Here is a 56075-nt window from a genome sequence, read left to right as displayed (position 1 = left end):
CTGGTGGCCGTGTACCGGGCGCAGCTGTCCCGGGCGCGGGTCGCGCGCATCCCGCTGCTGTTCGTCGCCACGTTCCAGTCGATCGGGATCATGATCCTCATGCGTGGGGTCGTGGACGACGGGGCGGAGGCGCAGGCGGTGGTCGCCGGTTCGTCGGTGCTGGTGGTGGCCTTCGTCGCGCTGAACCTGCTCGCCCAGTACTTCGGCCAGCTGCGGGCCAGCGGCGGGCTCGACCACTACGCGACGCTGCCGGTGCCGCCGGCGGCGATGGTGCTGGGGGCGGCGGGCGCGTACGCGTCGTTCACCGTGCCGGGGACCGTCGTGACGGCCGTCTTCGGAAGCGTGCTGTTCGGGCTGCCGCTGGCGCACCTGTGGGTGCTCGCCGCGGTGATCCCGCTCGCCGGCGCCGCGCTCGCCGGGCTGGGCGCCGCGCTGGGGCTGCTCGCGCCGCGTCCCGAACTGGCCACGCTGCTCGGTCAGCTGGGCATGTCCGCGGCGCTGCTGCTGGGGGTGCTGCCGGCGGACCGGATGCCGGAGGCGGTGCGCTTCGCACGCGATCTGCTGCCGTCGACGTACGGCGTGGAGGCCTTCGCGCGGACCTTCGGGCCGGACCCCGACTGGGCCTTCGTGCTCGGCGATCTCGCCGTGTGCGGGGCGGTCGGCGTGGTGTCGCTGGCCGTCGCCACCTGGGCGTACCGTCGGGCGGCCGTCCGGTGACGCGGCGCACAGGCGGGCCTGGCACGATGTCAGAGTGACCGCACCGTTGACTCCTCCACCGCCGCCGCATGAACAGTCCCCGCACAACGCGTGGCAGGCTGCGCCTCCCGGGTACGTGGCTTCCGCGCCGGATGCGGACGCGTACGGCGCGCACGCTTCGTACGGACAGGATGGGCCCGGGATGAAGACCGAAGTGCGGGAGGCCGCCGTGATCACGGTGGCGGTGGCGCTCGGTGGGGTGCTGCTCGGGGTGCTGTGGTGGTGGCTGGCGCCGCATGTGCCGCTGGTCGGTGACGTGGTGGACAAGGACTGGGTCGTCTATCTCAAGGACACCGAGGGGGAGCAGGCGGTCGGGGTCGACGGAACGTTCACTCTGCTGGCCTCGGCCTTCGGGGTCGTGAGCGCGTTCGTCGTGTTCTTCTTGCGGCGGCGTGGGGGAGTGCCGCTGGTGGTGGCGCTGACCGTCGGGGGGCTGCTGGGGTCGTTGCTGGCGTGGCGGCTGGGGGTGTGGCTCGGGCCGGCGCAGGATGTGGTCGCGCATGCGAAGGATGTGGGCAAGGGGGTTACGTTCTCGGCGCCGTTGAAGTTGGGGGCGAAGGGGGCGTTGCTGGTGTGGTCCCTGGCCGCGCTGGTCGTTCATCTGGGGTTGACGGCGTTGTTCGGGCCTCGGGATCCGGAGCCGTATCCGCAGGGGCCGTATGGGGTGCCGCCGGCGTCGTAGGGCTGTCGGTGCGTCGTGGGTGCGGGCGGAGTTTCTCTCGCCCCCGCCGCCCCTACCCGTCCCATCCTGGGGGCTGCGCCCCCAGGCCCTCTGTCGGCCCTGAACGGGCCTCGTCCTCAAACGCCGGACGGGCTGGAATTGTCTCGGCGCTTGGAAGTGCTCCTTATGCCGGCACGAGGGGTTACGCACGGCCGATCGGGGCCACCACCGCTTCCGTCAGCTTCGTCAGGGCCTCGGGGGCGAGTTCGACCTCCAGGCCGCGGCGGCCCGCCGAGACGCAGATCGTGGGGTGGGTGGAGGCCGAGGCGTCCAGGACCGTGGGGAGCTTCTTGCGCTGGCCGAGCGGGGAGATGCCGCCGCGGACGTAGCCCGTGGTGCGTTCGGCGAGCGCCGGGTCGGCCATCGCGGCGCGCTTGCCGCCGACCGCCGCCGCCAGCGCCTTGAGGTCCAGCTGGCCCGCGACGGGGACGATCGCCACCGTCAGGGCGCCGTCGACGTCCGCGACCAGCGTCTTGAACACCCGCTCCGGCGAGACGCCCATCGCCTCGGCCGCCTCCTCGCCGTAGGAGGGATGGGAGGGGTCGTGGTCGTAGGAGTGGACCGTGTACGACACCCCCGCGGCCATCAGTGCCACCGTCGCCGGCGTGCCGCCCGACTGTTGTTGCTTCTGTTTCGCCTTCTTCGCCATGGAGGCCTGTTCCCGCCCGTTCCCCAGTGGTCGTACGTCAGTTGAGACTCGTCGGGCCGCGCGTCAGGTCCGACGACGGCAACGACGGCAGACTACGGATGATCGCCGTCTCCGAGCGAAGGAGTTTCAGCTCGTCGCGCAGCCGGGACGCGGTGTCCGGGGCCTGGAGCAGACGCTGCTTGGTCGGGGTGTCCAGCATCATCGCGGCGGCGACGAGGTACGAGACCACGGAGGGTTCGTCGGGCAGGTCCGCGCCGGTGGAGAGGGAGCGCTCGCGTGCGCCCGCCAGGCGCTTCTGGTATTGGCGGAAGGCTCGCAGGACCCCTTCCGCCAGCGCCCCGGCCTCGTCGCCCGGCTCCTCCGGCAGTTCCTCCAGCTCCGCCGTCAGAAACGGGCCCGACGCGTCGACCGACAGCAGGCGCGCCCTCGTCGTCCCCGTCGCCAGCACCTCGAAGGTGCCGTCGGCCCGCTCCCGTACCGTCGCGGCGTCCGCCACGCAGCCGGTGCCGTGGAACGACTTGATCGGGTCCTCGCCGAAACCGGCCGCCGGCCCGCGCTCGGGCACGGCCGTCTGGTCCGGCAGGCCGGAGGCGCTCGTGGCCACCTCGTGGCCGTCGCGGATCGCCACGACCGCGAAACGGCGTGGTTCTTCCTCGGGAGTCTTCATCAGCTCGCGCATCATGGCGCGATAACGCTCCTCGAAGACGTTCAGCGGCAGCACGAGCCCCGGGAACAGCACCGAGTTCAGCGGAAAGAGCGGCAGGCGGACGGTGGTCACGACGCAAGAGCCTAATGGTCGCCGGAGCGGGCACGTCCGCCGTGCTCACTCCCTGGATGCCCCGACGCCGTCTTCCGCCGGATCTCCTCGCGGATCTCGTCGCGGATCTCCAGGAACCGGCCGAGCGGATCGTCCGAGAACCGGCCCCAGGGGAAGGAGGTGGCGTACGGGCCGATCAGGCGCAGTTGCTCCCCGGCGTCCGTCCAGCGCTCCAGCCGTACCAGGACGTACGTCAGCTTGTTCCGCACCTCGGCCGGCCACGGGTCGGCCGCCGGGAACCGGGCGGAGAGCGCGATCGCCCGGTCGGCCGCCGCGTCCAGCCGCTCGCGCGGCACCTCGGGACCGGAGCCGTCAGTCAGGTAGGAGAAGGCCGCCCGCGCCGGCAACGCCTGGACGAGCGAGCCGACCGGAGCGTCCTGCGCGGCCAGGTCGGCGAAGTCGAAGCACGCGTGGTGGGAGCCGTGCCAGAAGGCGGCGAGGTACCGCAGGGCCGCCACATGGCAGCCGTAGTGGTGCGGGGCGCGGCGGACCGCGGCCTCCCACAGCTCCTCGAAGTACTTGTGCCCGGCGTTCGAGCCGCGCGCGTGGTCCAGCGCGATCCGCCACGGCACCGGATCGCTGAGGTCGCCGTGCGCGGCGGCCGTGATCAGAGGGCTCACCTCGCGCAGCAGTTCCGCCCGGGCCGGCGATCCCCAGCAGCGGTCCACCGCGAGCTGGGCGCCGACCAGCAGCGCGCCCGGGTCGTGCGGGGCGGCCGTACGCCACTCCTCGTACCACTCGCCACGCGCGCGGGCGAAGGCCGCGAGTCTTCGCGCGTAGCGATCGCGGTTCTCCCAGTCGGCATCGGCGCGGGTGGCGGCGAGCAGCTCGGCCGCCGGCGTGTACTCGCCCCGCGCGGCCGCGACCAGTACCGGTGCCAGCCGATCGTCGGGAGCGTCGAGGAGTACCTCGTCGTCGGCGGGTGGCGCCGTGGCCGACGCGTCCCTTCGGGACAGTCCGCGCACGGGCCACGCGGAAGGCCGGTGCATCCGGGAGGTACGGATGAACGGGGGCAGCAGAGCCATGGCTGTCCTTTGCGCCTAAACCGGCGCCGCTCTCGCGGACCGGGTTGCTCGCCATCGTGGTTGCGCAATTGATGGTTGCGGTAAGAAGACGGCTCATGACCCGCAATGGTTGTACGCCTTGAGGACGGCTCAGCTCCTGCGCAGCAGCCGCGTCGCCCCCGCCGCCACCGTCGTCGCCAGGACCCAGCCGAGCAGGATCATCGCGGCGGCCAGCCACTGCCAGCCGCCGCTCAGCTGCCAGAACCCGACCTGGCCCAGGTCGATGACCGGAAGCAGCAGGTCGAGGGCGAACAGGGCGGGGTTCCAGTCCGGATGCTCGCCCCGCTTGAGCGGCGGATGGCTGGCGCGGGCGAAGGCCACCGAACTCGCCGCCCACAGCACCGCCATCCATACGGCGGCCCGGCCCGGCCGGTACCCGTAGGCGACCGTCCAGTCCTGCGCGTACCCCCACAGCTTCGCGGCGATCGGCAGGCTCTCGCGGCGCCGGCGCTGCTTGGCGAGCAGCACCTCGCGCGCGTCCTCGTCCTCGCCGCCCGCCCGCAGCACGGTGGCCAGCCGCTCGTACGGCTCCGGGTTGTACTCGGCGGTCGCCGCCGCCACCCACTCCAGCCGCTCGTTCAGCGGGAACGGGCCGCGCGGCACCAGGTTCTCGTAGCTGAAGCCGCCCATGTGCAGTCGGCCCGGGCCCGGCCAGGCGTCCGCCCGGTCCATCAGGTTGACGACCCGCGCCCCGGACAGCACCACACCCCCGCGCGCCGGCCGCTCCCCGAGGAAGCGCAGCTCGGGCGTCTGAATGCGGCGCAGGGACAGCTCCTGCTCGTCGGTGAAGGTGAACCGGGCCCGCTCCAGGTCGACCGCGTCCCCGAACCGCCCGTCGTCCAGGCGCACCCCGCCCTCGCACTGGAACCGCTGGATACGCGTCCCGCGCGCGGGCGTCGTCCCGCTCAGCAGCGGATTGCCCACGCCCGCCGGGGTCAGATACAGCGAGCGCTCCACCGTCAACTGCGGGGCGTTCAGGGCGAACCGTGTGTACGGGTTGACCAGCCGGGCGCCGCGCAGGCTCAGCGACACGCCGATCTTGGCGCTGCGCAGCCTCAGCTCGCCGTGCGACTCCAGCATCTCCGCCTGGAGGTCCTGGCCGACGGTCATGCCGTCCCCGGCGATCGAGCGGCCGCTGCGGTCGCGGTACACGATCGCCTGGTTGAGCATCAGATCCGTCCCGATCTGCGCGTCGGTGAGCCGGATGCCGTTGTGGAAACGGCAGCGCGGCAGATGCAGATCGCCCTCGGTGTGGACCCTGGCGGCCTCCAGGCGCGGCACCGAGCAGTCCACCATCCGTACCGTCGTGAAGTGGGCCTCCGGCAGCAGGACGTCCCGCTCGAAGCGGCAGCCACGAAGTTCGACGTACGGCACCACCGTGCCGCCCGCCAGGTCCAGGGTGCCGCTGATCTGCACCCCGGTGAGCTTCAGGGACGACACCCGGCCCGCGAGCGCGGGCGGTCCATCCAGCAGCAGCCAGCACACGATGCGGGCCCGCACGGTCCGCTCGGACCCCCAGGGGTGCCCGCCGTGCGGATCGTCGACCACGGTGTCGCCGCTGCTCAGGTCGTACACGCTGCCGTTGCGGAAGGCCTGCCACATGCCGGCCTCGGCGGCGGTCAGATCGTCCGGCAGGTCCCCGTCCCGGATGCCGGCCCCCTCGGTCACGACTGTTCCTTCCTCCCCATCAGCTGTTCGTGGTTTCGCTGTTTCGTGGTTTCGTACAACTGTTCATGCCCGCTGAGTGACGCCCCGAACGCTAGACGTGAAGGCGATCTTCCGGGTTCCTGCGGGAATCCGTATCAGCCACTGGAATGCGCGGACAGGCTCCGACGAGGGTCTGCGAGAATTGGCCCTGTGATCTCGCGAATCGATCTGCGCGGCGACGCCCTTCCCGAGGGCCCCGCCCTGCGCGACCTGCTGCCCCGAGCCGACTTCGACGTATCGGCCGCCCTGGAGAAGGTGCGTCCGATCTGCGAGGCCGTGCATCATCGGGGCGACGCGGCGCTGATCGACTTCGCCGAGAAGTTCGACGGCGTCAGGCTCGATCAGGTGCGGGTGTCGGCCGCGGCGCTCACGCGCGCGCTGGAGGAGCTCGACCCGGCCGTGCGCGCGGCCCTGGAGGAGTCCATCCGCCGCACCCGGCTCGTCCACCGCGAGCAGCGCCGCTCCACCCACACCACCCAGGTCGTGCCCGGCGGCTCGGTCACCGAGAAGTGGGTGCCGGTCGAGCGGGTCGGGCTGTACGCGCCCGGCGGCCGGTCGGTGTACCCGTCCTCCGTGGTCATGAACGTCGTGCCCGCGCAGGAGGCCGGCGTCGAGTCGATCGCCCTCGCCTCCCCGGCCCAGGCCGAGTTCGGTGGCCTGCCGCACCCGACGATCCTCGCCGCGTGCGCGCTCCTCGGCGTCGACGAGGTCTACGCGGCCGGCGGCGCCACGGCCGTCGCGATGTTCGCGTACGGCACCGAGTCCTGCCCGCCCGCCAACATGGTCACCGGCCCCGGCAACATCTGGGTCGCCGCCGCCAAGCGCTACTTCACCGGCAGGATCGGCATCGACGCCGAGGCCGGTCCGACCGAGATCGCGATCCTCGCGGACGACACGGCCGACCCGGTGCACGTCGCCTCCGACCTGATCAGCCAGGCCGAGCACGACCCGCTGGCGGCCGCCGTGCTCGTCACCGACTCCGTCGCGCTCGCCGACGCGGTCGAGAAGGAGCTGGAGCCGCAGGTGGCGGCCACCAAGCACATCGAGGACCGGATCCGCCCGGCCCTGGCCGGCCGGCAGTCCGCGATCGTGCTGGTCGACGGGATCGACGAGGGTCTGCGGGTGGTCGACGCGTACGGCGCCGAGCACCTGGAGATCCAGACGGCTCGGGCTCAGGAAGTCGCCGACCGCGTACGCAACGCCGGCGCGATCTTCGTCGGCCCTTGGGCGCCCGTGTCGCTGGGCGACTACGCCGCCGGCTCCAACCACGTCCTGCCCACCGGCGGCTGCGCCTGCCACTCCTCCGGCCTGTCCGTCCAGTCCTTCCTGCGCGGAATCCACATCGTGGACTACACGCGGGACGCGCTGGCCGAGGTCGCGCACCACGTGGTGACCCTGGCGGAGGCGGAGGACCTGCCCGCGCACGGCGCGGCGATCAAGGCAAGGTTCGGGTGGAAGGTACCGACGAGCAAGTGAGCCTCGGAATCGACGATCTCCCCGTACGGGACGAGCTGCGCGGCAAGTCCCCCTATGGCGCGCCCCAGTTGGACGTCCCCGTACGGCTGAACACCAACGAAAATCCCTACCCGCTGCCCGAGCCGCTGGTCGAGCGGATCGCCGAGCGGGTGCGCGATGCGGCGCGGAACCTCAACCGCTACCCGGACCGGGACGCCGTGGAACTGCGCACCCAGCTCGCCAAGTACCTGACCGGCACCTCCGGCCACCCGGTCGGTCTGTCGAACGTCTGGGCGGCCAACGGCTCCAACGAGGTCATCCAGCAACTGCTGCAGACCTTCGGCGGACCGGGCCGTACGGCGATCGGCTTCGAGCCGTCGTACTCGATGCACGGGCTGATCGCGCGCGGCACCGGAACCGGCTGGATCTCGGGTCCGCGCAACGAGGACTTCACGATCGACCTCGCCGCCGCCGAGAAGGCCATCGCCGAGAACCGGCCGGACGTCGTGTTCATCACCACCCCCAACAATCCCACGGGCACCGCTGTCCCGCCGGAGACGGTCCTCGCGCTGTACGAGGCCGCGCAGGCCGCCAAGCCGTCCATGGTGATCGTGGACGAGGCGTACATCGAGTTCAGCCACGGCGACTCGCTGCTGCCGCTCATCGAGGGCCGGCCGAACCTCGTCGTCTCGCGGACGATGTCCAAGGCCTTCGGCGCGGCGGGCCTGCGCCTGGGCTATCTCGCCGCGCACCCGGCGGTCGTGGACGCCGTGCAGCTCGTACGGCTGCCGTACCACCTCTCGGCGATCACGCAGGCAACCGCGCTGGCCGCCCTGGAGCACACCGACACGCTGCTGGGGTACGTCGAGCAGCTGAAGGCCGAGCGGGACCGGCTGGTCACCGAACTGCTGGCGATCGGCTACGAGGTGACCGCGTCTGACGCCAACTTCGTGCAGTTCGGACGGTTCGACGACGCCCAGGCGATGTGGCGGAAGATCCTCGACCGGGGCGTCCTGGTCCGGGACAACGGTGTGCCCGGCTGGCTGCGGGTCACCGCCGGAACCCCCGAAGAGAACGACGCGTTCCTCGACGCGGTCCGTGAGTTGAAGAAGGAGAGCGCATGAGCCGCGTAGGCCGCGTGGAGCGGGTGACGAAGGAGACCTCGGTCCTCGTCGAGATCGATCTCGACGGGTCCGGGAAGGTGGATGTGTCGACGGGCGTCGGTTTCTACGACCACATGCTCGACCAGCTCGGCCGGCACGGTCTGTTCGACCTGACCGTGAAGACCGAGGGCGACCTGCACATCGACTCCCACCACACCATCGAGGACACCGCCCTCGCGCTCGGCGCCGCCTTCAAGCAGGCGCTCGGCGACAAGGTGGGGATTTATCGATTCGGCAACTGCACGGTCCCGCTGGACGAGTCCCTCGCCCAGGTGACGGTCGACCTGTCCGGCCGCCCCTACCTCGTGCACACCGAGCCCGAGAAGATGGCGCCGATGATCGGCGAGTACGACACCACGATGACCCGGCACATCCTGGAGTCCTTCGTGGCCCAGGCGCAGATCGCGCTGCACGTGCACGTGCCGTACGGGCGCAACGCGCACCACATCGTGGAGTGCCAGTTCAAGGCGCTGGCGCGGGCGCTGCGGTACGCGTCCGAGCGCGACCCGCGCGCGGCCGGCATCCTCCCGTCGACGAAGGGCGCGCTGTGAACGGCACGGCCACCGTCCTGATCGTCGTCGGGCTCTTCTTCCTCGGCGGCGTCTACTCCTTCGTCAAACAGCAGATGCCCCGGAGCCTGATCGTGCTGCTCTCGATCGGCGCGGCGATGTGTCTGGTCGCGGGCATCCTGAGGCTGGAGGTGTGGAATTGAGCGGCTCAGTCAAAAGGCAGCGGCGTGTCGTGGTCTTCGACTACGGCTTCGGCAACGTCCGTTCCGCCGAGCGTGCCCTCGCGCGCGCGGGAGCCGACGTGGAGATCACCCGCGACTTCGACACGGCCATGAACGCGGACGGCCTGCTGGTGCCGGGCGTCGGCGCCTTCGCCGCCTGTATGAAGGGCCTGAAGGAAGCGCGCGGGGACTGGATCGTCGACCGCCGGCTGGCGGGCGGCCGCCCGGTCATGGGCATCTGCGTCGGCATGCAGATCCTGTTCGCGCGCGGCATCGAGCACGGCGTGGAGAGCGAGGGTCTCGCCGAGTGGCCCGGCTCGGTCGAGCCGCTGCAGGCCGACATCGTGCCCCACATGGGCTGGAACACCGTCGAGGCCCCGGCCGGCTCCGAGCTGTTCGCCGGCCTGGACGCGGCCGCGCGCTTCTACTTCGTGCACTCCTACGCCGTCCACGACTGGACGCTGCAGACCGCGAACCCGGCGATGTCCGCCCCGCTGGTCACCTGGTCCACGCACGGCAAGCCCTTCGTGGCCGCCGTCGAGAACGGCGCCCTGTGGGCCACGCAGTTCCACCCCGAGAAGTCCGGCGACGCCGGAGCCCAGCTCCTCACCAACTGGATCGGAACACTGTGAGCAAGCTCGAACTCCTCCCCGCCGTCGATGTCCGTGACGGCCAGGCCGTCCGCCTCGTGCACGGCGAGTCCGGGACCGAGACGTCGTACGGCTCTCCGCTGGAGGCCGCCCTCGCCTGGCAGCGGGCGGGTGCCGAGTGGCTGCACCTGGTCGACCTGGACGCGGCGTTCGGGACGGGCGACAACCGGGCGCTGATCGCCGAGGTGACCAAGGCGATGGACATCAAGGTGGAGCTGTCCGGCGGCATCCGCGACGACGCCTCGCTGGCGGCGGCCCTGGCCACCGGCTGCACGCGCGTGAATCTCGGTACGGCCGCCCTGGAGAGCCCGGAATGGGTCGCCAAGATCATCGCCGAGCACGGCGACAAGATCGCGGTCGGTCTCGACGTACGCGGCACGACCCTGCGCGGCCGCGGCTGGACCCGCGACGGCGGCGACCTCTACGAGACGCTGGAGCGCCTCAACAAGGAGGGCTGCGCGCGGTACGTGGTGACGGACATCGCCAAGGACGGCACGCTGCAGGGTCCGAACCTGGAGCTTCTGAAGAACGTCTGCGCGGCGACGGACCGTCCGGTCGTGGCCTCCGGCGGCGTGTCGTCGCTGGACGACCTCAGGGCGATCTCCGGCCTGGTGCCCCTCGGTGTCGAGGGGGCCATCGTCGGGAAGGCCCTGTACGCGAAGGCGTTCACGCTGGAGGAAGCACTGGAGGCTACATCTTGAAAATGGACACAGTGTCATGACGTCCAAAGCCGTGCGGCGCGTGCAGAGCGGAAGTCCCTGGGAAGAGTCCTTCGGCTTCGCACGCGCCGTCGCGGCGGGCGACCGCGTCCTGGTGGGGGGCACGACGGCCTTCAAGGGCGACGTGCTGTACGGGGAGGGCGACCCGTACGAACAGGCCAGGGTGGCCTTCACCAGCGCGGTCGAGGCGCTCGGCGAGTTCGGGCTCGGTGTCGAGTCCGTGGTCCGTACGAGGATGTACCTGACCCACGCGCGTGACGTGGACGCCGTGGGCCAGGTCCACAAGGAGCTCTTCGACGCGGTCCGGCCGGTTTCGACCCTGCTGATCGTGGAGGGCTTCGTCGACTCGCGCATCCTGGTCGAAGTGGAAATAGAAGCATTCAGAGCACATTAGAGGAGCCGATTCATGACCCTGGCGGTCCGAGTCATCCCCTGCCTGGACGTGGACAACGGCCGGGTCGTCAAGGGTGTCAACTTCCAGAACCTGCGGGACGCGGGCGACCCCGTCGAGATGGCCAAGGTGTACGACGCCGAGGGCGCCGACGAGCTGACCTTCCTGGACATCACCGCCTCGTCGGGCAACCGCGAGACGACGTACGACGTGGTGCGCCGCACGGCCGAGCAGGTGTTCATCCCGCTGACGGTCGGCGGCGGCGTGCGTACGGCCGAGGACGTGGACAGGCTGCTGCGGGCGGGCGCGGACAAGGTCGGCGTGAACACCGCGGCCATCGCCCGCCCGGACCTCATCCGGGAGATCGCGGAGCGGTTCGGCCGGCAGGTGTTGGTGCTGTCGGTGGACGCGCGACGGACTCCGTCCGGTTCGTTCGAGGTGACCACCCACGGCGGCCGCAAGGGCACCGGCATCGACGCCGTCGAGTGGGCGCACCGGGCCGCCGAGCTGGGCGCGGGAGAGATCCTGCTCAACTCCATGGACGCGGACGGCACGAAGGACGGCTACGACCTGGAGATGATCGCGGCCGTCCGCAAGCACGTGACGGTTCCGGTGATCGCCTCGGGCGGCGCGGGCAAGCTGTCCGACTTCCCGTCGGCCGTTGCGGCGGGCGCGGACGCGGTGCTGGCGGCGTCGGTGTTCCACTTCGGGGATCTGCGGATCGGGCAGGTGAAGGAGACGTTGCGGGGGGCGGGGCACCCGGTGCGGTGACGCTGCGCTCGGCTGAACCCCGGTCCCTTGGAGGGCCGGGGTTTTCTTTCGGCCCCATACGAAGGATAAGTTGCGCAAAATATATTGCGCAAGTTTTCTTTCGTGTCTAGCGTGAGGGCATGACAGGCAAGGAGAGGAACCGTCCGATCACCGACCTGGGCACGCTCAAGGCGCTCGCCCACCCACTGCGGATGCAGCTGTACCGAGGGCTGACCGTGGCCCGGGTCGCCACCGCCTCGCAGCTGGCCGACCAGGTCGACGAAGCCGTGTCGCTGGTCAGCTACCACCTGCGGAAGCTGGCCCAGCACGGGCTCATCGAGGAGGCGGAGCCGCAGAGCGGGGACGGGCGGGAGCGGTGGTGGCAGCCCTCGTCGGAGGGGCTCAGCGTCCGCGACAAGGACTTCCGGGACGCGCCCGAGAAGGCGGCCTCGCACCTGGCGGCCACGCGGCTGTTCCATGAGCAGCGCGCCGACATGTACCGCCGCTACCTCGACGAGCGCCCCACCTGGGGCCCCGAGTGGAACTCCGCCGCACCTGACAACGAGTCCCTCCTACGGCTGACCGCCGTCGAACTGGCCGAGCTGGGTGAGGAGTTGCTCGCCCTGGCCAGGAAGTACGAGGAAAAGGGCCGGTCCGCCGAAGCCTCCGGCGACACCGAAGGGCGCGAGAGCGTCGCGCTGCACGTGTACGGCTTCCCGTTCCGCGTCTGAGAGGACCCTCGTGACCGCCGCCCTCACAGCCCCGGCCGACGTCACCGACAGACCGGCCCACCGCGACGGCAACGTGCTGCGCTGGCTCGCCGCCTACACCGCCTCGATGGTCGGCGACAGCGTCTACTACATCGCTCTGTCCTGGGCGGCGGTCCGGGCCGGCACGCCCGCGGAGGCGGGCCTGGTGATGACCGCGAGCGCCGTGCCGCGGGCCCTGCGATGGGGGTACCGCCCGCTCGAGCGAAGCCGAGAGTGGGGGAGCTGGGCGGGGGAGTGATCGCCGACCGGTTCGGACCGCGCAGGGTGGTCATCGGCAGCGACGTCGTGCGCTGCGCGGCCGTGCTCGCCGTGGCCGGACTGCTCCTCGTCACCGCCCCGGGGCTGTGGCCGCTGACCGTGCTCGCCGTGATCTTCGGGACCGTGGATGCCGTGTTCAGGCCCGCCATAGGTGCCCTTCCCGCGCGCGTGACGAGCCGCGGTCAGCTCGCGCGCGTGCAGGGCATGCGGGGCCTCGCAATCCGGTTCGCGAGCGTCGTCGGCGGCCCGCTCGGTGGACTCGGAGTGGCGGTCGGCGGTGCCGCGGCCGCGTTCGGGCTGGCCGGGCTGCTGATCGCGGTGTCGGTGCCGCTGTTGGTCTCCGTACGGATGCGGGACCTGACCCCTGACGAGAAGACCGGGACCGGCGGCGACACCGCGTGGCGCGATCTGGTGGCCGGGCTGCGCTACATCCGCCGGCACCGGGTTCTCGCCCCGCTGATGGCCGTCATCGCTCTCGGCGATCTCGGCTTCGTCGGTCCGCTCAACGTGGGCCTGGTCCTGCTCGCCGACGAGCGCGGCTGGGGCGCCGCCGGGATGGGCTGGGTGCTCGCCGGGTTCGGGACCGGCGCGGGCGCCGCTTCCCTGCTGCTCACCGTGCGGGGGCGGTTGCCGCACGCCGGGCAGGTCGCGGCGTACACGATCCTCGCGGGCTCCGTCGCGATCGGCGCGCTCGCATACGCCCCGACCGTCGTCACGGCCGTCGTGGTGGCCCTGTTCATCGGGCTGCTCGCCGGGCTCAGCGGCGCGCTGTGCGGCGCTCTGCTGCAGACCCACGCCGACCCCGCTTACCTGGGCCGCGCCACCGCCGTCTCCAGCCTGGTCAGCCTCGGCCTCACCCCGCTCAGCATGCCGCTGTCCGCCGCAGCCATCGGCGCCTGGGGCACCGGCCCGGTCTTCGTCGTCAGCGCCGCGGTCTGCGGGCTCGGCGGGATCGTCGCCCTGGGCGTCAGGGACCTGCGCCAGGCCGAACTGCCCCGCTGACCCCGCTCAGTCCTTCGGCTGCGCCGGCTGCACCAGGTTGCCGACCGTGTCGTCCAGTACGGCCGTGATCATCGGCCCCTGCTCCTGCGGGCCCTGGGCGAAGTGGACCCCCAGCTTCCGCAGTCGCTCGTACTCGGCCTCGACGTCGTCGACGGAGAAGACGATTCTCGAAGCCGAGGACGTCCGGTTCCGGGGGCGGTTCAGATCCCGAGCTGCTTCGTATCGTGCAGCTTGGCGATCGCGTCCTTGTCGCCGTCCAGTTCGACCGTGGCCGCGCTCTGCCGACCGTAGGAGAACAGCAGCAGCTCCGACGGCTCGCCGGTCACCGTCACCACCGGCGTCCCACGGTGGGCGACCGCCGTCTGGCCGTCCGGGCGGCGCAGCACCAGGCCCGTCGGAACGCCACGGCCCATGAGGCGGGCGGTGCGCTCCAGACGGGACCACAGGGCGTCCTGGAAGACCTTGTCGAGTTCGCGGGGCGTCCAGTCGGGCTGGGCGCGGCGGACGTCCTCGGTGTGGACGTAGAACTCGATGGTGTTCGACGCCTCGTCGATCTGCTTGAGCTGGAAGGGCGAGAACCGTGGCGGGCCGGTCCGGATCAGCTGGATCAGCTCCTCGTACGGCTTCGCGGTGAACTCGTCCATCACCTTCTCCAGGCGTGGCGCGAGTTGCTTGATCAGTATCCCGCCGGCGGCATCGGGGCGGCGCTCGCGCACCACCACGTGCGCGGCGAGGTCACGGGTCCGCCAGCCCTCGCAGAGGGTCGGGGCGTCCGGGCCCACGGCCTCCAAGAGGTCGGCCAGGAGAAGTCGTTCACGCTTGGCGAAGGTCGACATGGCAGCCAGCCTACGACCGCCCCGAGGGTCCGCCCACCCGTCACCCGACCACCACCCCCCATCGAGGCGCTTCGCGCCGCCCTTTTTCAATCCGTGGACACCCCAACGGGCTTGTCAGTGGCGCGCGGCACAATGGCACTCATGACCAGCACGCCCCCGCCCACCGGCCTCGACCCGGAGATCGCGGCGCGCCTCAAGCGCAGCGCCGACGGACTCCTGCCCGCCATCGCCCAGCAGTACGACACCGGAGAGGTGCTGATGCTCGGCTGGATGGACGACGAGGCGCTGCACCGCACCCTGACCACCGGCCGCTGCACCTACTGGTCGCGCAGCCGCCGGGAGTACTGGGTCAAGGGCGACACCTCCGGCCACTTCCAGTGGGTCAAGTCCGTCGCCCTCGACTGCGACGCCGACACCGTGCTGGTCAAGGTCGACCAGGTCGGCGCCGCCTGCCACACCGGCGCGCGCACCTGCTTCGACGCGGACGTGCTGCTCAAGGACGGCATCGACAAGGACCGCATCGACAAGGACGGCATCGACAAGGACGGCATCGACAAGGACCGCATCGACAAGGACGGCATCGACAAGGACCGCATCGACGAGGGCGGCGCCGATTCCGGCGTGCCGGCCGTGAATCAGTAAGGTCAGCCGCCATGGACCTCGAGACGTTCCGCAAGCTGGCCACCGACCGCCGCGTCATCCCCGTCACCCGCAAGCTGCTCGCCGACGGCGACACCCCGGTCGCGCTCTACCGCAAGCTGGCCGCAGAGCGCCCCGGCACCTTCCTGCTGGAGTCCGCGGAGAACGGCCGCTCGTGGTCCCGGTACTCCTTCGTCGGCGTCCGCTCCACCGGCACGCTCACCGAGCGCGACGGCCAGGCCCACTGGCTCGGCGTCCCGCCCGTCGGCGTCCCCGTCGACGGCGACCCGCTCGCCGCCCTGCGCGCCACCATCGAGGCCCTGCACACCCCCCACCAGGAGGGCCTGCCGCCCTTCACCGGCGGCATGGTCGGCTATCTCGGCTACGACATCGTGCGCCGCCTGGAGAAGATCGGCCCCGGCGAGCGGGACGACCTGAAGCTGCCCGAGCTGACCATGCTCCTCACCAGCGACCTCGCCGTCATGGACCACTGGGAGGGCTCGGTCCTGCTGATCGCCAACGCGATCAACCACAACGACCTCGACACGGGCGTCGACGATGCGTACGCCGATGCCGTGGCCCGTCTGGACGCCATGGAGGCTGACCTCTCGCGCGCGGTCGCCCAGCCGCCCGCCGTGCTGCCGCCCTCCGAGCTCCCCGAGTACACCGCGCTCTGGGGCGGCCCCGACTTCCAGGAGGCCGTCGAGGACATCAAGGAGCGCATCCGGGCGGGCGAGGCCTTCCAGGTCGTACCGTCGCAGCGCTTCGAAACACCGTGCACGGCAACCGCGTTGGACGTGTACCGGGTGCTGCGGGCGACCAACCCCTCGCCGTACATGTACCTGTTCCGGTTCGAGGAGTTCGACGTCGTCGGCTCGTCCCCCGAGGCCCTGGTCAAGGTGGAGGACGGGCAGGCCATGGTCCACCCCATCGCCGGCACCCGGCCCCGCGGGACCACCCCGCAGGAGGACCAGGCCCTCGCCGACGAACTGCTGGCCGACCCCAAGGAGCGCGCGGAGCACCTGATGCTCGTCGACCTCGGGCGCAACGACCTCGGACGCGTCTGCGAGCCCGGCTCGGTCGAGGTCGTCGACTTCATGTCCATCGAGCGGTACTCGCACGTCATGCACATCGTCTCGACCGTGACGGGCCGGATCGCCCGGGGCCGTACGGCCTTCGACGTGCTGACGGCCTGTTTCCCGGCGGGCACGCTCTCCGGCGCGCCCAAGCCCCGCGCGATGCAGATCATCGACGAACTGGAACCCTCCAGGCGCGGCCTGTACGGCGGCTGCGTCGGCTACCTCGACTTCGCCGGCGACTCCGACACCGCCATCGCCATCCGCACGGCCCTCCTGCGCGACGGCACGGCCTACGTCCAGGCGGGCGCCGGCATCGTCGCCGACTCCGACCCGGTCGCCGAGGACACCGAGTGCCGGAACAAGGCGGCGGCGGTCCTGCGAGCGGTACACACCGCCAACCGGCTGGGCAAGTAGGGCGCTTCTCGCAGAGTGGGGCGCTTCTCACTGAACCCCGGGTGACGGTTCGCCCGGGGTTCACGCGATAGTGGAGTACGTGACTGCTGTACCTCACCCCCGTTCCGAAGCCGCAGGACCCGCCCGGGCCGGCCGCCTGAGCCTCGCCGTCGCTCTGCTGTGCGGTGCGCTCGGCGCGGCCGTGGCGTTGCTGGCCACCCGGCAGCAATGGTCGGAGGGCACCGCGACGGTGGCCGGCGGCGCCTTCCCGCTGACCGCCAACGGCAGCGATGTCACCGGCGTCCCCGCTGCCCTCGCCATAGTGGGCCTCGCCGCGCTCGTCGCCGTCTTCGCCGTCCGCCGGGCCGGCCGCTTCCTCGTCGCCGCCCTGCTCGCGCTCTCCGGCGCCGGCACGATCGCCGCGGCCCTGCTCGGCGCCTCCGACAGCTCCGCGCTCGACGAGAAGGCCGCGAAGGCCTCCGGCGACACCTCGGCCACCGTGGACGCGCTCTCCCACACCGCCTGGCCGTACGTCGCGGCCGTCGGCGGCGTCCTGCTCCTCCTCGCCGGACTGCTCGCCCTGCGCTACGGCCGCCTGTGGCCCGCCATGTCCGGCCGCTACGAACGCGCCGGAGCCCCCCGCCCGCGCCGCACGGCACCCGCCGTGGACCCCGACCGGCCCGAGGACCTCTGGAAGGCCCTAGACCGGGGCGAGGACCCCACCGGCGCGTAAGCGCTCCGCTGGGTCCGGTGCGTCGACCGCGGGTCCGTCGTGGCTGGTCGCGCAGTTCCCCGCGCCCCTTTGGGGCGCTGCCGAACGCTTGGCTTCGACGCGCGAGGGCCGACCCCCGGACAACCCGCACGCGCGTGTGCGGGACAATGGCCATGAGCGTCCGGCTCAGACACGAACACAGCAACGAGGAGCAAGTCATGGCGGGCAGCAGCCACGGTCACACCCCGGCCGCCTGGACCGGTGTCACTATCGCGTTCATCGGTTTCTGCGTCTCGGGCGCCTTCATGGTGATGGCACAGCCTGTGGGCTTCTGGGCCGGCCTGGCGATCGTGGTCCTCGGTGGCGTCGTCGGCTGGATCATGAGGGCGATGGGCATGGGCCAGCCGAAGAACGCCCACCCGGTGCACCACACCACCGGGGAGAAGCGCGAGCCGGCGAGCGTCGAGAGGTGACCTGAACTCTCCACGAGGGGCGGCTCCGGCCGCCCCTCACGCGCGTCCGGAGGCCCGCGCAGGGCACAATGCCAACGTGAACGCCGACAGCCAGGCCGACCGTCAGAAGGCGACGTACACCGCCGTGCTGGGACGGCTGGCCGCCCCCGCCGGGGTGCTCGCGGCCGTGGCCGGTGCCTTCGCCTACGTGGGCACCGTGGACCCCAACGAACCCGGTCACTACCCCGCCTGCCCGCTGCTGCGCCTGACCGGCATCTACTGCCCCGGCTGCGGCGGGCTGCGCAGCGCGCACGCCTTCGTACACGGAGATTTCGTAGCAGCGCTCGGAGCCAATGCCCTGGCCGTCGCGGGATACCTCGTCTTCGCGGTGGTGTGGACCGTCTGGGTGGTCCGCTCGCTGCGCGGGCGGCCGCTGAGGATCGATCTCGGGCCGGTGCACCTGTGGAGTCTGGGCGCGTTGCTGCTGGTCTTCACGGTTGTCCGGAACCTGCCGTTCGGTGGCTGGCTACACCCTTGATCAACTGGCGAACGTCCAGTAAGGGGGCACCTCCCGCCCGAGCCATGCGAAGCTGGTTCGAGGGTGGGGGAGGGACCGGCGTCAACCGGATGCGAGGCCCACGCCTTCCTCCGGATACCATCACAGTGACCATCGGTTTCGTCTCATCAAGGCGGGCGGATGGCGGAAGCTCAACCGCTTGAACATCGACCGTCTGGAAGGGGGCCGCTCGCGTGAGTGTGCTCGACGAGATCATCGACGGAGTCCGTGCCGACCTCGCGGAGCGGCAGGCGCGCGTCAGCCTCGACGAGCTCAAGGAGCGCGCGGCGAAGGCTCCCGCGGCCAAGGACGGAGTGGCCGCACTGCGCGGCGAAGGCGTCAAGGTGATCTGTGAGGTCAAGCGCTCCAGCCCGTCCAAGGGCGCGCTGGCCGCGATCGCCGACCCGGCCGGCCTCGCCGCGGACTACGAGGCGGGCGGCGCGGCCGTCATCTCCGTCCTCACCGAACAGCGCCGCTTCGGCGGCTCGCTGGCCGACCTGGAGGCGGTCCGCGCCCGCGTGGACATCCCCGTCCTGCGCAAGGACTTCATCGTCACCTCGTACCAGCTGTGGGAGGCACGGGCGTACGGCGCCGACCTGGCGCTGCTCATCGTCGCGGCCCTGGAGCAGTCGGCGCTGGAGTCCCTGGTCGAGCGCGCCGAGTCCATCGGCCTCACCCCGCTGGTCGAGGTGCACGACGAGGACGAGGTCGAGCGCGCGGTGGACGCGGGCGCGAAGGTGATCGGCGTCAACGCGCGCAACCTGAAGACGCTGGAGGTCGACCGCACGACCTTCGAGCGGGTCGCGCCGGAGATCCCGGACAGCATCGTCAAGATCGCGGAGTCGGGTGTCCGCGGCCCGCACGACCTCATCGCGTACGCCAACGCCGGCGCCGACGCGGTCCTGGTCGGCGAGTCCCTGGTGACCGGCAAGGACCCGAAGACGGCGGTCGCCGACCTGGTCGCGGCGGGTGCGCATCCCGCATTGCGGCACGGCCGGGGCTGATCACCCGCTAGGCTTGGCCCCGATGACTCTCCCGATCACCCTGGCGACCAGGGACCCGTACGCCCGCCTCGCGCGCGGCTGCCGGCCCCGAGGCTGCCGCGCGCCCGCGAGGCGGGTGCACGGTCGACGGGTCCGATACGTCATCGGTGACGAGCCTGGGCAGGTAAACGGACGGCGATGGCAGCGCCCCTTCTTTTAGGGGCGCGGGACAGTTCTGAATATGCGGCTCCGCCGCGTGGGCGCGACCAGCCACAACCGGCCCGCAGTCAACTGACAACCCCCGCCCCCACGGCGATCAGTGACCCCAAAACACTCACCGTGAGGTTTCCGCATGCCCAGCGACTTCTTCATCCCCGACCCGGAGGGTCAAATCCCCAGCGCCGAAGGCTACTTCGGCGCGTTCGGCGGCAAGTTCATCCCGGAGGCCCTCGTCGCCGCCGTGGACGAGGTGGCCGTCGAGTACGACAAGGCCAAGCACGACCCCGAGTTCGCCCGCGAGCTCGACGACCTGCTGGTGAACTACACCGGCCGCCCCAGCGCCCTCACAGAAGTCCCCCGCTTCGCCGAACACGCCGGTGGCGCGCGCGTGTTCCTCAAGCGCGAGGACCTCAACCACACCGGCTCCCACAAGATCAACAACGTGCTCGGCCAGGCCCTGCTCACCAGGCGCATGGGCAAGACGCGTGTAATCGCCGAGACCGGCGCCGGTCAGCACGGTGTCGCGACCGCCACCGCCTGCGCGCTGTTCGGTCTCGAGTGCACCATCTACATGGGCGAGATCGACACCAAGCGGCAGGCCCTGAACGTGGCCCGTATGCGCATGCTCGGTGCCGAGGTCATCGCCGTGAAGTCCGGCAGCCGTACGCTGAAGGACGCGATCAACGAGGCCTTCCGTGACTGGGTCGCCAACGTCGACCACACCCACTACCTGTTCGGGACCGTGGCCGGGCCGCACCCCTTCCCCGCGATGGTCCGCGACTTCCACCGCGTCATCGGCGTCGAGGCCCGCCGCCAGTTGCTGGAGCGCGCCGGGCGGCTGCCCGACGCGGCCGTCGCCTGCGTCGGCGGCGGCTCCAACGCCATCGGTCTCTTCCACGCCTTCATCCCCGACGAGGGCGTGAGGCTCATCGGCTGTGAGCCCGCCGGCCACGGCATCGAGACCGGCGAGCACGCGGCGACCCTGTCCGCGGGCGAGCCCGGCATCCTGCACGGATCGCGCTCGTACGTCCTCCAGGACGAGGAGGGCCAGATCACCGAGCCGTACTCGATCTCGGCCGGTCTGGACTACCCGGGCATCGGCCCCGAGCACTCCTACCTCAAGGACACCGGCCGCGGCGAGTACCGCGCGGTCACCGACGACGCGGCCATGCAGGCGCTGCGCCTGCTGTCGCAGACCGAGGGCATCATCCCGGCCATCGAGAGCGCCCACGCGCTGGCCGGCGCCCTGGAGGTCGGCCGGGAACTGGGCAAGGACGGTCTGATCGTGGTCAACCTGTCCGGCCGCGGCGACAAGGACATGGACACCGCCGCCCGCTACTTCAGCCTGTACGACACCGACGCCGAGGTCGCGGCCGACGCGGGCAACGGGACCGCCGAGATCGAGGGGGACGCCAAGTGAGCGGCACCATCCAGCTTCTGACGGACACCCTCGCCGCCGCCAAGGCCGAGGGCCGCTCCGCCCTCATCGCCTACCTCCCGGCCGGGTTCCCGACGGTGGACGGCGGCATCGAGGCGATCAAGGCCGTCTTCGACGGCGGCGCCGACATCGTCGAGGTCGGGCTGCCGCACAGCGACCCCGTCCTCGACGGACCGGTGATCCAGACCGCCGACGACATCGCCCTGCGGGGCGGCGTCAAGATCGCGGACGTCATGCGGACGGTCCGGGAGGCCCACGAGGCGACCGGCAAGCCGGTGCTCGTGATGACGTACTGGAACCCGATCGACCGCTACGGCGTCGAGCGCTTCACCGCCGAGCTGGCCGAGGCCGGCGGCGCGGGCTGCATCCTGCCCGATCTTCCTGTCCAGGAGTCGGCACTGTGGAGGGAGCACGCGGAGAAGCACGGCCTCGCGACCGTCTTCGTGGTGGCCCCCAGCAGCAAGGACGAGCGGCTCGCGCAGATCACCGCGGCGGGCAGCGGCTTCGTCTACGCCGCCTCGCTGATGGGCGTCACCGGCACCCGCGAGTCGGTCGGCGCGCAGGCTCAGGACCTGGTGCGGCGCACCCGGGCCACCGGCACCGACCTGCCGGTCTGCGTCGGGCTCGGTGTCTCCAACGCCGAGCAGGCCGCCGAGGTCGCCGGCTTCGCGGACGGCGTGATCGTCGGCTCGGCCTTCGTCAAGCGGATGCTGGACGCGCCGGACGACGCGGCCGGTGTCGAGGCCGTCCGCACACTCGCGGGCGAGCTCGCCAAGGGCGTGCGCCGACAGGCGTGACCAGCGCGGTATGTCATACAGGTCCCTCGTACGAGTGGACCTGGGGCCGGGGAGGCGCGGTGCGCCTCCCCGGTTCGTTCTGCGGGGTGTGAGCGACAAGAACCGTGAGGGAAAGCGCACCGCCCGCGAGCGGCTGGCGGTCGAGCGTGAGAAGCAGAAGGCCGCGGAGAAGCGACGCCGGGCGCTGATCGTGGGCGCGAGCGTGGTCGGCGTCCTCGGTCTCGCGGCGGTGATCGGAGTCGTCGCGGCGAACGTCGGCAAGGACGACGGCAGCGAGTCCTCAGGCCCGGTCGTGGCGCCCTCGGGGGCGCAGGGCAAGGACGCACTGGCCATCCCGGTCGGCAAGGACAGCGCGAAGTCCACGCTCACGGTGTGGGAGGACTTCCGCTGCCCGGCCTGCAAGGCCTTCGAGACGGCGTACCGCCCGACGATCCACGAGCTGACCGAGGCCGGACAGCTGAAGGTGGAGTACCGCCTGGTCACGCTCATCGACGGCAACATGGGCGGCACCGGGTCCCGCAACGCGGCCAACGCCGCGGCCTGCGCCCAGGACGCCGGCAAGTTCCCCGCGTATCACGACGTGCTCTTCGACAAGCAGCCCCAGGAGACCGACGACGCCTACGCCAAGAACGACAAGCTGATCGAGCTGGCCGGCAAGGTCGACGGCCTGGACACCCCCGCCTTCCGCAAGTGCGTCGAGGACGGCACGCACAACAGCTGGGTCGCCAAGTCCCACGAGGCCTTCAACAAGGGCGGCTTCTCGGGCACACCGACCGTGCTGCTGGGCGGCAAGAACATCTACCAGGACCGGACGATGACCCCGGCCAAGCTGAAGGAGATGGTGCAGAAGGCGGCCGAGGGGTAAGGCGCCTTCACACCCGCCCGTTATGGACCCGTTGCCGGGCCGCCTGCCGTGGGCCCGGCCCGGCAGGGTAGCGTCGACCCTGCCATGGAACTTGCCTACATTCCCAGCCCGTCGCGCGGGGTGATCCACCTCGGCCCCATTCCGCTGCGCGGCTATGCGTTCTGCATCATCATCGGCGTCTTCGTTGCCGTCTGGCTCGGCAACAAGCGCTGGATCGCCCGGGGCGGGCGGGCCGGCACGGTGGCCGACATCGCGGTGTGGGCCGTGCCGTTCGGCCTGATCGGCGGTCGGCTCTACCACGTGATCACGGACTACGAGCTGTACTTCAGCGAGGGCCGTGACTGGGTGGACGCCTTCAAGATCTGGGAGGGCGGCCTCGGCATCTGGGGCGCGATCGCCCTCGGCGCGCTGGGCGCGTGGATCGGCTGCCGGCGCCGGGGCATCCCGCTGCCCGCGTGGGCCGACGCCGTCGCGCCGGGCATCGCCCTCGCGCAGGCGATCGGCCGCTGGGGCAACTGGTTCAACCAGGAGCTGTACGGGAAGCCGACCGACCTGCCCTGGGCCGTGGAGATCACCTCGTCGACGGACGGACGGGTGCCGGGCACGTACCACCCGACGTTCCTGTACGAGTCGCTGTGGTGCATCGGCGTCGCCGTCCTGGTCATCTGGGCGGACCGCCGCTTCAAGCTGGGGCACGGGCGGGCGTTCGCGCTGTACGTCGCCGCGTACTGCGCCGGCCGCGCCTGGATCGAGTACATGCGCGTCGACGAGGCCCACCACGTCCTGGGCCTGCGGTTGAACGTCTGGACCGCGATGATCGTGTTCCTGCTCGCGGTGACGTACCTCGTGCTGTCGTCGAAGAAGCGGCCCGGGCGGGAGGCCGTGGTGGAACCCGGCGTCGAGCCTGCTGCCTCCGGCGGTGAGGCCGACGGTGACGGTACCGCCGACGGTGAGACCGAGGTCTCCGACACGGAGGCCGAGGAAAAGGACGAGAAGGACGGGGCCGAGTCCGCGAAGAGGACCTGACGGTCGGCCGTACGACGATGAGGGCGCCCTGGGAAGCCGGGCGCCCTCAGTCATGTCCGGCGGGCCAGTGACAGAGTTCGTTGGGCTGTTGCCACTACCGCCGCGTCGATGAATGTGCCGTTCGGGAGGGCCTGGGCGCCCTGGTTCGTCGTTGCCGCCTTGATGATTGTTTCCGCTTCCTCGAGTTCCCTCTCCGTGGGGAGGTAGGCCCGTTCGATGACCGGGAGCTGGCGGGGGTGGATGGCGGCGCGGCCGAGGAAGCCGAGGGTGCGGCCGTGGGCGCAGGTGGCGGTCAGGCCTTCCAGGTCGCGGATGTCGGGGTGGACGGACTGGGGCGGTGGGGCCAGGCCAGCCGCCCTGGCGGCCACGATCACCCGGGAGCGGGACCAGTCGAGGCCCGCGTCGTCCCGTACGCCCAGGTCGGCCCGAAGGTCCGCCTCCCCGAGGGAGATGCCGCGCAGGGCGGAGTGGGCGGAGGCGATCGCGTGGGCGTGTTCGACGGCCAGGGCCGTTTCCAGGAGGGCGTAGAGCGGGGGAGCGCCTCCGTCGGCGAGCGCCAACTGGTCGGCGACATGGATGATCTGCTCGGGGGAGGTGACCTTGGGCAGGCGCAGGCCACAGAGGCCCGGGAGGCCAGCCACCGCCTTCAGGTCCGCCGCTGCCAGCGGGCCGTCCAGGGCGTTCACACGGACGTGGACCGGGACGGGCTGGGGTTCGGTGAGGAGTTCGGCGGTGGCCGTGCGGGCGTACTCCTTGCGGTCGGGGGCGACCGCGTCCTCGAGGTCGATCACGACCACGTCCGCGTCGGCGGCGAGGGCCTTGGCGACGACCTGCGGGCGGTCGCCGGGGGCGTACAGCCAGGTGAGCGGGGGCGCTGTCATACGGCGCCCTCCTTGCGCAGGAGGTCCAGGTCCGCCTGTGTCAGGCCCAGTTCGGTGAGGACCTCGTCCGTGTCCGTGCCGTGCGGGCGGCCCGCCCAGTGGATCGCGCCGGGGGTGGAGGAGAGGCGGAAGAGCACGTTCTGCATGCGCAGGGGGCCCAGTTCGGGGTCGTCGACCGTGGTGACCGTGTTCAGTGCCTGGTACTGCGGGTCCGCCATCACGTCCCGTACGTCCTGGATCGGGGCCACCGCCGCCTCCGCCTTCTCGAAGGCCGCGAGGACCTCGGTGCGGGTGCGCTCGGCGATCCAGGCGCCGACCGCCTCGTCGAGGACGTCGGCGTGGGCGGCCCGGTCGGCGCCCGTGGCGAACCACGGCTCGTCGATCAGCTCTGGGCGGCCGACCAGGCGCATCACGCGCTCGGCGATCGACTGGGCGGAGGTGGAGACGGCGACCCAGGTGCCGTCCGCTGTGCGGTAGGTGTTGCGCGGGGCGTTGTTCTGGGAGCGGTTTCCGGTGCGCGGCTGGACGTGGCCGAGCTGGTCGTACCAGGTCGGCTGCGGGCCCAGCACGGTCAGGATCGGCTCGATGATCGCCATGTCGACGACCTGGCCCTCGCCGGTGCGCTCGCGGGCGGCGAGCGCCGTCATCACCGCGTACGCCGTCGCGAGGCCGGCGATCGAGTCGGCGAGGCCGAAGGGCGGGAGCGTCGGGGGCGCGTCCGGTTCGCCGGTGATCGCGGCGAAGCCGCTCATCGCCTCGGCGAGGGTGCCGAAGCCGGGGCGGCGGGCGTAGGGGCCGAACTGGCCGAAGCCGGTGACGCGGGTGAGGACCAGGCGCGGGTTGGCGGCCGACAGCTCCTCCCAGCCGAGGGCCCATTTCTCCAGGGTGCCGGGTCGGAAGTTCTCGATGACGACGTCCGCGGACCGCGCGAGACGCAGGAGGGTGGTGCGGCCGCCGGGCTTGGACAGATCGAGGGTGATCGTGCGCTTGTTGCGGCCCAGCAGCTTCCACCACAGGCCCACGCCGTTCTTCGACGGGCCGTGGCCCCGGGAGGGGTCGGGCTTGGTGGGGTGTTCGACCTTGATGACCTCCGCGCCGAAATCGCCGAGCATGGTGGCGGCGAGGGGGCCGGCGAAGAGGGTGGCGAGGTCGAGGACGCGGAGGCCGGTGAGGGGGGCGGCGGTCGTGCGGTGGTCTGTCGTCGTGCGGTGGTCTGTTGTCATGCGGTGAACTCCGCTTCGATCTCGGAGCGGTACGGCATCGACGCCGACGCGCCCGCGCGCTGTACGGAAAGTGCTGCGGCTGCGGCCGCCCATGCCAGCGCCTCGCGCATCGGGCGGCTCTCGCCGAGGGCCACGGCCAGGGCGCCGACGAAGGTGTCGCCCGCACCGGTCGAGTCCACGGCGGTGACCTGCGGCGCGGGCACGGTGAACGGTTCGGCGCCACGGGCCGCGTACAGGCTGCCCGCCGCGCCGAGGGTGACGACCACCTCCGGGACCTGGTCGAGCAGGGCGGTGGCCGCGGTGTGCGGGTCGGTGAAGCCGGTCAGTGTCGCCGCCTCGTGTTCGTTGGGCACCAACAGGTCGGTGGCGGCGAGGAGTTCGGGAGGCAGGGGCCGGGCGGGGGCGGGCGTGAGGATCGTACGGACGCCGTGGGCGCGGGCCGTCTGCGCGCCGGCGTGGACCGCGGCGAGGGGGATCTCCAGTTGGAGGAGCAGCGCGTCGGCGGAGGCGATGAGGCCCTCGTCGCCGGGGGCGAGGTGGTCGACGGTGCCGTTGGCGCCGGGGATCACGACGATCGCGTTGCCGCCCTCGTCGTCGACGACGATGTGCGCGGTGCCGGAAGGGCCCTCGGTGGTGCGGAGGTGGTCGGTGCTCACCCCGGCGTGCTCGAGGGTCGAGCGGAGGCGGGCGCCGAAGGCGTCGTTGCCGACCGCGCCGATCATCGAGACGGTGGCGCCCGCGCGGGCGGCGGCGATCGCCTGGTTGGCGCCCTTGCCGCCGGGGATTGTACGGAACTCGCGGCCCGTCACGGTTTCTCCGCGCTGTGGCGCCTTCTCGACGTAGGCGACCAGGTCCATGTTCGTGCTGCCGAGTACGGCGATGTGGGTCATGGGCGGGGGGCCTCCCAGGGGGCGAGGGCGTGGGTGAGGTGGGCGAGGGTGTCGAAGCCGGTGCCGTTGAAGTCCGCGATGGATGTGGACAGGCGGTTCTTGAGGGGGGCCGTCCAGCGGTCGGGGAGGGCGAAGGGGGTGCCGGCGAGGAGGGCGGCGATGCTGCCGGCCGTGGCGCCGTTGGAGTCGGTGTCCCAACCTCCCGATACGGCACGGCAGATGGCGCCGGTGAAGTCGCCGTTCGCGTGGGTGAGGGCGGCGGTGATCAGGGCGGTGTTGGGGATGGCGTGGACCCAGTGGTGGGTGCGGGAGTAGGTGGCGTGGAGTTCGTCCACGACCTTGTCGAAGTCCTCGTGGGTTTCGGCCAGTTGGAGGGCGTGGCGGATGGCCTGGGCGAGGCGGGAGGTCGGGGGGACGACCGCGAGGCCGGTGCGGAGTGCGGTGTGGACGTCGGTGGCGGTGGTGGCGGTGGCGACTGTGGCGATGGTGGCCGCGATGAACATCGCCGCGTAGACGCCGTTGGCGGTGTGGGTGAGGGTGGCGTCCTTGTGGGCCTGTTCCGCGGCGGCCGCGGGGTTGCCGGGGTTTGTCCAGCCGTGGATGTCGGCACGGATCAGGGCGCCGATCCATTCGCGGAAGGGGTTGCGGTGGCGGGCCGTGCGTGGGGGTTCCAGGCCGGTGAGGAGGTTGCGGTAGGCGATGCGTTCTGCGGTGAAGGTGCGGCCGGCGGGGAGTTCTTCCAGCCAGAGGGTGGCTACGTCCGTGGTGGTGAAGGTTTTGCCGTGGCGTTGGAGTAGGAGGAGGTTGAGGAGGGGGTAGTTGAGGTCGTCGTCTTCGGGCATGCCGTCGATGTTTTCGGCGAGGGAGGTTTTGGCTGAGCGGCGGTTCCAGGGGTATGTCGTCGCCAGGTCTTTGGGGATGCCTTGGGCTGTGAAGTACGTGTTTAGGGGCCAGTTGCCGGTGGACTTGGCTAGTTGGCGGATGCCTTCTAGGGGGAGCTTTTCTACTGGTTTGCCTAGGAGGCAGCCGACGGCCCTTCCGAGCCAGGCGGCTTCCAAGCCGGCCTGGGTGGGGGTTGCCGTCGGGGAAGGGACGCTTGCCCGCGCCGGCGGGGTGCCGCCTCTCTTTGGGTCGGGAGCCGCCCCAGCGGCGCGACTGCCCGCAGCTGGGGCTGGCGCAGGCCAAGCTGGGCAGCTGGCCTTGATCTTCGCCAGGTCGGTTGGCTCGGAGTCCTCCAACTTGCTGGGCAGCTCTGCCAGTTCATCCAGCAAGTCCTCCGCCAGGAGCCGCAGATACCTCGACGCCGGCTCCGGAGATGCGCCCGCCCGGAGCGGAGCCTCCGGGCCGCCCGCCGCCCTCCACCTCGCCGCGATCGCCGACGGCTCTCGGCCGTCCTGGGTCGCCTGGAGGAGTTCGTGGCCGAGCAGGTCCTCCGGTTGGACCCAGGTCAGTCGGAGCATCCTGGGCCTCCGAGCTCGGTGAATGCGGCCTCGTGTGTGCGGCGTCGGGTTACGTCTCGTTCGAAGATCTCCCGGGTCACGGCCGTGAGGGTCGTCGCCGGTTCCCAGAGGTCCAGGCGGCTTGCCTCCGACACCTGTTTCGCCCAGTCCTGCGGGGGCGGTGAGCCCAGGGCGCCTGCCAGGGCGCCGGCCATCGTGGCGATGGAGTCGCAGTCGCGGCCGTAGTTGACGGCGCCGAGGACGGCTTGACGGTAGTCGCCACCGGAGATCAGCAACATGCCCAGGGCGATCGGGAGTTCCTCGATCGCGTGCAGGCGGGACGGCCGGCGGGCGCCCAAGGAGGGGGAGCGGTAATCGGGGCCCACCGTGTCGTAGGGGGTGACTGCTTCCCTGAGCGGGGTCAGTGCCGACTCGAAGTCCGTGTGGTGGGACGCCGTTTCGCAGACCTGCTCGATCGCGGCCCGGGTGCCGTCCTTCGCCAGGGCGAGGCAGGTGGACACGATCGAGTCCGGGGTTGCCCCTGGTGTGCTCGCCGCTGCCACCGCCGCCGCGAAGACGCCCGCCGCCTCACGGCCGTACGACGACTGGTGGGCGCCGGCGATGTCCAGGGCCTCGGCGTAGGCGGCCGGCGGGTTGGCCGCGTTGACCAGGCCGACCGGGGCCATGTACATCGCGGCACCGCAGTTGACGATGTTGCCGACGCCTGCCTCGCGGGGGTCGATGTGGCCGTAGTGGAGGCGTGCCACCAGCCATTTCTCCGCCAGGAAGACTCGGTGGAGGGGGAGTGCCTCCGTTTCCAGTTCCGGGATCCAGCGCGGGTTCGTCATCAGGTCCGGGACCAGGTGGTCGGCGATCGCGTAGGCGTCCAGGTGGTCGCGGACGGTCGCGTACACCCGTACCAGCGCGTGCGTCATCAAGGTGTCGTCGGTGACGTGGCCGTCGCCCTTGTGGTACGGCGCGATGGGGCGGGCGGTGCGCCAGGCGTCGCCGTTCCAGGGGCCGACGATGCCGTGGACGCGGCCGCCGTGGCGTTCGGCGATCTGCTCGGGGGAGTAGCCCTCGACGGGGCCGCCGAGCGCGTCGCCGACGGCGGCTCCGACGAGCGCGGCGGTGATCCGTTCGTCCAGACCTGCCTCTTGACTTTCTGCTCCTTTGGGCGTCATGCCCCGAATCATCCTCCTGGTGGGGTCGGTTGCGTGGCTTCCAGGAGTTCGGCGAGTTCCACCAGGTCCGTGTCGGTGAGCCGGGGGAGTACGCAGCCGGAGAGGGTGCGGCAGGTGTCGCGCCAGGAGGCGGGGATCGACTCGGCTCCGCCGAGTGCGCCGGTGAGCGCGCCTGCCAGGGCCGGTGCGGAGTCGGCGACCCGGGAGAGGCAGGCCGCCGCCGGGACCGCTTCCGCGATCCGGCCGTGTGCCGCGACGGCCAGGGCCAGGGCGACCGGGACCGTTTCGGCGGCTGCGATGCCGTAGCTGTAGACGTGGTCGACGATCTGGTGCTCGAGCAGGGGGATGAGGGCGAAGGCGCTGTCGGCGTCCTGGGCGAGTTTCAGCGCGTGGCGGGTGTTGCGGCCGATCTCCGTCTCCTCGGGGAGTTCGGCGAGGGCGGCTGCCACGCAGGCCTGCGCCTCGGCGCCGACGAGGGCGAGCGCCAGTGCCGCCGCCATGGCGCGGGCGCCGTGCACTCCGTCGCCGTCCTGGGTGTAGCGGGCGTCGAACTCGGCCAGGTCGGCGGCGAGTCGGGGGTCGCCGGGGTGGGCCACGGCCAGTACGCAGGCCCGTACGCAGGCGGCGTCGTCGAAGTAGTGCGGGTTGTCGTGGCCGGTGGCGGGCGGTCGTAGGCCGGTGGCGAGGTTGCCGAGGCCGGCGCGGACGGAGATGCGGGCGCGGAGGGGGAGGACGGCGGACTCGACCTCGGGGGCGCGGTCTGCTGCTGCGGCTACTTCGCTGGCTACGGCGTTCCAGGTCAGGTCGATCGCGGCGCGGGTACGGCGTTCTCGGCTGAGGTCGCCCAGGGCGGTGTCGTCGCCGGATCGTAGGAGGGCCTCCGCGGCGAAGGCCGCCCATTCGGCGTCGTCGGACGGGCCGAGGCGGAGGGGTTCGGGGGGTTGGTTCAGGGCGATGGGGACGGGGAGGGTGGTGGTGGCGTTCTGTTCGGCGAAGGTGTCGAGTTCGCGGGTGAGGCGGCGGGTCCAGTCGGGCATACGGGCGGCTCGGTGGCGGGCGGCCGGCCAGCCGGCGGCGTCGCCTGCGGCCAGGCCTAGCAGGAGGCCTTCGATTCGGCGGGCCTTGCGGTGGCGGTGGGCTGCTTCGGCCTCGGCTTCGCCTTCGGCCGGAGTATTCCCACCCGCACCACCCGTACTACTTTCGTTGTCAGGTGCGGGTGGCCCCTGTGGTGATTCCCCGCCGTCGGCGGCTGCGGGTTCGATCAGCCCTGCCGTGGCCGTCGTCCCGTCCCACGGGCCGGGCGGCGTCACGACGGCACCTCCGCCTCGTCGTCCCGCGCCGGGGCGAAGGCGCCCGGGTCCGGCGGCGGCCACGTATCCGGCCCTGTGGGCGCCTCACGTCGTACCGAAATCTCGCCCGGCGCGAATCCCTCCGCACCCCACCTCCCGTCCTCGCCCGCCGTCAGCAACTCCGCCACATCCAGCACGTGGTGTCCCGCCATCGACGGCAGGCAGCTGCCGCGCGCCGGGCCGATCGCCGCGGCCCAGTCGGCCGGGATCGCGGACTCCCCCTGTGTCGCTCCCGCCAGGGCGCCCGCCACCGCCGCCGTGGTGTCGGCGTCGCGGCCCATGTTGACGGCTGTCAGGACGGCCTGGACGAAGTCGCCGTCGGCTGCCGCATAGGCGCCGAACGCGAGGGCGACCGCCTCGGGGGCCAGGTCCGTCCAGGGGTAGCCGCCGATGACGACGGCGGAGCGGACGGCGCGCTCGCCCCGGTGGGCCACCGCCACCGCCCGGCGCAGTGAGCGGGCCGTCCAGGAGTCGTCCGGGACCACCGCCAGGGCCGAGGCCACCACCGCGATCGTCGGCGCGCCCGCCATCGCCGCCGCCACCCCGGCCGCGACCGCCTGGCCGCCATAGATGCCCTCGCCGTCGTGGCTCACCGAGCCGTCGATCGCCACCAGGCGGGCGGCCTCGGCGGGGCGGCCCGCCGCGAAGACGCCGGAGGGGGCCGCGCGCATCGCCAGGCCGTCGCTCCACGCGTGGCGGTGCTGGGCCGAGATGGGGGCTGCCAGGCCCCGGCGCAGGTTCTCCAGCGTGCCGCGCTCGCTGAAGCCCGCGCCCCGGAACGGGCCCTCGTCGCGGTCCGCGATCCACTCGTGCCAGGCCGCCTCCACGTGCGCCGGAGTGAGGCCCGAGCCGTGCCGGGCCAGCAGCAGGCCCGAGAAGATCGCGTACTCGGTGTCGTCGGTGCCGGACGGTTCGTCGGCGACATAGCCGGTGATACGGCCCCAGCGGGCGCGGATCTCGGAGGGCTTGAGGTTCTCGGCCGGGGCTCCCAGGGCGTCCCCGACGGCGAGGCCGAGCAGGGCGCCGCGGGCCCGTTCGCGGAGTTCGGCGGCGTCCCCGGGGGCCGGGACCGAGGGGACGCAGGCGATCGATGCCATACGCGGGCTCTCCTCTCAGAGGCGCCCGGCAAGTCCTTGCAGGGCGCAGAACCCTTTGCGGAACTGTCCCCGGCGCGGTCTGCCGCACAGCCTCACTGACCCCAGCGTCACCCGGTCGACATCTGTGCAAGATCCCCTACGGATGAGCGAGAAACGGTAAAAGCGCAGGTTAGCCCAGCCTTTCCTTGCTGGCCGGACGGGGATTCGGAGCATAGATTAGGGGTTGTCGAAAAGTGGATTCAGTCTAAAGAGCTCTCCGGGGGATCCCCATGGCCATCATCGAGACCGAGGCGGCGCTGCACGAGGCGCACCGCGACAACCACACGCACCGGGATGTGAACGGCGGCTGGCTGCGCCCCGCCGTGTTCGGAGCGATGGACGGCCTGGTCTCCAACCTCGCCCTGATGACCGGTGTCGCGGGGGGCTCGGTCAGTCACCACACCATCGTGCTGACCGGGTTCGCGGGGCTGGCCGCCGGCGCCTTCTCCATGGCCGCCGGCGAGTACACCTCCGTCGCCTCGCAGCGCGAGCTCGTCGAGGCCGAGCTGGATGTGGAGCGGCGGGAGCTGAGAAAGCACCCCACGGATGAGGAGGCCGAGCTCGCGGCGCTGTACGAGGGGCGGGGCGTGGAGCCCCGGCTGGCCCGAGAGGTGGCCAAGCAGCTGTCCCGGGACCCCGAGCAGGCCCTGGAGATCCACGCGCGCGAGGAGTTGGGCATTGATCCCGGTGATCTGCCGTCGCCGCTGGTCGCCGCCGTGTCCTCGTTCGGGTCGTTCGCGCTGGGCGCCCTGCTCCCCGTACTGCCGTATCTGCTCGGTGCGACCACCCTGTGGCCGGCCGTGCTGCTCGCGCTGCTCGGGCTCTTCGCGTGCGGTGCGGTGGTGGCCAAGGTGACGGCGCGCACCTGGTGGTTCAGCGGGCTGCGGCAGCTCGCACTCGGTGGTGCGGCGGCCGGTGTGACGTACGCCCTGGGCAGCTTGTTCGGAACCGCCGTAGGATAGGTCGGCTGCAAGTTATGCGTTGGGCCGCATAAGTAGCCGTTACTCGCTGGTTTCGAATGCTTAACCACCGGGCATGAGCCGTAAGCGCTGTGGGCAATGAGGCCCGCGGCGCACTCGCGGGGTCGGCGACGACGCTTCCCTCGCCGTGTCGGGCCGACGGGCATCGATCTGACCGATCGATCCGTTTTGGTCCCCCAATACTTCACGCCGCCGAGCGCGGTACCCCCGCCGCGCACCTGCGGCGTCCGCATGTTGGAACGGAATATCCCGGTTCCCGAGAACCGCTCCATCATGTAACCTGCACGAAATTTTGTACTCACGCAGAGGGCCAACGTCGTCCCTCGGCAATCTGCATATGCCACATGACGACGACGGGAGAGCCGATGCGTACGCCGCGCCAGCCGTCCCAGCACTCCGCGAATGGCCAGAACTGGTCCTTCATGGATGCTCGCCCTGCTGCGCAGGGTATGTACGACCCCCGCAACGAGCACGACGCCTGTGGCGTCGGCTTCGTGGCCACCCTCACCGGCGAGGCGAGCCATGCGCTGGTCGAGCAGGCGCTGACCGTTCTGCGCAACCTGGAGCACCGCGGTGCCACCGGCGCCGAGCCCGACTCGGGTGACGGCGCGGGCATCCTCTCCCAGGTACCGGACGCCTTCTTCCGCGAGGTGGCCGAATTCGAGCTGCCCGAGGCCGGTGCGTACGCCGTCGGTATTGCCTTCCTGCCGGAGAATTCCGCCGCGGAAGCCGTCTCACGGATCGAGACGATCGCCGCGGAGGAGGGCCTGACCGTCCTCGGCTGGCGCGAGATGCCCGTCGCCCCCGAACTCCTCGGCGTCACCGCCCGTTCGACGATGCCCGTCTTCCGGCAGATCTTCGTCGCGGACGGATCCGCGGTGCCCGCCACGGACATCGCCCTGGACCGCAAGGCGTTCGTGCTGCGCAAGCGCGCCGAGCGCGAGGTGGACGTCTACTTCCCCTCCCTCTCCGCGCGGACCATCGTCTACAAGGGCATGCTGACCACCGGCCAGCTGGAGCCCTTCTTCCCGGACCTGTCCGACCGCCGCTTCGCGTCGGCCATCGCGCTGGTCCACTCGCGGTTCTCGACGAACACGTTCCCGTCGTGGCCCCTGGCCCACCCCTACCGCTTCGTCGCGCACAACGGTGAGATCAACACCGTCAAGGGCAACCGCAACTGGATGGCGGCCCGCGAGTCCCAGATCGTCTCGGATCTGTTCGGTGACCAGGACACGATCGACCGGGTCTTCCCGATCTGCACGCCCGACGCCTCCGACTCGGCGTCCTTCGACGAGGTCCTCGAACTCCTGCACCTGGGCGGCCGTTCGCTGCCGCACTCGGTGCTGATGATGATCCCGGAGGCGTGGGAGAACCACGACTCCATGGACCCGGCCCGGCGCGCCTTCTACCAGTTCCACGCCACGATGATGGAGCCCTGGGACGGCCCGGCCTGCGTCACCTTCACCGACGGCAAGCAGGTCGGCGCGGTCCTCGACCGCAACGGTCTGCGTCCCGGCCGCTACTGGGTCACCGACGACGGCCTCGTCGTCCTCGGCTCCGAGGTCGGCGTCCTCGACATCGACCCGGCCAAGGTCGTCCGCAAGGGCCGCCTGCAGCCCGGCCGTATGTTCCTCGTCGACACCGTCGAGCACCGCATCATCGAGGACGACGAGATCAAGGCCGAGCTCGCCGCCGAGAAGCCGTACGCGGAGTGGCTGGAGGCCGGCGAGATCGAGCTGTCCGACCTGCCCGAGCGTGAGCACATCGTGCACACGCACGCCTCGGTCACCCGCCGCCAGCAGACCTTCGGTTACACCGAGGAGGAGCTGCGCGTCATCCTGGCGCCGATGGCCAAGGCCGGTGCCGAGCCGATCGGTTCGATGGGCACCGACTCGCCGATCGCCGCGCTGTCGGACCGTCCGCGCCTGCTCTTCGACTACTTCACCCAGCTGTTCGCGCAGGTCACCAACCCGCCGCTGGACGCGATCCGGGAAGAACTGGTGACGAGTCTGCGCTCGTCGCTGGGCCCGCAGGGCAACCTGCTGGAGCCGACGGCCGCCTCCTGTCGTAGCGTCGTGCTGCCCTTCCCGGTCATCGACAACGACGAGCTGGCCAAGCTCATCCACATCAACGCCGACGGCGACATGCCCGGCATGAAGGCCGCGACGCTCTCCGGCCTCTACCGGGTCTCCGGCGGCGGTGACGCCCTCGCCGCGCGCATCGAGGAGATCTGCGCCGAGGCCGACGCCGCCATAGAGAACGGCGCCCGCCTGATCGTCCTGTCGGACCGTCACTCGGACGCCGAGCACGCGCCGATCCCGTCGCTGCTGCTCACCGCGGCCGTCCACCACCACCTCATCCGCACCAAGCAGCGCACCCAGGTGGGCCTGCTGGTCGAGGCCGGTGACGTCCGCGAGGTCCACCACGTCGCCCTGCTCATCGGCTTCGGCGCCGCCGCCGTCAACCCGTACCTGGCGATGGAGTCCGTCGAGGACCTGGTCCGCGCAGGGACGTTCCTCCCCGGTGTCGAGCCCGAGAACGCCATCCGCAACCTGATCTACGCCCTCGGCAAGGGCGTGCTGAAGGTCATGTCCAAGATGGGCATCTCGACCGTCGCCTCCTACCGCGGCGCCCAGGTCTTCGAAGCCGTGGGCCTCGACGAGCAGTTCGTCAACAAGTACTTCAGCGGCACGGCCACCAAGATCGGCGGCGTCGGCATCGACGTCATCGCCAAGGAGGTCGCCGCCCGGCACGCCAAGGCCTACCCGGCCTCCGGCATCGCGCCGGCCCACCGCGCCCTCGACATAGGCGGCGAGTACCAGTGGCGCCGCGAGGGCGAGCCGCACCTGTTCGACCCGGAGACGGTCTTCCGCCTCCAGCACTCCACGCGCACCGGCCGCTACGACATCTTCAAGAAGTACACCGAGCGCGTGAACGAGCAGTCCGAGCGCCTGATGACACTGCGCGGCCTGTTCGGGTTCAAGAGCGACCGGCAGCCGATCTCCATCGACGAGGTCGAGCCGGTCAGCGAGATCGTCAAGCGCTTCTCCACCGGCGCTATGTCGTACGGCTCCATCTCCAAGGAGGCGCACGAGACCCTCGCCATCGCCATGAACCAGCTGGGCGGCAAGTCCAACACCGGTGAGGGCGGCGAGGACGCGGACCGCCTGTACGACCCGGCGCGCCGGTCGTCGATCAAGCAGGTCGCCTCCGGCCGCTTCGGTGTGACGTCCGAGTACCTGGTCAACGCCGACGACATCCAGATCAAGATGGCCCAGGGCGCCAAGCCCGGCGAGGGCGGCCAGCTGCCCGGCCACAAGGTGTACCCGTGGGTGGCGAAGACCCGGCACTCCACGCCGGGCGTGGGGCTCATCTCCCCGCCGCCGCACCACGACATCTACTCCATCGAGGACCTGGCCCAGCTGATCCACGACCTGAAGAACGCGAACCCGCAGGCGCGGATCCACGTCAAGCTGGTCTCCGAGGTCGGTGTCGGCACGGTCGCCGCGGGTGTGTCGAAGGCGCACGCGGATGTCGTGCTCATCTCCGGCCACGACGGCGGTACGGGTGCCTCGCCGCTGACCTCGCTGAAGCACGCGGGCGGTCCCTGGGAGCTCGGCCTCGCCGAGACCCAGCAGACGCTGCTGCTCAACGGCCTGCGCGACCGCATCGTCGTGCAGACCGACGGTCAGCTGAAGACCGGCCGCGACGTCGTCATCGCCGCGCTGCTCGGCGCCGAGGAGTTCGGTTTCGCGACCGCGCCGCTCGTCGTCTCCGGCTGCGTCATGATGCGCGTCTGCCACCTGGACACCTGCCCGGTCGGCATCGCCACGCAGAACCCGACCCTCAGGGATCGGTTCAACGGCAAGGCCGAGTACGTCGTGAACTTCTTCCGGTACATCGCCGAAGAGGTCCGCGAGATCCTCGCCGAGCTGGGCTTCCGCTCCATCGAGGAGGCCGTCGGCCACGCCGAGACCCTCGACGTGACCCGCGCGGTCGATCACTGGAAGGCGCAGGGCCTGGACCTGGAGCCGCTGTTCCACGTGCCCGAGCTGCCCGACGGCGCGGTGCGCCACCAGCTGATCGCGCAGGACCACGGCCTGGAGAAGGCGCTCGACAACGAGCTGATCAAGCTGGCCGCCGACGCGCTCGCCGCGGACTCCGCGACCGACGCGCAGCCGGTGCGCGCCCAGGTCGCCATCCGCAACATCAACCGCACGGTCGGCACCATGCTCGGCCACGAGGTGACGAAGAAGTTCGGCGGGGCGGGTCTGCCCGACGACACCATCGACATCACCTTCACCGGCTCGGCGGGCCAGTCCTTCGGTGCCTTCCTGCCGCGCGGTGTCACGCTGCGCCTGGAGGGCGACGCCAACGACTACGTCGGCAAGGGCCTCTCCGGCGGCCGGGTGATCGTGCGTCCGGACCGGGGCGCCGACCACCTCGCCGAGTTCTCGACGATCGCGGGCAACACGATCGCGTACGGCGCGACCGGCGGTGAGCTGTTCCTGCGCGGCCGTACGGGCGAGCGGTTCTGTGTCCGCAACTCCGGTGCGCTGGTCGTCTCCGAGGGCGTGGGCGACCACGGCTGCGAGTACATGACCGGCGGCCACGCGGTGGTCCTGGGCGAGACCGGGCGCAACTTCGCGGCCGGCATGTCCGGCGGCATCGCGTACGTCATCGACCTGAACCGCGACAACGTCAACGTCGGCAACGTGGGCGCGGTCGAGGCCCTGGACGACGACGACAAGCAGTGGCTGCACGACGTGGTGCGCCGCCACGCCGAGGAGACCGGCTCGACGGTCGCCGAGAAGCTGCTCGCCAACTGGGACGCGTCCGTGGAGCGTTTCAGCAAGATCATCCCCAGCACGTACAAGGCAGTGCTCGCCGCCAAGGACGCCGCCGAGCGAGCCGGTCTCTCCGAGACCGAGATCACCGAGAAGATGATGGAGGCGGCGACCAATGGCTGATCCCAAGGGCTTTCTCAACCACGGCCGCGAGGTCGCCAGGACCCGCCCCGTCGATGAGCGCGTCAAGGACTGGAACGAGGTCTACGTCCCCGGCTCCCTGCTGCCGATCATCAGCAAGCAGGCCAGCCGGTGCATGGACTGCGGCATCCCGTTCTGCCACAACGGCTGTCCGCTGGGGAACCTGATCCCCGAGTGGAACGACTACGCCTACCGCGAGGACTGGGCGGCCGCCTCGGAGCGCCTGCACGCGACGAACAACTTCCCGGAGTTCACCGGGCGGCTGTGCCCGGCCCCGTGCGAGTCGGCGTGTGTGCTGGGCATCAACCAGCCGGCCGTCACCATCAAGAACGTCGAGGTCTCGATCATCGACAAGGCGTGGGAGACCGGTGACGTCGCCCCGCAGATCCCGGAGCGCCTGTCCGGCAAGACGGTCGCCGTCATCGGCTCGGGCCCGGCGGGCCTGGCCGCCGCCCAGCAGCTGACCCGGGCCGGCCACACCGTCGCCGTCTACGAGCGCGCGGACCGCATCGGAGGCCTCCTCCGGTACGGCATCCCCGAGTTCAAGATGGAGAAGCGGCACATCAACCGCCGTATCGAGCAGATGCGCGCGGAGGGCACCCGCTTCCGCACCGGAATCGAGATCGGCCGCGACCTGAAGGCGACGGACCTGAAGAAGCGGTACGACGCGATCGTCATCGCCGCCGGCGCGACGACCGCACGTGACCTCCCCGTTCCCGGCCGCGAGCTCAAGGGCATCTACCAGGCCATGGAGTACCTGCCCCTGGCCAACAAGGTGCAGGAGGGCGACTTCGTGGCGCCCCCGATCTCGGCCGAGGGCAAGCACGTCGTGGTCATCGGCGGTGGCGACACCGGCGCCGACTGCGTGGGCACCGCCCACCGCCAGGGCGCGGCCTCCGTCACGCAGCTGGAGATCATGCCCCGCCCGAACGACGAGCGGAACCCGGTCGCCCAGCCGTGGCCGACCTTCCCGATGCTCTACAAGGTCACCTCCGCGCACGAGGAGGGCGGCGATCGGATCTACTCCGTCTCCACCACCCACTTCGAGGGCGACGAGGACGGCAACGTCCAGTGGCTGCACCTCAGCGAGGTCGAGTTCATCGACGGCAAGCTGACCTCGAAGCCGGGCACGGAGCGCAAGATCCCCGCCCAGCTGGTGACGCTGGCGATGGGCTTCACCGGCACGGACCGCGAGAACGGCCTCGTGGACCAGTTCGGCCTGGACCTCGACGAGCGCGGCAACATCGCCCGCGACGCCGACTTCCAGACCAACGTGCCGGGCGTGTATGTCGCCGGTGACGCGGGTCGTGGTCAGTCGCTGATCGTGTGGGCGATCGCCGAGGGCCGCTCGGCCGCCCGCGGTGTGGACCGCTTCCTGACCGGCGCCAGCGACCTGCCGGCGCCGATCCGGCCGACGGACCGTTCGCTGATGGTCTGACGGTTCCCGAGGAACAACACCTCAACAGACGTCCCGTACAAAGGCGTACGGAACACCAGACGGCGCCTGCCCGCCAGTCCCCGACCGGACGAATGGGCAGGCGCCGCCGCATGTCTAGGAACTCGCCTCGAGACCCTCGAACTCCACCGTCGCGTCCTCGGTGTACGCCCCCACCTGCCCCTGCAGGTAAGGGCGTTCGGCGTCGGTGAACTTCACCAGGTCCTGCCCGCCCACCGCGACCCTCAGCTCCGCCCCACGCTGCTCGACCCGCACCTCGTACCACTCGTCCACCGGGTACTCCTCGTGCCCCGTCGCCAGGAAGCGCTGGCCGCCCGGGTAGGCGGGGTCGCGCTTGCCGAGCTCCCAGCCGTTCGGTTTGAGGGTGATGTAGTAGAAGTGCTCCGGGTCGGTGTACGCCCAGACCAGCCACGGCACCTCCCACGGGTTCGGGTGCGGGGTGCGCAGCTGCTCCACGGTCCGCATGCGGGCCCGGAGGCGGACGTCGCCGTACGACTGGGTGCTCACGATCAGTCCGGCGTGCGTGCTGCCGGGGTCCTGGGCCGCCTTCGGCGACAGGAACAGGGAGTCGTCGTCGCCGGTGTTGGTGCCGTGGCCGTTGAACACCGAGGTCCAGCGGCCGTGGGTGGAGCCGTCGGCCCAGGGCACGGGCGGCGTCGGATCGTCCTGCTCCGCACCGCACTGGCTCAGCGTGACCGCCAGCACGACGGCCAGCGCGAGAGTCAGCCCCACGGCGGCGAGGACCCCGCTCCTGCGCCCCCACGGAAACTCCGGCGACACCAGGCGGATCCGTCGACGGGGGCGCAGGAGTAACGGCGTCATGCCGTCGAGTATGGCCCGGACGCGGACATGGTGACCGGCACATCGGCGGGGAAGTCCTCGGCCAGTTGCGCCAGGACGCGCTCGGCGGCCCGCCCGTCGCCGAACGGGTTGCCCGCGCCCGCCATCCGCCCGTACGCCACCGGATCGTCGAGCAGTTCCTCGGCGGCGCTCACGATGGCCTCCGGATCCGTGCCCACCAGCCGGGCCGCGCCCGCCTCGACCGCTTCCGGACGTTCGGTGGTGGTCCGCAGCACCAGCGCCGGCTTGCCGAGGCTCGGGGCTTCCTCCTGTATGCCGCCGGAGTCGGTCAGCACGAGGTCGCAGTCGGCGAGCGTCGCCGCGAAGTCGAGGTAGCCGAGCGGCTCGACGAGCGAGATCCCTTCGTGGCCGTCGAGTTCGGGCAGCAGCACGTCCCGGACGGCCGGGCTCCGGTGCAGCGGCAGCACGATCTCCACGTCCCCGCGCCGGGCGAGCCGGCGCAGCGCCCGGCCCATGCCGCGCATCCTCTCGCCTTGGTTCTCCCGGCGGTGCAGGGTCACCAGGACCCGTTTCGCGCCGGTGCGGAACGCGGAGGTGCCGGTGCCCTCGGCCAGCACCCACAGCAGGTTGTCGATCACCGTGTTGCCGGTGGTGAACACCTGCTCCGCGGGAACGCCTTCGTCCTTCAGGTGCCGGGCCGCGCGCGGGGTCGGGGCGAAGTGCCAGCGGGCGATGCGCCCGATCAGGCGGCGGTTGAGTTCCTCCGGGAAGGGGTTGTCCACGACGCCGGTGCGCAGTCCGGCCTCGACGTGGGCGACCGGGATCTTCTCGTAGAAGGCGGCCAGGGAGCCGGCCAGTGCGGTCGTGGTGTCCCCCTGCACCACGACCAGGTCAGGCCGCTGGGCCCGTATGACCTCGCCGAGTTCGCCGACCAGACGGGCGGTCAGTTCGGAGAGCTGCTGGCGGTTGCGCATCACGTCGAGGGCGATACGGGCGTCGACGCACAGCAGGCCGAGCATCTGGTGGAGCATCTCCCGGTGCTGGCCGGTGGTGACGACGACCGGCTCGAACTGTGTGCCGGCGGCCATCGCCCGCGCCACCGGCGCCAGTTTGATCGCCTCGGGCCGGGTGCCGAGCACCAGCATGGCGCGTACGGGCGTGGCTGACGGAACTGTGGACATGAGCCCCCCTTGGGCGCGCGCGGTCGCAGGGCCGCGCGAGGGTGAAGAAAGCAGATGAGAGAAAGCAGAGGAGAGAAACGGGCCGCGCCGGTTCGGTCAGGTGCGGGCGGTCTTCAGCCAGGCCCGCTTGCCGGTGAGCATCCGCCACAGCCCCCACCAGCCGGCGGCGAACCAGATGTAGCCGTAGAAGACGAAGACGTGCGCGAGCAGCACCGAGCGCACCAGCCCGAGGTCCCGCTCACGCTTGGCGTAGACGAAGCCGTACGCGTAGGCGGCCGTGAACGACAGCACATACGGGCCGAGCAGCCACATGGGCGAGATCAGCGCCTGTCCCTCCTGGACGGAGGCCACGGTGGTGGCGCCCAGGGCGACGAGGAAGGACAGCGGCAGCAGCGAGGTGAGCAGGATCAGCACCGGGCTGGAGAGGTGGTACAGCATGTCCAGCGCGGCCCGGGTCGGCACGTCCCGCAGGATGAGCGGGACGAGACCGGCCGACTGCAGATGGCCCTGGAACCAGCGGGATCGCTGGCGCAGCAGCCGCCGCAGGCTGAGCACGGCCTGCTGGGAGACCGCGGCGGTGGTGCAGTGCTGGTTGGTCCAGCCCTTGGCGATCAGCCGCACCCCGAGGTCGAGGTCCTCGGTCAGGCTGTCGCTCCACGGGCCGTCCCCGTCGAGGGAGTTGAGCGCCGACAGCCGCATGAACTGCCCGTTGCCGCCCATGCCCACGCTGCCGATGAAGCGGCGGGCGCTCTGGAAGACGTCGCCGTAGACGACGAACTCCATGTCCTGCATACGGGCGAGCAGCCCCAGGTGCCGGTTGTACATCCGGACGCAGACCTGAACCGCGCCCGTTTGTGGGTCGTCGAAACTGGGGTCGACCGCCTGCACGACATGTGGGTCGAGGCGTCCGTCCGCGTCGACGACACAGAGGATCACGTCGGCGGGGTCACGGCCGTAGAGCAGACCGGACTCCCTGAGGTGCCGTACGCCGTCGTTGAGGGCGGCCCCCTTGCCCCGGCGGGCGTTCGGCAGGGTGCGCCGGTGCAGCCGGACCCGGTCGGGGTCGGCGGCCAGCGCGATCTCGGCCGTACGGTCGTCGGAGGCGTCGTCGATCACCAGCGCCAGGAAATTCCCGGCGGGCAGCGAGGTGATCCGGGCCAGGCTTTCGGCGAGTACCTTCTCCTCGTTGAGGCACGCCAGCAGGAATACGTAGAACCGTTCTCTCCGTTCCGCAGGGACGCGGCGAATTCTGCGTCGGGACAGGAGAAACAGTCCTGAGTTGTAGCAGCCGGCCAGCACGATCAAGGTGATGCTCGATCCCAGGAGCACTTCAACGATCATGCGTGCTCCCGGTTTCGACCTGCGCCCGGCGCGCCTGTCTGCGCAGTTTCGCCCGGGCGAGGAGTATCAGGCAGGCCGTCAGACAGTAGAAGAGGAATCCGGCACCGGCCGTCGCCTGTAAAGCTCTGGCCCAGGGTAAGCCCGGTATCGCTTCCGGTGCCGCCATCACCCCTGCCAGGGGCAGCAGTGACCCCAGAGCGGGTCGTCCATACATTGTCCCCCCACTTTTCACAGCGCGTCCCCAACGCGCGGAAGTGAACCTAGCAGACGTCCGGGCCGATGATGAAGGCATTCGAGAAAAGGGCGATGTCGATCTTCTGGCAGATCTTCTGGCAGATCTTCTGGCGGGATCCTGCCGGTCCCTGGGAATTCATCCGTCGGTCCGTTGACACCCTTCTTGATCGCGAAGAAGAATCGGTGGCTTCTTGTCGCCAAAAGACTTTGCCAATGAATGGCAAAGTTGGGGGGAATGATCGTGAGGTCATTGAACGGGACCTACAGACCCGACAGAAGCAGAAGAGGAATCTCGAAATTCTCCTTGCTTCTCCTGCTCGTCGCCGCCCTGCTGAGCGGCACATTCCTGGCCGCGGGGGCCCAGGCGGCCGGAGAAAAGCGGAATCCCGGCGAGGCGAGCGGTACGACGTCCGGGCTCAACCGCGTCGATCTCAAGGGCTGGGCCAAGGCCCAGATCAAGGCCGACCGGGCGCGCCAGGACCAGGCCCGCAAGAAGCCCGCGCCGGCGACCGTCACCACCCCGGCGGCCACCCCGGCGGCCGCGCCCGCCGACGCCGCCGACGTCGGCATCCAGGCCGACCCGACCACCCTCGTGCTCTACGACACCGCGGGCCCCTACGGCCACCTGGGCGAGCTCTACGCGATGGCCGCCGCCAACCTCGCCGGCCACTTCGGCACCGTCACCGCAAAGCCGGTCTCGCAGTACACCGCGGGCATGGTCAACTCGTACACGGCCACGATCTACATCGGCTCGACCTACTACTGCTGTGACGTCCCGGACGCCGTCCCGGCCGCCTTCTACCAGGACGCGCTGACCACCACCAAGCCCGTGACCTGGGTGGGCGCCAACATCTGGAACATGGCGGGCGCGGTGGGCGTACCCCAGTTCACGCAGAAGTACGGCTGGGACCCGACGACGTCGTACTACGAGGACGGCGGATCCATCGGCACCGTCACGCAGGTGACGTACAAGGGACAGACCCTCACCCGCAAGATCCCGGCCGGGCAGGACAGCGGCGTGCTGCGCCCCAACGTCCTCACGGGACCCGGCTATCCGGCGGTCACCCGGCTGGCGGAGGGCCTGGACACCTCAAGTGGGAAGACCTTCGGCTGGGCGGTCCGCTCCTCCAACCTCACCTACATCGGTGAGATCCCCTTCGCGTACGTTTCCGAGAGCGACCGTGTCATCGTCTTCGAGGACCTCCTCTTCGACGCCCTCGCGCCGGCCACCGCCGAACGGCACCGCGCGATCGTGCGCCTTGAGGACATCAGCCCCAACTCGGAACCCGCCGAGCTGAAGGCGATCGCCGACTATCTCTACTCGCAGCGGATTCCCTACGGCATCAATGTCATCCCCGTCTACACGGACCCGAACGGCACCTACAACAACGGCGTCCCCGAGACCATCAAGCTGTCGCAGCGGCCGGACCTGGTCAATACCCTGAAGTACATGCTCGCCCGGGGTGCGGTCCTGATGAACCACGGATACACGCACCAGTACGGCAACGCGGCCAACCCGTACAACGGCGTCAGCGGGGACGACTTCGAGTTCTACCGTGCCCATGTGGACGCCGCGAACAGTGTCATCTACGACGGTCCGATTCCCGGCGACTCCGCCGCCTGGGCGCAGGGAAGGATCAACAGCGGCCTGGCCGAGTTCGCGGCCGCCGGGCTTCCGAAGCCGACGCTGTGGACCACGCCGCACTATGCGGGTTCCCGCACCGACTACGAGGTGTTCAGTTCGAACTTCTCGGCCCGTCTCGAACGTTCGCTGTATTTCGCCGGGACGTTGAGCGGAGCCGCATCGGACCCCAACCGTTTCATCGGGCAGTTCTTCCCGTACGTGGTCCGTGATGTGTACGGGACCAAAGTGATTCCCGAGAACATCGGGAATTACGAGCCGGAGGAATACAACAACCATCCGCCGCGGCTGCCGGCCGATCTCATCGCCTCGGCCAAGGCCAATCTCGCCGTCCGGGACGGGTTCGCCAGCTTCTTCTACCACCCGTACTTCCCGGTCGAGCCGTTGAAGCAGACCGTCGAGGGCATCAAGGCGCTCGGCTACACCTTCGTCAACCCGGCGACCCTGTGAAGCCGGTACCGAGGAGGAAGGCGTGAGGGGGAGGACCGTCGCCGGCCTGGCGGCGGTCCTCCTCGCCGTCGGCGCCTGCTCCGCCGACGGCACGGCGGCCGACCCGGATACGGATACGCATACGGATACGAGGGTGATGCGGGGCATCACCCTGCCCTCCTGGTACCGCACCGACTACGACAGCCCCGCCGCCGACCGCTATCTGCGGGACATCAAGGAGACCGGGGCCCGCTGGGTCACCTTCACGCCGACCTGGTACCAGCGGCGCCCCGACGACTCCGTCATGCGCCCCACACAGGAGACGGCGAGCGACGCCGCCCTCAAGCGGATCGTGCGCCGCGCACACGCCACGGGCCTCAAGGTGATGATCAAACCGCATGTCGATCTGCCCGGCGACGGCGACCGCGCCGAGATCCGCCCCCGCGACCGCGCCGCCTGGTTCACCGCGTACCGGAGCTTCATCACCCACTACGCCGACCTCGCGGCGGCCACCCGCGCCGAGCAGTTCGCGGTCGGCACCGAACTGGCCGGAGTCTCCGGCGACGACACCGCCTGGACGCAGGTCGTCCAAGCGGTCCGCGACCGCTACGACGGCCCCCTGACCTACGCCGCCAACTACGACGAGTACGAGCGCATCCGCTTCTGGACACAGCTCGACCTCATCGGCATCGACGCCTACTGGCCGCTGGCCGAGCACCCCACCGACGACCCCGACCGGCTGCGCCGCGCCTGGGAGCCGATCGGCGAGCGGCTCGCCTCCTTCGCCCGGCGCCACGACCGGCGGATCCTGTTCACCGAGGCGGGCTACGTCAGCCAACGCGGGGCGACGACCGCCCCGTACTCCTGGACGGTGAGCCGCCGCGCCGGGGACGCCGAACAGGCCGCCGCCTACCGGGCGCTGCTGGACGCCTTCACGGGCCGGCGCTGGTGGGCCGGGGTCTGCTGGTGGATGTGGGACGACTGGCCGGACAGCGCCGAGACGCCGAGGCGGCTGGCGTACACACCGCACGGCAAACCGGCGGAGGAGGTGCTGCGGGAGAAGTGGGGCGGCCGGTGACGCCGGTGCGGTCGGTGACGCCGGTGCGGTCGGTGAGGCCGGTGCGGTCGGTGACGCCGATGCCGGCGGTGCGCCGACCGCACCAGGGGGCCTGCTCCCCCCGATCGGCACAGCCGTGGCGCCCGCCCTGTTGGCGTGGCCGCGGGGCCGTGCCTGTGCCACGCTGAGAGAGATCCGACGGGGAAGGCGGCGACGTATGGACGACGGCGCACGTTCGGGGAACGCGGCGGCGCGGTCCGCCCGCCGGGAGCCTCCCGGCAGGGGCGAGAGGCTCGCAGACTGGGCAGACGGGCGGCTCGGGATCTATGCGCTGGCCAAGGCCAACATGCGCAAGGTCTTCCCGGACCACTGGTCCTTCATGCTGGGCGAGGTCGCCCTCTACAGCTTCGTCGTCCTGATCCTCACCGGCGTCTACCTCACCCTGTTCTTCGAGCCGAGCAGTGTCGAGGTCGTCTACCACGGCTCGTACGAGCCGCTCAACGGCGTCATGATGACCAGGGCCTTCGAGTCCACGCTGGACATCAGCTTCGACGTGCGCGGCGGGCTGCTGATCCGGCAGATCCACCACTGGGCCGCGCTGGTCTTCGTCACCGCCATGCTCTCGCACATGATGCGGGTGTTCTTCACCGGCGCCTTCCGCAAGCCGCGCGAGGTCAACTGGCTGTTCGGCTGGACCCTGCTGATGCTGGGCATCATCACCGGCCTGACCGGCTACTCCCTGCCCGACGACCTGCTGTCCGGCACCGGCCTCCGCTTCGCCCAGGGCGCCATCCTGTCCATCCCGATCGTGGGGACGTACCTGTCCTTCTTCCTCTTCGGCGGGGAGTTCCCGGGGGACGACATCATCGCGCGGCTCTTCCCGATCCATGTGCTGCTGCTGCCCGGGATCATGCTGGGTCTGGTGGCCGCGCACCTGATCCTGGTCTTCTACCACAAGCACACCCAGTACCCGGGCCCCGGCCGGGGTGAGAAGACCGTCATCGGCATGCCCTTCCTGCCGGTCTACATGGCCAAGGCGGGCGGCTTCTTCTTCCTCGTCTTCGGCACCCTGACGCTGATGGGCGGCATCGCCCAGATCAACCCCGTGTGGGCCTTCGGCCCCTACCGTGCCGATCTCGTCACCACCGGCGCCCAGCCCGACTGGTATCTCGGCTTCTCCGAGGGACTGATCCGGGTGATGCCGGGATGGGAGATCAACCTCTGGGGCCACACGCTGGCGCTGGGCGTGTTCATCCCGTTCGCGCTGTTCCCGCTGGTCATGCTCGCCATCGGCGTGTATCCCTTCATCGAGGCGTGGATCACCGGCGACAAACGCGAGCACCACATCCTGGACCGCCCGCGCAACGCGCCCGTGCGCACCGGCCTCGGCGTGGCCTGGCTGAGTCTGTACTGCGTGCTGCTGATCGGCGGCGGCAACGACATCGTGGCCTTGCGGCTGCACCTGTCCCTCAACGCGATCACCTGGTTCGTCCGGGTGGGGGTCTTCGTGGTGCCGGTCCTCGCCTTCATCGTGACGAAACGGATCTGTCTCGGTCTGCAGCGCCGGGACCGGGCCAAGGTGCTGCACGGCAGGGAGACGGGCACCATCAAACGGCTGCCGAACGGCGAGTACGTCGAGGTCCACGAGCCTCTCTCACAGGCGCAGCTGTTCACCCTCACCCAGCACGAGCAGAACCCGCCGTACGAGATCGGGCCGCTCGTCGACGCGGGCGGTGTCCGCCGCCGGGTCAAGCCGTCGCAGCGGCTGCGCGCCCGGCTGTCCCGGGCCATGTTCGGGCCCGACACGCGGATCGAGAAGCCGACGGTGGAGGAGTTCCGGGAGCTCACCAGCGGCGATCACCAGCATTGACGACGAGGGCCCGGCACTCCCGCGGACTACCCCAGGCGGTACGCAGGGCGCGGGCCTTGGTCAGCCACAGCGCCAAGTCGTACTCCGCCGTGTAGCCGATCGCGCCGTGCAACTGGAGCGCCGTACGGGCGGTGGCGTACGCCGCCTCGCACGCCGCGACCTTGGCGGCGGCCACCTCGGCGGGGCCCATGCTCAGCGCGGCCCCGAAGACCAGGGGACCTGCGAACTCCAGCGCGATCTTCGCGTCGGCCAGCCGGTGCTTGACGGCCTGGAACGAGCCTATGGGCACGCCGAACTGCGTGCGCTGCTTCGCGTACGCCACGGTCCTGTCGAGGAGCGCGAGGCCGACTCCGAGGGCTTGGGCGGCGGTGGTGAGGCGGGCGGTGGTGAGGGCGTGGGTGACGGGAGGGTCGCAGGTGAGGAGTTCGCCGCCGGGTGTGAGGGCGGTGAGGCGGCGGGCGGGGTCGAGGGAGGGGCGCACCGGACCGTGGCCGGGGGCGAGACGCAGGCCGTCGGGGGTCAGGGCGAGGCGCGTGGTCGCCGCGTCGCCGTCCAGGGCGTACGACCCCGAGGGCGCCAGCGTCGCCATGGCCTCACCCGAGGCCAGCGCGGGCAACAGCCGTTCGGCGGGGCCCGGTTCAGTGAGCAGCACAGCAGCCGTGACGGTCTCGACCAGGGGCCCGGGCACCGCGTGCCGCCCCAACTCGACGAAGGAGACGGCGAGTTCGACGGGGCGCCGCCCTATCCCCTCGTACTCCTCCGGAACCGCCAGCGCGAACACCCCCGCCTGAGCGATACGGCTCCACAGCGCGCGTCCACTCGCATGCTCGCCCCGGCTCCAGTCCCGTACCACCGACGGCGTGTCCGCGGCCGTCAGCATCGCGTCCAGCGAGTCGGCGAACGCGCGCTGCTCGGCGCCGAGGAGGAAACGCATCAGCGGCGTCCCTTCGGCAGGCCGAGCAGCCGCTCGGCGATGATGTCCCGCTGGATCTCGTTCGTGCCCGCGTAGATCGGGCCGGCGAGGGCGAAGACGTACCGCTCCGCCCAGTCGCTGTCCGCCGACTCGCCCTCCGCGTCCAGGAGATCGAGGGCCGTCTCGTTCAGCGCGATGTCGTACTCCGACCAGAAGACCTTGTTCAGGCTGGACTCCGGGCCGAGTAAGGCGCCGTCGAGGAAGCGGGAGGCGGCGGCGTACGTGAACAGCTGGTAGGCGCGGGCGCCGATCAGGGCGTCGGCCACGCGGTCCTTCGTGTCCTGCGGGCTGCCTTGTGCCTGCCAGAGTCGGAACAGCCGGTCGGCGCTCGCGAGGAAACGGCCGGGGGAGCGGAGCATCAGCCCGCGCTCGTTGCCCGCCGTGGCCATCGCCACCCGCCAGCCCTGGCCGGGCTCGCCGATCACGTCCTCGTCCGGCACGAACACCTCGTCCAGGAACAGTTCGGCGAAGGCGGGCTTGCCGTCGAGGCGGGCGATGGGGCGGACCGTGACACCCGGGGAACGCAGGTCGAACATCAGGTAGGTCAGCCCCTGGTGGGGCTTCGGGGTGTGCGGATCGCTGCGGAACAGGCCGAACGCGCGGTCCGCGAAGGCCGCCCGCGACGACCACGTCTTCTGCCCGCTCAAGCGCCAGCCGCCCGGTGCGCGGACGGCCTTCGACCTGAGGGACGCCAGGTCCGAGCCCGCCTCCGGTTCCGACCACGCCTGCGCCCAGATCACCTCGCCCCGGGCCATGGGCGGCAGCACGCGTGCCCGCTGCTCCTCGGTGCCGTGGTCGAAGAGGGTCGGCGCGAGCAGACTGATGCCGTTCTGGCCGACCCGGCCGGGCGCGCCCGCCGCGTAGTACTCCTCCTCGAAGACCAGCCAGCGGACGAGGCCCGCGTCCCGCCCGCCGTACTCGGCCGGCCAGTTCACCACCGACCAGCGGTCCGCGGCCAGCTCGGCCTCCCACGCGCGGTGCGCCGCGAAGCCCTCCTCCGTCTCGAGGGAGGGGAGGGGCTCGGCGGGTACGTGCGCCGCCAGCCAGGCGCGTACCTCGGCCCGGAAGGCCTCCTCTTCCCGCGTGAAGGTGAGATCCATCGACGGCCATCCTTCCCTAACAAGTGTTTGGTAGGTTAGCGTGGCCCTATGACAGGCGTCGAGAGTCCGGCGTACGTGCCTGGGCACGGGCTGCTGGCGGGGCGTACCGCCGTCATCACCGCTGCCGCGGGCGCCGGGATCGGCGGAGCCACCGCACGCCGCTTCCTGGAGGAGGGCGCGCGCGTGCTGGTCAGCGACGCGCATGCGCGGCGGCTGAAGGAGTACGAGGCCCAGCTGGCCGGGGAGTTCGGCACGGGGTCGGTCGGTGCGGTGCCGTGCGACGTCACCGATGAGGCTCAGGTGTACGAGCTCTTCGAGGCCGCGGTCCGGGAGCACGGCCGGCTCGACATCGTGGTCAACAACGCCGGTCTCGGCGGCACCTCGGCCCTCGTCGACATGTCCGACGAGCAGTGGTCGCGGGTGCTCGACGTGACGCTGAATGGCACCTTCCGGTGCACCCGGGCCGCACTCCGCCGCATGAAGGAGACCGGCGACGGCGTGATCGTCAACAACGCCTCCGTCGTCGGCTGGCGTGCCCAGGCCGGGCAGGCGCACTATGCCGCCGCGAAGGCCGGCGTGATGGCGCTGACCCGGTGTGCGGCGCTGGAGGCGGCCGAGTACGGGGTGCGCGTCAACGCGGTGTCGCCGAGCCTCGCCATGCACCCGCACCTCGTGAAAGTGACGACGCCGGAGCTGCTGGAGGAGCTGACTTCGCGCGAGGCCTTCGGACGGTACGCCGAACCCTGGGAGGTGGCCAACGTGATCGTGTTCCTGGCGTCGGGCTACTCGTCGTACATGACGGGCGAGGTCGTCGCCGTCAGCAGCCAGCACCCATAGGAGCACCTAGGACCACAATGGACCCGTGCCGACCAAGAAGAACCCCCAGGTGACCGCCACGCCCGCCCGCCGTCGCGAGCTCCTCGACACCGCCGCCGAGGTCTTCGCCGAGCAGGGCTACAACGCCACGACCGTGCGCAAGATCGCGGACCACGCGGGCATGCTCGCGGGCAGCCTCTACTACCACTTCGACTCCAAGGAGTCGATGCTGGAGGAGATCCTGCGGACCTTCCTCGACGAGCTCTGGGGCGGCTACGACGCCGTCCTGGGCGCCGAACTCGGGCCCCGCGAGACCCTCGAAGCCCTGGTCACCGAGTCGTTCCGGGAGATCGACCGGCACCGCGCCGCAGTAGCGATCTACCAGAAGGAGAGCAAGCAGCTGGTCGCGCAGGAGCGGTTCGCGTTCCTCGCCGAGTCGCAGCGCAAGTTCGAGAAGGCATGGCTGTCCACGCTGGAGCGCGGAGTCGCCGCCGAGGTGTTCCGGGCCGACCTCGACGTCCGGCTCACCTACCGGTTCGTACGCGACACCGTGTGGGTCGCCGCGTCCTGGTACCGGCCCGGCGGACAGCACAGCCCGGAGGAGATCGCCCGGCAGTACCTGTCGATGGTGCTGGACGGGATCGCCGTACGCACGTAACTCATTGACGAGTCTGACGAGTCTGGGGAGTCGCCATGGCCGAGGCCTACATCGTCGAAGCGGTCCGTACGCCCGTGGGGCGGCGCGGGGGAGGACTCAGCGGGGTCCATCCGGCCGACCTGGGCGCGCACGTGCTGAAGGAACTGGTCGCGCGGGCCGGCGTCGATCCGGGCGCCGTGGAGGACGTCGTCTTCGGCTGCCTGGACACCGTGGGGCCGCAGGCCGGGGACATCGCGCGGACCTGCTGGCTGGCGGCCGGACTGCCCGAGGAGGTGCCGGGCGTGACGGTGGACCGGCAGTGCGGCTCCTCCCAGCAGGCCGTGCACTTCGCGGCACAGGGCGTGCTCTCCGGCACGCAGGACCTGGTGGTCGCCGGGGGCGTGCAGAACATGTCACAGATCCCGATCGCCTTCGCGACCCGGCAGGCCGCCGAGCCGCTGGGCTTCACGGAGGGCCCCTTCGCGGGCAGCGAGGGCTGGCGGGCGCGGTACGGGGACCGGGCGGTGAACCAGTTCGTCGGCGCCGAGATGATCGCCGCGAAGTGGGGGATCAGCCGGCAGGACCAGGAGGAGTTCGCGTTGCGCTCGCACCGGCGGGCGCTGCGGGCGATCGACGAGGGGCGCTTCGAGCGGGAGACCGTGGCCCATGGGGAGGTCGCCGTCGACGAAGGGCCGCGCCGGGACACCTCCCTGGAGAAGATGGCCGGGCTGAAGCCGGTCATCGACGGCGGCACGATCACGGCCGCCTGCTCCTCGCAGGTCTCCGACGGCGCGGCGGCGATGCTGCTGGCCTCGGAGCGGGCGGTGCGCGAGCACGGGCTGCGGCCCCGCGCGCGTGTGCACCATCTGTCGGTGCGCGGCGAGGACCCCATCCGCATGCTGACGGCCCCCATCCCCGCCACCGCCCACGCGCTGAAGAAGACCGGCCTGTCGATCGACGACATCGACCTCGTCGAGATCAACGAGGCCTTCGCGCCGGTCGTCCTGGCCTGGCTGAAGGAGACGGGAGCGGATCCGGAGAAGGTCAACGTCAACGGCGGCGCGATCGCGCTCGGGCATCCGCTGGGCGCGACGGGCGCGAAGCTGATGACGACCCTGCTGCACGAACTGGAGCGCACCGGCGGCCGGTTCGGGCTGCAGACGATGTGCGAGGGCGGCGGCCAGGCGAACGTGACGATCATCGAGGGGCTGTGACGGCGGCGACGGCGCGACCACCCCACTACGGCGGACGGAGTCCGGCGCAGGCTCCCGAAGCCTGTGAGGCCCCTCAGGGGCCGAGCAGTGCGAGGGGGCCGTTGGGGATGGTGCCGATGTGCGAGGGCGGCGGCCAGGCGAACGTGACGATCATCGAAAGGCTGTGACGGCGACGACGGCGCGACCACCCCACTTGCTGTGAGTCTCATGGAGAGGGCCTGAGCCTCGCTCGGACCTCCTCCGCCTCCTTCATGATCCGCTCCACCAGCTCCACGCACGACGGCAGGTCGTCGATCACCCCGGCGACCTGCCCGGAGGCCATGACACCGAGATCCGTACGGCCGTCCACCATCGCGGACTTCAGCAGCATCGGCGTGTTGGCGGCGAGCAGGACCTGGCTCCAGGTCAGGTCCTTGCCGTGCTTGAGCGACCGGCCGTCCTCGAGCAACCGACGCCAGCTTGTGCCGGACAGCTTCCGGTAACCGGCCGCCCTGCGGACGGCCTGAAACAGGGCTCGCGTGCGGCCGGAGTTCTCCAGGGAGGCCACCAGTTCCGTACGCAGCATGCGGTGCGGCAGACCGTCGACCGCCCGCGTTACCGTCACGTCCTTCACCGTCGCCGCCAGATACCGCTCCTTCACCGCGTTCGGCACCGTCGAGTCCGAGGTGAGCAGGAACCGCGTGCCCATGGCGACGCCCGCCGCCCCGTAGGCGAGCGCCGCGACCAGGCCCCGCCCGTCGAAGAAGCCGCCCGCCGCCACGACCGGTATCCGCACCGCGTCCACGACCTGCGGCAGCAGGACCGTCGTGGCCACCTCGCCGGTGTGCCCGCCGCCCTCGCCGCCCTGCACGATCACCGCGTCCGCGCCCCATGCCGCTACCTTCTCGGCATGCCGCCGGGCGCCGACGGAGGGGATGACGACGATCCCCGCGTCCTTGAGCTCGGCGATCAGCTCGGGGGAGGGCGCGAGGGCGAAGGACGCGACCCGTACCCCCTCCTCGATCATGATCCGCACCCGGTCGCCGGCGTCCGCCGCGTCCGCCCGCAGATTCACGCCGAACGGCGCGTCCGTGCGCGAGGCGACCTCACGTATCGCCTCGCGCAGCCGGTCCAGGGGCATCGTCGCGGAGGCCAGGATGCCCAGCGCGCCCGCGTTCGCCGTCGCCGCGACCAGGCGCGGGCCCGCCACCCAGCCCATCCCGGTCTGCACGATCGGGTGGCGGACGCCGACCAGCCGGGTGAGCGCGGTCTCCATCAGTCCGCCTCCATCAGTCCGCCACCTCACGCGCGCGGGTGTTCTCCGGATCGATCACCTCGCGGATCAGGCGCTGCTCCTCGGCTGTCGGTTCGCGGGTGTACGGCACCTCGTCCGGGACTTCGAGCGTGAATCCCGTCGCCTCCCTGACCTTCTCGACACTCACCCCGGGATGGAGGGAGGCCAGCCGCATCGCGTGGTCCGGGGTGGCGAAGTCGAAGACGCCGAGGTCGGAGACGACGCGCGGGATGCGGTGATGACGCGCGCCGGCAGCGCGGTCGTACCCCACTCCGCACACCATGTCGACCTGCTCGACGAAGACCCGCCGGGAGTGCCTGGGGATCCAGTAACTGGTCGGATGGTTCAGGGTGTTGACCGGTGCCCCGCGCACCCCGAGCAGCTGCCGCTTCGGCCGCGCCCAGTCGCCGACGCAGGAGATGTTCTGGTTGCCGTACCGGTCGATCTGGCTCGCGCCCATCATCACGTGCCGTCGGCCGCCGGTGACCAGGGCCAGATGCTGCCGGTAGGGCAGCCAGCCCTCGACGGTGCCGTCGGGGCCGACGAGCAGCGCCTCGCCGTCGGTCAGCAGCAGATCCGGCGCGAAGGTGCGCCGGGCCAGGCGGGCGCCGATGGACGGGATCAGGCCCATGGGGCTCGCGAGGATCTCCCCGGCGTCGCGCCAGGCCTCGGCGCAGGCGATCACGCAGTACTCGGCGCGGGTGACCCCCTTCATGTCACCTCCCTGATCGCCGATTGGTACGCCTGTTCGTCTCCGCCCAGGAACCGCGCCGCGAACTGAGCCCAGGGCGTGGTCGCGTACCGCTTCTGGAACGCCTCGTCCCGGCCGTAGTCGGGCGCGCAGGACGTGAAGTGCGCGCCGCTCGGTGCCTCGACGACCCCCGTGACCGTGTGGCGCTTGATCAGCAGGGTCTGCGGCGCGGCCTCCTTCGTCAGCTCCGCCGTGTCCACGATCCGCTCGCAGGAGACGTACGCGGCGTGAGCCGCCTCGCAGAACAAGTCGTCGAAGTACGGGTCCGGGCCCAGATACTGGCCGTTGCCCTGCCGGTCCGCGCGGTTCACGTGCACCAGCGCCGCATCCATCCGCAACGCCGGCATGGCCACGAACGTCTCCCCGTCCTCGTACGGCGAAGTCACCGTCCGCAGGCCCGGGTTGACCCGCATCACGTCCGAACCGATCCCGGCCCGCACCGGCAGGAAGGGCAGCCGGTTCGCGGCCGCGTGCAGGCCCCACATGAACATCGCCTCGTCGATCTCCATCAGCTCGAAGGCCCCCCGCTCGCGCGCCGCGCGGTAGTGCGGTTCGAGCGGGATCGAGTCGAGGGTGACGAAGGGCGTGACCAGCCGCCGTACGCGTCCGGCCGCGGCGAGCATGCCGACGTCCGGGCCGCCGTACGACACGAGGGTGAGGTCGGTGATCTGCGACCGGAGCAGCGCCCTGACCAGGGCCATCGGCTTGCGGCGGGAGCCCCAGCCGCCGATGCCGAGGGTCATGCCGCTCTCCAGCCGGGAGACGGCCTCGTCGGCGGTCATCGTCTTGTCAGTCACCCGCACGCTCCCTTCCGAAGCTGTCGCGGACCCGGTCGGCCACGCCGCTGAGGCCGGCCTCGAAGGTGAAGCCCTGCTCGAAGCGGTAGCTGCGGCGCACGTCCACCGGATCGATGCCGTTGATGGCGGCCTTGGCCAGGCGGACCAATTCCCCGTCCTTCGCGGCGATCTCGCCGGCCAGCTCCAGCGCGGCCGCCCGTAGTCCGTCACGCGGCACCACCCGCCACACCGACCCGTGCGCGTGCAGCTCGGCCGCGCTCGCGCGGCGCGAGGTGTAGTACAGCGCCCGCATCAGGTGCTGCGGGACCAGCCGGGCCAGATGCGTGGCGGCACCCAGCGCTCCCCGGTCCAGCTCCGGCAGCCCGAAGGTGGCGTCCTCGCTCGCCACGACCACGTCCGCGTTCCCCACCAGCCCGATGCCGCCGCCCAGACAGAAGCCCTGCACCGCCGCCACCACCGGCACCTCGCACTCGTACACCGCCGCGAAGGCCTCGAAGCAGCCGCGGTTGGCGCCGACCAGCGCCCCCTGCCCCCGCGCCTGGATCTCCTTGATGTCCACGCCCGCGTTGAACCCCCGCCCCTCGGCGGCCAGCACCACGCACCGCACCCCCGCGTCCCGGCCGGCCGCGCGCACGGCGTCGGCCAGCGCGAACCAGCCGTCCACCGGCAGCGCGTTCACCGGCGGGAAGTCGACCGTGACGACGCAAACCCCGGCAGCCGGGGAGGAGACGGAAATCCCCTTTCCCGGGGACGAGGTGGAGACACCCATGGGCGCATCAGCTACCTTTCCACCAAACGTTTGTTAGGTGGAAAGGTAGCAGCGAATGGAGCTGGAC

Annotated in this window: 53 protein-coding genes and 2 pseudogenes (2 of these 55 only partly in view); 33 read left to right on the top strand and 22 right to left on the bottom strand. The window is 71.0% G+C overall.

Going from position 1 to position 56075, the window contains the following annotated elements; all coding sequences use genetic code 11:
• A protein-coding gene (locus CLM62_RS13885) for an ABC transporter permease (protein ID WP_179382087.1) crosses the window boundary here: on the top strand, positions 1 to 717 show its 3' portion. It extends 105 nt beyond the left edge of the window; the window shows 717 of its 822 coding nt (coding positions 106-822); its start codon lies off the left edge, out of view; its stop codon occupies positions 715 to 717.
• Between the two features lie 34 nt (positions 718 to 751).
• Positions 752 to 1438: a DUF2567 domain-containing protein gene (locus tag CLM62_RS13880; protein ID WP_095750164.1), complete on the top strand. Its 687-nt coding sequence runs from the start codon at positions 752 to 754 to the stop codon at positions 1436 to 1438.
• A gap of 181 nt (positions 1439 to 1619) precedes the next feature.
• Here the strand turns inward: CLM62_RS13880 and ybaK are convergent, their stop codons facing one another.
• From ybaK to CLM62_RS13860, 4 genes are all read right to left on the bottom strand, one after another.
• Positions 1620 to 2126: a Cys-tRNA(Pro) deacylase gene (ybaK, locus tag CLM62_RS13875; RefSeq protein ID WP_095750163.1), complete on the bottom strand. Its 507-nt coding sequence runs from the start codon at positions 2124 to 2126 to the stop codon at positions 1620 to 1622.
• A gap of 37 nt (positions 2127 to 2163) precedes the next feature.
• A complete protein-coding gene (locus tag CLM62_RS13870) occupies positions 2164 to 2904 on the bottom strand; it encodes an LON peptidase substrate-binding domain-containing protein (protein WP_095750162.1) in 741 nt (246 codons plus the stop codon).
• Between the two features lie 11 nt (positions 2905 to 2915).
• A complete protein-coding gene (locus tag CLM62_RS13865) occupies positions 2916 to 3968 on the bottom strand; it encodes a hypothetical protein (RefSeq protein ID WP_095750161.1) in 1053 nt (350 codons plus the stop codon).
• A gap of 129 nt (positions 3969 to 4097) precedes the next feature.
• Positions 4098 to 5675 (bottom strand): oxidoreductase, encoded by a 1578-nt coding sequence (locus CLM62_RS13860; protein WP_095750160.1) that lies wholly within the window; start codon positions 5673 to 5675, stop codon positions 4098 to 4100.
• Positions 5676 to 5864: 189 nt separating this feature from the next.
• Here CLM62_RS13860 and hisD point away from each other — a divergent pair, with 189 nt between their 5' ends.
• The 10 genes and pseudogenes from hisD (at position 5865) to CLM62_RS13815 (ending at position 13602) form a co-directional block, all read left to right on the top strand.
• Positions 5865 to 7190 (top strand): histidinol dehydrogenase, encoded by a 1326-nt coding sequence (gene hisD, locus CLM62_RS13855; RefSeq protein WP_095750159.1) that lies wholly within the window; start codon positions 5865 to 5867, stop codon positions 7188 to 7190.
• The gene (locus CLM62_RS13850) at positions 7187 to 8293 is read left to right on the top strand and encodes a histidinol-phosphate transaminase (RefSeq protein ID WP_095750158.1); all 1107 of its coding nucleotides are present in this window, start codon (positions 7187 to 7189) and stop codon (positions 8291 to 8293) included. Before hisD ends, CLM62_RS13850 begins: the two co-directional genes overlap by 4 nt.
• Complete coding sequence (gene hisB, locus CLM62_RS13845) at positions 8290 to 8883, top strand: imidazoleglycerol-phosphate dehydratase HisB (RefSeq protein ID WP_020137489.1); 594 nt, start codon at positions 8290 to 8292, stop codon at positions 8881 to 8883. The genes CLM62_RS13850 and hisB overlap by 4 nt, the downstream gene beginning before the upstream one ends.
• Positions 8880 to 9044 carry a hypothetical protein gene (locus CLM62_RS50025; RefSeq protein ID WP_179382086.1) on the top strand — a complete coding sequence of 55 codons (165 nt, stop codon included), beginning with the start codon at positions 8880 to 8882 and terminating at the stop codon, positions 9042 to 9044. The genes hisB and CLM62_RS50025 overlap by 4 nt, the downstream gene beginning before the upstream one ends.
• Positions 9041 to 9694, top strand: coding sequence for an imidazole glycerol phosphate synthase subunit HisH (hisH, locus tag CLM62_RS13840; RefSeq protein WP_373559138.1), 654 nt, complete (start codon positions 9041 to 9043; stop codon positions 9692 to 9694). The genes CLM62_RS50025 and hisH overlap by 4 nt, the downstream gene beginning before the upstream one ends.
• Complete coding sequence (priA, locus tag CLM62_RS13835; RefSeq protein ID WP_095750156.1) at positions 9691 to 10413, top strand: bifunctional 1-(5-phosphoribosyl)-5-((5-phosphoribosylamino)methylideneamino)imidazole-4-carboxamide isomerase/phosphoribosylanthranilate isomerase PriA; 723 nt, start codon at positions 9691 to 9693, stop codon at positions 10411 to 10413. Before hisH ends, priA begins: the two co-directional genes overlap by 4 nt.
• Positions 10414 to 10429: 16 nt before the next feature.
• Positions 10430 to 10825: a RidA family protein gene (locus CLM62_RS13830; protein ID WP_095750155.1), complete on the top strand. Its 396-nt coding sequence runs from the start codon at positions 10430 to 10432 to the stop codon at positions 10823 to 10825.
• Positions 10826 to 10837: 12 nt separating this feature from the next.
• Positions 10838 to 11593, top strand: coding sequence for an imidazole glycerol phosphate synthase subunit HisF (gene hisF / locus CLM62_RS13825; RefSeq protein WP_095750154.1), 756 nt, complete (start codon positions 10838 to 10840; stop codon positions 11591 to 11593).
• Positions 11594 to 11712: 119 nt separating this feature from the next.
• Complete coding sequence (locus CLM62_RS13820) at positions 11713 to 12303, top strand: transcriptional regulator (protein ID WP_095750153.1); 591 nt, start codon at positions 11713 to 11715, stop codon at positions 12301 to 12303.
• Positions 12304 to 12313: 10 nt separating this feature from the next.
• A pseudogene (locus CLM62_RS13815) lies at positions 12314 to 13602 on the top strand (MFS transporter).
• A gap of 6 nt (positions 13603 to 13608) precedes the next feature.
• Here the strand turns inward: CLM62_RS13815 and CLM62_RS51465 are convergent.
• Both CLM62_RS51465 and CLM62_RS13805 read right to left on the bottom strand, forming a co-directional pair.
• Positions 13609 to 13767 (bottom strand): annotated as a pseudogene (locus CLM62_RS51465) (VOC family protein); the annotation flags it as partial.
• Between the two features lie 35 nt (positions 13768 to 13802).
• A complete protein-coding gene (locus CLM62_RS13805) occupies positions 13803 to 14438 on the bottom strand; it encodes a TIGR03085 family metal-binding protein (RefSeq protein ID WP_095750152.1) in 636 nt (211 codons plus the stop codon).
• Positions 14439 to 14579: 141 nt separating this feature from the next.
• On the opposite strand from CLM62_RS13805, the gene hisI reads away from it, so the two are divergent.
• The 11 genes from hisI (at position 14580) to lgt (ending at position 23597) form a co-directional block, all read left to right on the top strand.
• A complete protein-coding gene (gene hisI, locus CLM62_RS13800) occupies positions 14580 to 15080 on the top strand; it encodes a phosphoribosyl-AMP cyclohydrolase (protein WP_257003835.1) in 501 nt (166 codons plus the stop codon).
• 11 nt (positions 15081 to 15091) lie between these two features.
• On the top strand, positions 15092 to 16570 hold the full coding sequence (locus CLM62_RS13795) for an anthranilate synthase component I (protein ID WP_095750151.1): 1479 nt from the start codon (positions 15092 to 15094) through the stop codon (positions 16568 to 16570).
• A gap of 70 nt (positions 16571 to 16640) precedes the next feature.
• A complete protein-coding gene (locus CLM62_RS13790) occupies positions 16641 to 17282 on the top strand; it encodes a TIGR02234 family membrane protein (RefSeq protein ID WP_095750150.1) in 642 nt (213 codons plus the stop codon).
• A gap of 197 nt (positions 17283 to 17479) precedes the next feature.
• Complete coding sequence (locus CLM62_RS13785) at positions 17480 to 17734, top strand: HGxxPAAW family protein (protein ID WP_095750173.1); 255 nt, start codon at positions 17480 to 17482, stop codon at positions 17732 to 17734.
• 76 nt (positions 17735 to 17810) lie between these two features.
• On the top strand, positions 17811 to 18251 hold the full coding sequence (locus CLM62_RS13780; RefSeq protein WP_095750149.1) for a DUF2752 domain-containing protein: 441 nt from the start codon (positions 17811 to 17813) through the stop codon (positions 18249 to 18251).
• A gap of 212 nt (positions 18252 to 18463) precedes the next feature.
• The gene (gene trpC, locus CLM62_RS13775) at positions 18464 to 19273 is read left to right on the top strand and encodes an indole-3-glycerol phosphate synthase TrpC (protein ID WP_095750148.1); all 810 of its coding nucleotides are present in this window, start codon (positions 18464 to 18466) and stop codon (positions 19271 to 19273) included.
• A 22-nt stretch (positions 19274 to 19295) separates the two neighbouring features.
• On the top strand, positions 19296 to 19472 hold the full coding sequence (gene trpM, locus CLM62_RS53025; RefSeq protein ID WP_107483785.1) for a tryptophan biosynthesis modulator TrpM: 177 nt from the start codon (positions 19296 to 19298) through the stop codon (positions 19470 to 19472).
• Between the two features lie 132 nt (positions 19473 to 19604).
• Positions 19605 to 20891: a tryptophan synthase subunit beta gene (gene trpB / locus CLM62_RS13765; RefSeq protein WP_095750146.1), complete on the top strand. Its 1287-nt coding sequence runs from the start codon at positions 19605 to 19607 to the stop codon at positions 20889 to 20891.
• Entirely contained in the window at positions 20888 to 21706 is an 819-nt protein-coding gene (gene trpA / locus CLM62_RS13760; RefSeq protein ID WP_095750145.1) for a tryptophan synthase subunit alpha, read from the top strand. Before trpB ends, trpA begins: the two co-directional genes overlap by 4 nt.
• Positions 21707 to 21794: 88 nt before the next feature.
• Positions 21795 to 22571 carry a thioredoxin domain-containing protein gene (locus CLM62_RS13755; RefSeq protein WP_179382085.1) on the top strand — a complete coding sequence of 259 codons (777 nt, stop codon included), beginning with the start codon at positions 21795 to 21797 and terminating at the stop codon, positions 22569 to 22571.
• Between the two features lie 84 nt (positions 22572 to 22655).
• Entirely contained in the window at positions 22656 to 23597 is a 942-nt protein-coding gene (lgt, locus tag CLM62_RS13750) for a prolipoprotein diacylglyceryl transferase (protein ID WP_095750143.1), read from the top strand.
• A 50-nt stretch (positions 23598 to 23647) separates the two neighbouring features.
• Here the strand turns inward: lgt and CLM62_RS13745 are convergent, their stop codons facing one another.
• From CLM62_RS13745 to CLM62_RS13715, 7 genes are read right to left on the bottom strand one after another with little or no spacing between them, the layout of a single operon-like run.
• Positions 23648 to 24478 carry a CoA ester lyase gene (locus CLM62_RS13745; RefSeq protein WP_095750142.1) on the bottom strand — a complete coding sequence of 277 codons (831 nt, stop codon included), beginning with the start codon at positions 24476 to 24478 and terminating at the stop codon, positions 23648 to 23650.
• The gene (locus CLM62_RS13740) at positions 24475 to 25701 is read right to left on the bottom strand and encodes a CaiB/BaiF CoA-transferase family protein (protein ID WP_095750141.1); all 1227 of its coding nucleotides are present in this window, start codon (positions 25699 to 25701) and stop codon (positions 24475 to 24477) included. The genes CLM62_RS13745 and CLM62_RS13740 overlap by 4 nt, the downstream gene beginning before the upstream one ends.
• On the bottom strand, positions 25698 to 26591 hold the full coding sequence (gene rbsK, locus CLM62_RS13735; RefSeq protein ID WP_095750140.1) for a ribokinase: 894 nt from the start codon (positions 26589 to 26591) through the stop codon (positions 25698 to 25700). Before rbsK ends, CLM62_RS13740 begins: the two co-directional genes overlap by 4 nt.
• A complete protein-coding gene (locus CLM62_RS13730; protein WP_095750139.1) occupies positions 26588 to 28051 on the bottom strand; it encodes an ADP-ribosylglycohydrolase family protein in 1464 nt (487 codons plus the stop codon). Before CLM62_RS13730 ends, rbsK begins: the two co-directional genes overlap by 4 nt.
• The gene (locus tag CLM62_RS13725; RefSeq protein ID WP_095750138.1) at positions 28039 to 29214 is read right to left on the bottom strand and encodes an ADP-ribosylglycohydrolase family protein; all 1176 of its coding nucleotides are present in this window, start codon (positions 29212 to 29214) and stop codon (positions 28039 to 28041) included. The genes CLM62_RS13730 and CLM62_RS13725 overlap by 13 nt, the downstream gene beginning before the upstream one ends.
• Positions 29215 to 29222: 8 nt before the next feature.
• Positions 29223 to 30479, bottom strand: a complete 1257-nt coding sequence (locus tag CLM62_RS13720; protein WP_257003837.1) for an ADP-ribosylglycohydrolase family protein — start codon at positions 30477 to 30479, stop codon at positions 29223 to 29225.
• A 41-nt stretch (positions 30480 to 30520) separates the two neighbouring features.
• Entirely contained in the window at positions 30521 to 31660 is a 1140-nt protein-coding gene (locus CLM62_RS13715; protein ID WP_257003834.1) for an ADP-ribosylglycohydrolase family protein, read from the bottom strand.
• Positions 31661 to 31929: 269 nt separating this feature from the next.
• Between CLM62_RS13715 and CLM62_RS13710 the strand changes: the two genes are divergently transcribed.
• The 3 genes from CLM62_RS13710 (at position 31930) to CLM62_RS13700 (ending at position 39105) form a co-directional block, all read left to right on the top strand.
• Positions 31930 to 32661 (top strand): VIT1/CCC1 transporter family protein, encoded by a 732-nt coding sequence (locus tag CLM62_RS13710; RefSeq protein WP_095750137.1) that lies wholly within the window; start codon positions 31930 to 31932, stop codon positions 32659 to 32661.
• A gap of 383 nt (positions 32662 to 33044) precedes the next feature.
• Positions 33045 to 37649 carry a glutamate synthase large subunit gene (gene gltB / locus CLM62_RS13705; protein WP_095750136.1) on the top strand — a complete coding sequence of 1535 codons (4605 nt, stop codon included), beginning with the start codon at positions 33045 to 33047 and terminating at the stop codon, positions 37647 to 37649.
• Positions 37642 to 39105: a glutamate synthase subunit beta gene (locus tag CLM62_RS13700; RefSeq protein WP_095750135.1), complete on the top strand. Its 1464-nt coding sequence runs from the start codon at positions 37642 to 37644 to the stop codon at positions 39103 to 39105. The genes gltB and CLM62_RS13700 overlap by 8 nt, the downstream gene beginning before the upstream one ends.
• Positions 39106 to 39219: 114 nt before the next feature.
• Here CLM62_RS13700 and CLM62_RS13695 read toward each other — a convergent pair whose 3' ends face one another.
• From CLM62_RS13695 to CLM62_RS13685, 3 genes are all read right to left on the bottom strand, one after another.
• Positions 39220 to 39945, bottom strand: coding sequence for a family 16 glycoside hydrolase (locus CLM62_RS13695; protein ID WP_107483784.1), 726 nt, complete (start codon positions 39943 to 39945; stop codon positions 39220 to 39222).
• Positions 39942 to 41105 (bottom strand): non-hydrolyzing UDP-N-acetylglucosamine 2-epimerase, encoded by a 1164-nt coding sequence (wecB, locus tag CLM62_RS13690; protein ID WP_257003833.1) that lies wholly within the window; start codon positions 41103 to 41105, stop codon positions 39942 to 39944. Before wecB ends, CLM62_RS13695 begins: the two co-directional genes overlap by 4 nt.
• 96 nt (positions 41106 to 41201) lie before the next feature.
• Positions 41202 to 42446 (bottom strand): glycosyltransferase family 2 protein, encoded by a 1245-nt coding sequence (locus CLM62_RS13685; protein ID WP_095750132.1) that lies wholly within the window; start codon positions 42444 to 42446, stop codon positions 41202 to 41204.
• 538 nt (positions 42447 to 42984) lie between these two features.
• On the opposite strand from CLM62_RS13685, the gene CLM62_RS13680 reads away from it, so the two are divergent.
• The 3 genes from CLM62_RS13680 (at position 42985) to CLM62_RS13670 (ending at position 47678) form a co-directional block, all read left to right on the top strand.
• A complete protein-coding gene (locus CLM62_RS13680) occupies positions 42985 to 44772 on the top strand; it encodes a polysaccharide deacetylase family protein (protein WP_257003832.1) in 1788 nt (595 codons plus the stop codon).
• 22 nt (positions 44773 to 44794) lie between these two features.
• Entirely contained in the window at positions 44795 to 45829 is a 1035-nt protein-coding gene (locus tag CLM62_RS13675; protein ID WP_257003831.1) for a hypothetical protein, read from the top strand.
• 196 nt (positions 45830 to 46025) lie between these two features.
• Positions 46026 to 47678 (top strand): cytochrome bc complex cytochrome b subunit, encoded by a 1653-nt coding sequence (locus tag CLM62_RS13670; protein ID WP_095750130.1) that lies wholly within the window; start codon positions 46026 to 46028, stop codon positions 47676 to 47678.
• Here the strand turns inward: CLM62_RS13670 and CLM62_RS13665 are convergent.
• Both CLM62_RS13665 and CLM62_RS13660 read right to left on the bottom strand, forming a co-directional pair.
• Complete coding sequence (locus CLM62_RS13665) at positions 47653 to 48612, bottom strand: acyl-CoA dehydrogenase family protein (RefSeq protein ID WP_095750129.1); 960 nt, start codon at positions 48610 to 48612, stop codon at positions 47653 to 47655. The two genes, CLM62_RS13670 and CLM62_RS13665, sit on opposite strands and share 26 nt — an antisense overlap.
• Entirely contained in the window at positions 48612 to 49751 is a 1140-nt protein-coding gene (locus tag CLM62_RS13660; protein WP_095750128.1) for an acyl-CoA dehydrogenase family protein, read from the bottom strand. Before CLM62_RS13660 ends, CLM62_RS13665 begins: the two co-directional genes overlap by 1 nt.
• A gap of 48 nt (positions 49752 to 49799) precedes the next feature.
• Between CLM62_RS13660 and CLM62_RS13655 the strand changes: the two genes are divergently transcribed.
• From CLM62_RS13655 to CLM62_RS13645, 3 genes are read left to right on the top strand one after another with little or no spacing between them, the layout of a single operon-like run.
• Positions 49800 to 50588, top strand: coding sequence for an SDR family oxidoreductase (locus tag CLM62_RS13655; protein WP_095750127.1), 789 nt, complete (start codon positions 49800 to 49802; stop codon positions 50586 to 50588).
• A 25-nt stretch (positions 50589 to 50613) separates the two neighbouring features.
• Positions 50614 to 51225 carry a TetR/AcrR family transcriptional regulator gene (locus CLM62_RS13650; RefSeq protein WP_095750126.1) on the top strand — a complete coding sequence of 204 codons (612 nt, stop codon included), beginning with the start codon at positions 50614 to 50616 and terminating at the stop codon, positions 51223 to 51225.
• 35 nt (positions 51226 to 51260) lie between these two features.
• Positions 51261 to 52418 (top strand): acetyl-CoA C-acetyltransferase, encoded by a 1158-nt coding sequence (locus tag CLM62_RS13645; RefSeq protein ID WP_095750125.1) that lies wholly within the window; start codon positions 51261 to 51263, stop codon positions 52416 to 52418.
• 205 nt (positions 52419 to 52623) lie between these two features.
• On the opposite strand, the gene CLM62_RS13640 is transcribed toward CLM62_RS13645, so the two are convergent.
• The 4 genes from CLM62_RS13640 to CLM62_RS13625 are packed head-to-tail and all read right to left on the bottom strand — an operon-like array spanning position 52624 to position 56008.
• The gene (locus CLM62_RS13640; RefSeq protein ID WP_095750124.1) at positions 52624 to 53673 is read right to left on the bottom strand and encodes a nitronate monooxygenase family protein; all 1050 of its coding nucleotides are present in this window, start codon (positions 53671 to 53673) and stop codon (positions 52624 to 52626) included.
• 13 nt (positions 53674 to 53686) lie between these two features.
• Positions 53687 to 54406, bottom strand: coding sequence for a CoA-transferase subunit beta (locus tag CLM62_RS13635; RefSeq protein WP_095750123.1), 720 nt, complete (start codon positions 54404 to 54406; stop codon positions 53687 to 53689).
• Complete coding sequence (locus tag CLM62_RS13630; RefSeq protein WP_095750122.1) at positions 54403 to 55239, bottom strand: CoA transferase subunit A; 837 nt, start codon at positions 55237 to 55239, stop codon at positions 54403 to 54405. The genes CLM62_RS13635 and CLM62_RS13630 overlap by 4 nt, the downstream gene beginning before the upstream one ends.
• Positions 55232 to 56008 (bottom strand): enoyl-CoA hydratase family protein, encoded by a 777-nt coding sequence (locus CLM62_RS13625; protein WP_095750121.1) that lies wholly within the window; start codon positions 56006 to 56008, stop codon positions 55232 to 55234. Before CLM62_RS13625 ends, CLM62_RS13630 begins: the two co-directional genes overlap by 8 nt.
• Before the next feature lie 55 nt (positions 56009 to 56063).
• On the opposite strand from CLM62_RS13625, the gene CLM62_RS13620 reads away from it, so the two are divergent.
• Positions 56064 to 56075, top strand: partial view of an SDR family oxidoreductase gene (locus CLM62_RS13620; RefSeq protein ID WP_095750120.1) — the 5' end (the start) only. Its footprint extends 759 nt past the window's final position; 12 of the gene's 771 nt are visible here — the first part of the coding sequence; its start codon is at positions 56064 to 56066; its stop codon lies beyond the right edge, outside the window.

It is taken from the genome of Streptomyces sp. SA15 (assembly GCF_002291145.1).
GTDB lineage: Bacteria > Actinomycetota > Actinomycetes > Streptomycetales > Streptomycetaceae > Streptomyces.
Note: the sequence above shows the minus strand (reverse complement) of the source record. Positions and strands in the feature narration are given on the sequence as shown.

What these genes read in the sequence shown, in the direction of transcription:
- CLM62_RS13655 (WP_095750127.1), top strand. Translation starts at nt 49,800, where the DNA reads ATGACAGGCGTCGAGAGTCCGGCGTACGTGCCTGGGCACGGGCTGCTG.
- hisI (WP_257003835.1), top strand. Translation starts at nt 14,580, where the DNA reads ATGACCAGCACGCCCCCGCCCACCGGCCTCGACCCGGAGATCGCGGCG.
- CLM62_RS13700 (WP_095750135.1), top strand. Translation starts at nt 37,642, where the DNA reads ATGGCTGATCCCAAGGGCTTTCTCAACCACGGCCGCGAGGTCGCCAGG.
- CLM62_RS13640 (WP_095750124.1), bottom strand. Translation starts at nt 53,673, where the DNA reads ATGGAGACCGCGCTCACCCGGCTGGTCGGCGTCCGCCACCCGATCGTG.
- CLM62_RS13670 (WP_095750130.1), top strand. Translation starts at nt 46,026, where the DNA reads ATGGACGACGGCGCACGTTCGGGGAACGCGGCGGCGCGGTCCGCCCGC.
- CLM62_RS13740 (WP_095750141.1), bottom strand. Translation starts at nt 25,701, where the DNA reads ATGACAACAGACCACCGCACGACGACAGACCACCGCACGACCGCCGCC.
- CLM62_RS13645 (WP_095750125.1), top strand. Translation starts at nt 51,261, where the DNA reads ATGGCCGAGGCCTACATCGTCGAAGCGGTCCGTACGCCCGTGGGGCGG.
- trpB (WP_095750146.1), top strand. Translation starts at nt 19,605, where the DNA reads ATGCCCAGCGACTTCTTCATCCCCGACCCGGAGGGTCAAATCCCCAGC.
- CLM62_RS13635 (WP_095750123.1), bottom strand. Translation starts at nt 54,406, where the DNA reads ATGAAGGGGGTCACCCGCGCCGAGTACTGCGTGATCGCCTGCGCCGAG.
- CLM62_RS13665 (WP_095750129.1), bottom strand. Translation starts at nt 48,612, where the DNA reads ATGCGTTTCCTCCTCGGCGCCGAGCAGCGCGCGTTCGCCGACTCGCTG.
- CLM62_RS13695 (WP_107483784.1), bottom strand. Translation starts at nt 39,945, where the DNA reads ATGACGCCGTTACTCCTGCGCCCCCGTCGACGGATCCGCCTGGTGTCG.
- rbsK (WP_095750140.1), bottom strand. Translation starts at nt 26,591, where the DNA reads ATGACCCACATCGCCGTACTCGGCAGCACGAACATGGACCTGGTCGCC.
- CLM62_RS13830 (WP_095750155.1), top strand. Translation starts at nt 10,430, where the DNA reads ATGACGTCCAAAGCCGTGCGGCGCGTGCAGAGCGGAAGTCCCTGGGAA.
- ybaK (WP_095750163.1), bottom strand. Translation starts at nt 2,126, where the DNA reads ATGGCGAAGAAGGCGAAACAGAAGCAACAACAGTCGGGCGGCACGCCG.
- CLM62_RS13805 (WP_095750152.1), bottom strand. Translation starts at nt 14,438, where the DNA reads ATGTCGACCTTCGCCAAGCGTGAACGACTTCTCCTGGCCGACCTCTTG.
- trpM (WP_107483785.1), top strand. Translation starts at nt 19,296, where the DNA reads ATGACTCTCCCGATCACCCTGGCGACCAGGGACCCGTACGCCCGCCTC.
- CLM62_RS13820 (WP_095750153.1), top strand. Translation starts at nt 11,713, where the DNA reads ATGACAGGCAAGGAGAGGAACCGTCCGATCACCGACCTGGGCACGCTC.
- hisF (WP_095750154.1), top strand. Translation starts at nt 10,838, where the DNA reads ATGACCCTGGCGGTCCGAGTCATCCCCTGCCTGGACGTGGACAACGGC.
- CLM62_RS13730 (WP_095750139.1), bottom strand. Translation starts at nt 28,051, where the DNA reads ATGCTCCGACTGACCTGGGTCCAACCGGAGGACCTGCTCGGCCACGAA.
- gltB (WP_095750136.1), top strand. Translation starts at nt 33,045, where the DNA reads ATGCGTACGCCGCGCCAGCCGTCCCAGCACTCCGCGAATGGCCAGAAC.
- wecB (WP_257003833.1), bottom strand. Translation starts at nt 41,105, where the DNA reads ATGTCCACAGTTCCGTCAGCCACGCCCGTACGCGCCATGCTGGTGCTC.
- CLM62_RS13625 (WP_095750121.1), bottom strand. Translation starts at nt 56,008, where the DNA reads ATGGGTGTCTCCACCTCGTCCCCGGGAAAGGGGATTTCCGTCTCCTCC.
- CLM62_RS13795 (WP_095750151.1), top strand. Translation starts at nt 15,092, where the DNA reads ATGGACCTCGAGACGTTCCGCAAGCTGGCCACCGACCGCCGCGTCATC.
- CLM62_RS13865 (WP_095750161.1), bottom strand. Translation starts at nt 3,968, where the DNA reads ATGGCTCTGCTGCCCCCGTTCATCCGTACCTCCCGGATGCACCGGCCT.
- CLM62_RS13725 (WP_095750138.1), bottom strand. Translation starts at nt 29,214, where the DNA reads ATGACGCCCAAAGGAGCAGAAAGTCAAGAGGCAGGTCTGGACGAACGG.
- CLM62_RS13745 (WP_095750142.1), bottom strand. Translation starts at nt 24,478, where the DNA reads ATGACAGCGCCCCCGCTCACCTGGCTGTACGCCCCCGGCGACCGCCCG.
- CLM62_RS13710 (WP_095750137.1), top strand. Translation starts at nt 31,930, where the DNA reads ATGGCCATCATCGAGACCGAGGCGGCGCTGCACGAGGCGCACCGCGAC.
- CLM62_RS13715 (WP_257003834.1), bottom strand. Translation starts at nt 31,660, where the DNA reads ATGGCATCGATCGCCTGCGTCCCCTCGGTCCCGGCCCCCGGGGACGCC.
- CLM62_RS13660 (WP_095750128.1), bottom strand. Translation starts at nt 49,751, where the DNA reads ATGGATCTCACCTTCACGCGGGAAGAGGAGGCCTTCCGGGCCGAGGTA.
- CLM62_RS13685 (WP_095750132.1), bottom strand. Translation starts at nt 42,446, where the DNA reads ATGATCGTTGAAGTGCTCCTGGGATCGAGCATCACCTTGATCGTGCTG.
- hisB (WP_020137489.1), top strand. Translation starts at nt 8,290, where the DNA reads ATGAGCCGCGTAGGCCGCGTGGAGCGGGTGACGAAGGAGACCTCGGTC.
- lgt (WP_095750143.1), top strand. Translation starts at nt 22,656, where the DNA reads ATGGAACTTGCCTACATTCCCAGCCCGTCGCGCGGGGTGATCCACCTC.
- CLM62_RS13785 (WP_095750173.1), top strand. Translation starts at nt 17,480, where the DNA reads ATGGCGGGCAGCAGCCACGGTCACACCCCGGCCGCCTGGACCGGTGTC.